57 protein-coding genes (1 of these 57 running past the window's edge) are annotated in these 57,671 nt (G+C 38.9%); 44 read left to right on the top strand and 13 right to left on the bottom strand.

Going from position 1 to position 57,671, the window contains the following annotated elements; all coding sequences use genetic code 11:
* From LKE05_RS10810 to LKE05_RS10780, 7 genes are all read left to right on the top strand, one after another.
* Positions 1-45, top strand: partial view of an ATPase gene (locus tag LKE05_RS10810; protein ID WP_483229879.1) — the 3' end only. It extends 420 nt beyond the left edge of the window; only the last 45 of its 465 coding nucleotides appear in the window; its start codon lies off the left edge, out of view; the stop codon is at positions 43-45.
* Between the two features lie 116 nt (positions 46-161).
* A complete protein-coding gene (locus LKE05_RS10805) occupies positions 162-1,832 on the top strand; it encodes a formate--tetrahydrofolate ligase (RefSeq protein WP_308456864.1) in 1,671 nt (556 codons plus the stop codon).
* A 2-nt stretch (positions 1,833-1,834) separates the two neighbouring features.
* The gene (tsaE, locus tag LKE05_RS10800) at positions 1,835-2,269 is read left to right on the top strand and encodes a tRNA (adenosine(37)-N6)-threonylcarbamoyltransferase complex ATPase subunit type 1 TsaE (protein ID WP_308456863.1); all 435 of its coding nucleotides are present in this window, start codon (positions 1,835-1,837) and stop codon (positions 2,267-2,269) included.
* Positions 2,266-2,982: a tRNA (adenosine(37)-N6)-threonylcarbamoyltransferase complex dimerization subunit type 1 TsaB gene (gene tsaB, locus LKE05_RS10795; protein WP_308456862.1), complete on the top strand. Its 717-nt coding sequence runs from the start codon at positions 2,266-2,268 to the stop codon at positions 2,980-2,982. Before tsaE ends, tsaB begins: the two co-directional genes overlap by 4 nt.
* Positions 2,979-3,416 carry a ribose 5-phosphate isomerase B gene (gene rpiB / locus LKE05_RS10790; protein WP_118445714.1) on the top strand — a complete coding sequence of 146 codons (438 nt, stop codon included), beginning with the start codon at positions 2,979-2,981 and terminating at the stop codon, positions 3,414-3,416. Before tsaB ends, rpiB begins: the two co-directional genes overlap by 4 nt.
* A 629-nt stretch (positions 3,417-4,045) precedes the next feature.
* On the top strand, positions 4,046-4,375 hold the full coding sequence (locus LKE05_RS10785; protein ID WP_308456861.1) for a helix-turn-helix domain-containing protein: 330 nt from the start codon (positions 4,046-4,048) through the stop codon (positions 4,373-4,375).
* Positions 4,376-4,492: 117 nt separating this feature from the next.
* Positions 4,493-5,851 (top strand): CCA tRNA nucleotidyltransferase, encoded by a 1,359-nt coding sequence (locus LKE05_RS10780; protein ID WP_308456860.1) that lies wholly within the window; start codon positions 4,493-4,495, stop codon positions 5,849-5,851.
* 247 nt (positions 5,852-6,098) lie between these two features.
* Here the strand turns inward: LKE05_RS10780 and LKE05_RS10775 are convergent, their stop codons facing one another.
* From LKE05_RS10775 to LKE05_RS10765, 3 genes are read right to left on the bottom strand one after another with little or no spacing between them, the layout of a single operon-like run.
* The gene (locus LKE05_RS10775; RefSeq protein WP_308456859.1) at positions 6,099-6,815 is read right to left on the bottom strand and encodes a DUF2161 family putative PD-(D/E)XK-type phosphodiesterase; all 717 of its coding nucleotides are present in this window, start codon (positions 6,813-6,815) and stop codon (positions 6,099-6,101) included.
* A complete protein-coding gene (locus tag LKE05_RS10770; protein WP_117967052.1) occupies positions 6,812-7,630 on the bottom strand; it encodes a polysaccharide deacetylase family protein in 819 nt (272 codons plus the stop codon). The genes LKE05_RS10775 and LKE05_RS10770 overlap by 4 nt, the downstream gene beginning before the upstream one ends.
* Before the next feature lie 3 nt (positions 7,631-7,633).
* Positions 7,634-8,473 carry a metallophosphoesterase gene (locus tag LKE05_RS10765; RefSeq protein WP_308456858.1) on the bottom strand — a complete coding sequence of 280 codons (840 nt, stop codon included), beginning with the start codon at positions 8,471-8,473 and terminating at the stop codon, positions 7,634-7,636.
* A gap of 129 nt (positions 8,474-8,602) precedes the next feature.
* Between LKE05_RS10765 and LKE05_RS10760 the strand changes: the two genes are divergently transcribed.
* From LKE05_RS10760 to miaA, 6 genes are all read left to right on the top strand, one after another.
* Positions 8,603-8,899 carry a Dabb family protein gene (locus LKE05_RS10760; protein WP_022230629.1) on the top strand — a complete coding sequence of 99 codons (297 nt, stop codon included), beginning with the start codon at positions 8,603-8,605 and terminating at the stop codon, positions 8,897-8,899.
* Positions 8,900-9,034: 135 nt separating this feature from the next.
* Positions 9,035-10,381 carry a tRNA (N6-isopentenyl adenosine(37)-C2)-methylthiotransferase MiaB gene (miaB, locus tag LKE05_RS10755; RefSeq protein ID WP_482489569.1) on the top strand — a complete coding sequence of 449 codons (1,347 nt, stop codon included), beginning with the start codon at positions 9,035-9,037 and terminating at the stop codon, positions 10,379-10,381.
* A 17-nt stretch (positions 10,382-10,398) separates the two neighbouring features.
* Positions 10,399-10,779: a YlbF/YmcA family competence regulator gene (locus LKE05_RS10750; RefSeq protein WP_022230627.1), complete on the top strand. Its 381-nt coding sequence runs from the start codon at positions 10,399-10,401 to the stop codon at positions 10,777-10,779.
* 37 nt (positions 10,780-10,816) lie between these two features.
* The gene (mutS, locus tag LKE05_RS10745; protein ID WP_308456857.1) at positions 10,817-13,417 is read left to right on the top strand and encodes a DNA mismatch repair protein MutS; all 2,601 of its coding nucleotides are present in this window, start codon (positions 10,817-10,819) and stop codon (positions 13,415-13,417) included.
* Positions 13,418-13,453: 36 nt separating this feature from the next.
* Positions 13,454-15,541 carry a DNA mismatch repair endonuclease MutL gene (gene mutL / locus LKE05_RS10740; protein ID WP_308456856.1) on the top strand — a complete coding sequence of 696 codons (2,088 nt, stop codon included), beginning with the start codon at positions 13,454-13,456 and terminating at the stop codon, positions 15,539-15,541.
* Positions 15,534-16,457 carry a tRNA (adenosine(37)-N6)-dimethylallyltransferase MiaA gene (miaA, locus tag LKE05_RS10735; RefSeq protein WP_308456855.1) on the top strand — a complete coding sequence of 308 codons (924 nt, stop codon included), beginning with the start codon at positions 15,534-15,536 and terminating at the stop codon, positions 16,455-16,457. The genes mutL and miaA overlap by 8 nt, the downstream gene beginning before the upstream one ends.
* Positions 16,458-16,509: 52 nt before the next feature.
* On the opposite strand, the gene LKE05_RS10730 is transcribed toward miaA, so the two are convergent.
* A complete protein-coding gene (locus LKE05_RS10730; protein ID WP_022230623.1) occupies positions 16,510-18,216 on the bottom strand; it encodes a D-alanyl-D-alanine carboxypeptidase family protein in 1,707 nt (568 codons plus the stop codon).
* A 180-nt stretch (positions 18,217-18,396) separates the two neighbouring features.
* Between LKE05_RS10730 and LKE05_RS10725 the strand changes: the two genes are divergently transcribed.
* From LKE05_RS10725 to LKE05_RS10705, 5 genes are all read left to right on the top strand, one after another.
* Positions 18,397-18,762: a ComEA family DNA-binding protein gene (locus LKE05_RS10725; protein WP_022230622.1), complete on the top strand. Its 366-nt coding sequence runs from the start codon at positions 18,397-18,399 to the stop codon at positions 18,760-18,762.
* 52 nt (positions 18,763-18,814) lie between these two features.
* Positions 18,815-19,498, top strand: coding sequence for a response regulator transcription factor (locus tag LKE05_RS10720; RefSeq protein WP_117967026.1), 684 nt, complete (start codon positions 18,815-18,817; stop codon positions 19,496-19,498).
* A 28-nt stretch (positions 19,499-19,526) separates the two neighbouring features.
* Positions 19,527-20,957, top strand: a complete 1,431-nt coding sequence (locus tag LKE05_RS10715; protein ID WP_308456854.1) for a sensor histidine kinase — start codon at positions 19,527-19,529, stop codon at positions 20,955-20,957.
* The gene (locus LKE05_RS10710; protein ID WP_308456853.1) at positions 20,947-21,879 is read left to right on the top strand and encodes a GerMN domain-containing protein; all 933 of its coding nucleotides are present in this window, start codon (positions 20,947-20,949) and stop codon (positions 21,877-21,879) included. The genes LKE05_RS10715 and LKE05_RS10710 overlap by 11 nt, the downstream gene beginning before the upstream one ends.
* A gap of 225 nt (positions 21,880-22,104) precedes the next feature.
* Positions 22,105-24,705 carry a calcium-translocating P-type ATPase, PMCA-type gene (locus LKE05_RS10705; RefSeq protein ID WP_373367881.1) on the top strand — a complete coding sequence of 867 codons (2,601 nt, stop codon included), beginning with the start codon at positions 22,105-22,107 and terminating at the stop codon, positions 24,703-24,705.
* A 41-nt stretch (positions 24,706-24,746) separates the two neighbouring features.
* Here the strand turns inward: LKE05_RS10705 and LKE05_RS10700 are convergent, their stop codons facing one another.
* Complete coding sequence (locus tag LKE05_RS10700) at positions 24,747-25,613, bottom strand: DMT family transporter (protein WP_308456852.1); 867 nt, start codon at positions 25,611-25,613, stop codon at positions 24,747-24,749.
* Between the two features lie 174 nt (positions 25,614-25,787).
* Here LKE05_RS10700 and LKE05_RS10695 point away from each other — a divergent pair, with 174 nt between their 5' ends.
* The 9 genes from LKE05_RS10695 to LKE05_RS10655 all read left to right on the top strand — a co-directional run bounded on the left by LKE05_RS10695 (position 25,788) and on the right by LKE05_RS10655 (position 35,701).
* Positions 25,788-28,295, top strand: a complete 2,508-nt coding sequence (locus tag LKE05_RS10695) for an NlpC/P60 family protein (protein ID WP_308456851.1) — start codon at positions 25,788-25,790, stop codon at positions 28,293-28,295.
* 19 nt (positions 28,296-28,314) lie between these two features.
* Positions 28,315-28,971 carry a RasGAP domain-containing protein gene (locus LKE05_RS10690; protein ID WP_117967009.1) on the top strand — a complete coding sequence of 219 codons (657 nt, stop codon included), beginning with the start codon at positions 28,315-28,317 and terminating at the stop codon, positions 28,969-28,971.
* A gap of 237 nt (positions 28,972-29,208) precedes the next feature.
* On the top strand, positions 29,209-29,808 hold the full coding sequence (locus tag LKE05_RS10685) for a dockerin type I domain-containing protein (protein ID WP_308456850.1): 600 nt from the start codon (positions 29,209-29,211) through the stop codon (positions 29,806-29,808).
* A 50-nt stretch (positions 29,809-29,858) separates the two neighbouring features.
* Complete coding sequence (locus tag LKE05_RS10680) at positions 29,859-32,213, top strand: S-layer homology domain-containing protein (protein ID WP_308456849.1); 2,355 nt, start codon at positions 29,859-29,861, stop codon at positions 32,211-32,213.
* Positions 32,214-32,384: 171 nt separating this feature from the next.
* Positions 32,385-33,059 carry a uracil-DNA glycosylase gene (locus LKE05_RS10675; RefSeq protein ID WP_117968388.1) on the top strand — a complete coding sequence of 225 codons (675 nt, stop codon included), beginning with the start codon at positions 32,385-32,387 and terminating at the stop codon, positions 33,057-33,059.
* A gap of 12 nt (positions 33,060-33,071) precedes the next feature.
* A complete protein-coding gene (coaE, locus tag LKE05_RS10670) occupies positions 33,072-33,668 on the top strand; it encodes a dephospho-CoA kinase (protein ID WP_147514855.1) in 597 nt (198 codons plus the stop codon).
* A complete protein-coding gene (locus LKE05_RS10665; RefSeq protein WP_308456848.1) occupies positions 33,661-34,206 on the top strand; it encodes a lytic transglycosylase domain-containing protein in 546 nt (181 codons plus the stop codon). Before coaE ends, LKE05_RS10665 begins: the two co-directional genes overlap by 8 nt.
* A gap of 44 nt (positions 34,207-34,250) precedes the next feature.
* A complete protein-coding gene (locus LKE05_RS10660; protein WP_118446680.1) occupies positions 34,251-34,874 on the top strand; it encodes a cytidylate kinase-like family protein in 624 nt (207 codons plus the stop codon).
* Between the two features lie 26 nt (positions 34,875-34,900).
* A complete protein-coding gene (locus LKE05_RS10655) occupies positions 34,901-35,701 on the top strand; it encodes an undecaprenyl-diphosphate phosphatase (RefSeq protein ID WP_118446685.1) in 801 nt (266 codons plus the stop codon).
* 46 nt (positions 35,702-35,747) lie between these two features.
* On the opposite strand, the gene LKE05_RS10650 is transcribed toward LKE05_RS10655, so the two are convergent.
* The 5 genes from LKE05_RS10650 to LKE05_RS10630 all read right to left on the bottom strand — a co-directional run bounded on the left by LKE05_RS10650 (position 35,748) and on the right by LKE05_RS10630 (position 40,898).
* The gene (locus LKE05_RS10650; RefSeq protein WP_308456847.1) at positions 35,748-36,221 is read right to left on the bottom strand and encodes a peptidylprolyl isomerase; all 474 of its coding nucleotides are present in this window, start codon (positions 36,219-36,221) and stop codon (positions 35,748-35,750) included.
* Positions 36,222-36,239: 18 nt separating this feature from the next.
* Positions 36,240-37,193 (bottom strand): peptidylprolyl isomerase, encoded by a 954-nt coding sequence (locus tag LKE05_RS10645; protein WP_117968393.1) that lies wholly within the window; start codon positions 37,191-37,193, stop codon positions 36,240-36,242.
* A gap of 2 nt (positions 37,194-37,195) precedes the next feature.
* The gene (gyrA, locus tag LKE05_RS10640; RefSeq protein ID WP_308456846.1) at positions 37,196-39,751 is read right to left on the bottom strand and encodes a DNA gyrase subunit A; all 2,556 of its coding nucleotides are present in this window, start codon (positions 39,749-39,751) and stop codon (positions 37,196-37,198) included.
* A gap of 123 nt (positions 39,752-39,874) precedes the next feature.
* Positions 39,875-40,612, bottom strand: a complete 738-nt coding sequence (locus tag LKE05_RS10635; protein WP_022228824.1) for a class I SAM-dependent DNA methyltransferase — start codon at positions 40,610-40,612, stop codon at positions 39,875-39,877.
* Positions 40,605-40,898, bottom strand: coding sequence for a YerC/YecD family TrpR-related protein (locus tag LKE05_RS10630; RefSeq protein WP_118446681.1), 294 nt, complete (start codon positions 40,896-40,898; stop codon positions 40,605-40,607). The genes LKE05_RS10635 and LKE05_RS10630 overlap by 8 nt, the downstream gene beginning before the upstream one ends.
* Positions 40,899-41,078: 180 nt before the next feature.
* Between LKE05_RS10630 and LKE05_RS10625 the strand changes: the two genes are divergently transcribed.
* Together LKE05_RS10625 and LKE05_RS10620 are read left to right on the top strand one after the other, a co-directional pair.
* Complete coding sequence (locus LKE05_RS10625; RefSeq protein ID WP_117968395.1) at positions 41,079-41,765, top strand: DUF421 domain-containing protein; 687 nt, start codon at positions 41,079-41,081, stop codon at positions 41,763-41,765.
* Positions 41,762-42,142, top strand: coding sequence for a DUF4363 family protein (locus tag LKE05_RS10620; protein WP_308456845.1), 381 nt, complete (start codon positions 41,762-41,764; stop codon positions 42,140-42,142). The genes LKE05_RS10625 and LKE05_RS10620 overlap by 4 nt, the downstream gene beginning before the upstream one ends.
* A 79-nt stretch (positions 42,143-42,221) precedes the next feature.
* Here LKE05_RS10620 and LKE05_RS10615 read toward each other — a convergent pair whose 3' ends face one another.
* Entirely contained in the window at positions 42,222-43,862 is a 1,641-nt protein-coding gene (locus LKE05_RS10615; RefSeq protein WP_308456844.1) for a glucosyltransferase domain-containing protein, read from the bottom strand.
* Positions 43,863-43,942: 80 nt separating this feature from the next.
* Positions 43,943-45,085, bottom strand: a complete 1,143-nt coding sequence (locus LKE05_RS10610) for a 1-propanol dehydrogenase PduQ (RefSeq protein ID WP_308456843.1) — start codon at positions 45,083-45,085, stop codon at positions 43,943-43,945.
* 264 nt (positions 45,086-45,349) lie between these two features.
* On the opposite strand from LKE05_RS10610, the gene trpD reads away from it, so the two are divergent.
* From trpD to LKE05_RS10565, 9 genes are all read left to right on the top strand, one after another.
* The gene (gene trpD, locus LKE05_RS10605; RefSeq protein WP_349163589.1) at positions 45,350-46,363 is read left to right on the top strand and encodes an anthranilate phosphoribosyltransferase; all 1,014 of its coding nucleotides are present in this window, start codon (positions 45,350-45,352) and stop codon (positions 46,361-46,363) included.
* A gap of 23 nt (positions 46,364-46,386) precedes the next feature.
* Positions 46,387-47,166 carry an indole-3-glycerol phosphate synthase TrpC gene (gene trpC, locus LKE05_RS10600; RefSeq protein WP_308456842.1) on the top strand — a complete coding sequence of 260 codons (780 nt, stop codon included), beginning with the start codon at positions 46,387-46,389 and terminating at the stop codon, positions 47,164-47,166.
* Positions 47,156-47,767 (top strand): phosphoribosylanthranilate isomerase, encoded by a 612-nt coding sequence (locus tag LKE05_RS10595; RefSeq protein WP_308456841.1) that lies wholly within the window; start codon positions 47,156-47,158, stop codon positions 47,765-47,767. Before trpC ends, LKE05_RS10595 begins: the two co-directional genes overlap by 11 nt.
* Positions 47,760-48,548 (top strand): tryptophan synthase subunit alpha, encoded by a 789-nt coding sequence (trpA, locus tag LKE05_RS10590; RefSeq protein WP_308456840.1) that lies wholly within the window; start codon positions 47,760-47,762, stop codon positions 48,546-48,548. Before LKE05_RS10595 ends, trpA begins: the two co-directional genes overlap by 8 nt.
* Positions 48,549-48,578: 30 nt before the next feature.
* A complete protein-coding gene (locus LKE05_RS10585) occupies positions 48,579-49,853 on the top strand; it encodes a copper amine oxidase N-terminal domain-containing protein (RefSeq protein ID WP_308456839.1) in 1,275 nt (424 codons plus the stop codon).
* A 19-nt stretch (positions 49,854-49,872) separates the two neighbouring features.
* On the top strand, positions 49,873-50,403 hold the full coding sequence (locus LKE05_RS10580; protein WP_022228813.1) for an inorganic diphosphatase: 531 nt from the start codon (positions 49,873-49,875) through the stop codon (positions 50,401-50,403).
* Between the two features lie 190 nt (positions 50,404-50,593).
* The gene (sigH, locus tag LKE05_RS10575; protein WP_308456838.1) at positions 50,594-51,241 is read left to right on the top strand and encodes an RNA polymerase sporulation sigma factor SigH; all 648 of its coding nucleotides are present in this window, start codon (positions 50,594-50,596) and stop codon (positions 51,239-51,241) included.
* Positions 51,242-51,281: 40 nt separating this feature from the next.
* Positions 51,282-51,554: a zinc-ribbon domain containing protein gene (locus LKE05_RS10570; RefSeq protein ID WP_022228811.1), complete on the top strand. Its 273-nt coding sequence runs from the start codon at positions 51,282-51,284 to the stop codon at positions 51,552-51,554.
* A gap of 226 nt (positions 51,555-51,780) precedes the next feature.
* Positions 51,781-53,229 (top strand): alanine/glycine:cation symporter family protein, encoded by a 1,449-nt coding sequence (locus tag LKE05_RS10565; protein ID WP_308456837.1) that lies wholly within the window; start codon positions 51,781-51,783, stop codon positions 53,227-53,229.
* A gap of 380 nt (positions 53,230-53,609) precedes the next feature.
* Here the strand turns inward: LKE05_RS10565 and LKE05_RS10560 are convergent, their stop codons facing one another.
* The gene (locus LKE05_RS10560; RefSeq protein WP_308456836.1) at positions 53,610-54,248 is read right to left on the bottom strand and encodes an RpiB/LacA/LacB family sugar-phosphate isomerase; all 639 of its coding nucleotides are present in this window, start codon (positions 54,246-54,248) and stop codon (positions 53,610-53,612) included.
* A 171-nt stretch (positions 54,249-54,419) separates the two neighbouring features.
* Here LKE05_RS10560 and LKE05_RS10555 point away from each other — a divergent pair, with 171 nt between their 5' ends.
* From LKE05_RS10555 to LKE05_RS10530, 6 genes are all read left to right on the top strand, one after another.
* Positions 54,420-54,740 (top strand): PadR family transcriptional regulator, encoded by a 321-nt coding sequence (locus LKE05_RS10555; RefSeq protein ID WP_022229014.1) that lies wholly within the window; start codon positions 54,420-54,422, stop codon positions 54,738-54,740.
* Positions 54,730-55,773: an HAAS signaling domain-containing protein gene (locus tag LKE05_RS10550; RefSeq protein WP_308456835.1), complete on the top strand. Its 1,044-nt coding sequence runs from the start codon at positions 54,730-54,732 to the stop codon at positions 55,771-55,773. Before LKE05_RS10555 ends, LKE05_RS10550 begins: the two co-directional genes overlap by 11 nt.
* Positions 55,773-56,354, top strand: coding sequence for a DUF1700 domain-containing protein (locus LKE05_RS10545; RefSeq protein WP_308456834.1), 582 nt, complete (start codon positions 55,773-55,775; stop codon positions 56,352-56,354). The genes LKE05_RS10550 and LKE05_RS10545 overlap by 1 nt, the downstream gene beginning before the upstream one ends.
* 17 nt (positions 56,355-56,371) lie before the next feature.
* On the top strand, positions 56,372-56,620 hold the full coding sequence (locus LKE05_RS10540; RefSeq protein ID WP_308456833.1) for a hypothetical protein: 249 nt from the start codon (positions 56,372-56,374) through the stop codon (positions 56,618-56,620).
* Positions 56,604-56,786 (top strand): PspC domain-containing protein, encoded by a 183-nt coding sequence (locus LKE05_RS10535; RefSeq protein ID WP_118446696.1) that lies wholly within the window; start codon positions 56,604-56,606, stop codon positions 56,784-56,786. Before LKE05_RS10540 ends, LKE05_RS10535 begins: the two co-directional genes overlap by 17 nt.
* 75 nt (positions 56,787-56,861) lie before the next feature.
* Positions 56,862-57,470 (top strand): SseB family protein, encoded by a 609-nt coding sequence (locus LKE05_RS10530; protein WP_308456832.1) that lies wholly within the window; start codon positions 56,862-56,864, stop codon positions 57,468-57,470.
* Positions 57,471-57,671: the final 201 nt, after the last annotated feature.

Here is a 57,671-nt window from a genome sequence, read left to right as displayed (position 1 = left end):
CTTAGAAAAGTTCGTGAGGACAGAGGTTATTTCAATAATAACTGATTAAATAACGATTAAATATTTTCGAGCTGGATTAATTTTACTGTTCAGCTCTATTTCACTTTATAAAGATATTAACATTTTAATGCACAATAGAAAATTTAAGGGAGGATATGAATATGCTATCAGATATTGAAATTGCACAAAATGCAAAAATGAAGCATATCCGTGATGTTGCCGCATCAATCGGCATAGCAGAGGACGATTTGGAGTTTTACGGAAAGTATAAGGCTAAGATTGCCTCTGAACTTTGGGGAAAGGTTAAGGACAATGAAAACGGAAAGCTGATTCTTGTTACGGCAATAAATCCTACTCCGGCGGGTGAAGGTAAAACAACGACAACAATCGGACTTGGCGACGCACTTACCAATATGGGCAAAAAGTGCGTTTTGGCACTTCGTGAGCCGTCACTTGGACCTGTTATGGGAATTAAAGGCGGTGCTGCAGGCGGCGGTTACAGTCAGGTTGTACCGATGGAAGATATAAATCTTCATTTTACAGGTGATATGCACGCTATAACGGCGGCAAATAACTTGCTTTCGGCAATGATTGATAATCACATTCATCAGGGTAACGCACTTGATATTGATGTTACAAACATTGTTTGGAAACGTGTTGTCGATATGAATGACAGAGCTTTACGTCACGTTGTTGTCGGTATGGGCGGAAAGGTGAACGGTATTCCGCGTGAGGACGGTTTTATGATTACTGTTGCATCGGAGGTTATGGCGATACTTTGTCTTGCAAACGATTTGGAGGATTTGAAAAAACGTTTGGGTGAAATTATAATCGGTTATAACCGCAGCGGTGAGCCCGTTAAGGCTTCGGATTTAAAGGCACAGGGTGCAATGGCGGCACTTTTGAAGGACGCTATAAAGCCTAACCTTGTTCAGACGCTTGAATACACACCTTGCTTTATTCACGGCGGTCCGTTCGCAAACATTGCACACGGCTGTAACAGTGTACAAGCTACGAAGCTTGCTATGAAGCTTTCTGATTATACAATAACAGAGGCAGGTTTCGGCGCAGATTTGGGTGCCGAAAAGTTTATGGATATTAAGTGCCGTATGGCCGGAATAAGTCCTGACGCAGTTGTTATTGTTGCGACTGTTCGTGCACTTAAATACAACGGCGGAGTTAAAAAGACCGACCTTAAAGAAGAAAATGTTGACGCTTTGAAAAAAGGTATCGTAAACCTTGAAAAACATATTAAAAATATGAAGTCATTCGGAGTACCGGTTGTTGTAGCGGTAAACCGTTTTGATACGGACAGTGAAGAAGAACTTAATACTGTCATTGAAAGATGTCACGAATTGGGTGCAGAATGTGCGCTTAGCGAAGTCTTTGCAAAAGGCGGTGAGGGCGGATTGGACCTTGCCGAAAAGGTTATTTCGGCGGTCGAAAACCAAAAAGCTGATTTTAAACCGGCATACGATACCGATATGTCAATCAAAGATAAGATTAATGAAATCGTGACAAAAATTTACGGCGGTAAGGGTGTTAATTACACACCGAAAGCACAAAAGCAGATTGCAAGACTTGAAGAACTCGGTCTTGATAAAAAGCCTGTATGTATGGCAAAGACGCAGTATTCATTGTCTGACAACGCAAAACTTTTGGGAAGACCTGAAAATTTTGAAATTACGGTAAGCAACGTAAGAGTTTCAAACGGTGCGGGATTTATCGTTGTTGAAACGGGTAATATAATGGTTATGCCGGGACTTCCGAAAGTGCCGGCGGCTGATAATATAGACGTTGATGCAGACGGAAAGATAACAGGGTTATTTTAATTATGGAATTTGAGTCAAACAGTTATGAAGAAACACAAAAATTTGCCGAGAAGTTTTCAAAAACTTTAAAGGCAGGTGACGTACTTTGTATGTACGGTGATTTGGGTGTCGGCAAAACAGCATTCGTGCAGGGACTTGCAAAGGGACTCGGAATTGATGTGCCTATCACAAGTCCGACTTTTACGATTGTGAATGAATACAGCGGCAGACTTCCTTTGTATCATTTTGATGTGTACCGCATAGCAGACAGTGATGAAATGTATGAAATCGGCTATGAAGAATATGTTTACGGCGATGGTGTAAGCGTTATCGAATGGCCGCAGCTTATTGACGACATACTTCCCGAAAACCGATATGACGTTACTATATCGAAGGATTACAGTCGTCACGATAATTACAGAAAAATCGAAATTCAAAAAACGGAGGCAGAAAAATGAGAGTTCTTGCAATAGATACCTCGTCCAATGTCGCTACTGTTGCGGTTATGGAAGATGAGCTTTTGCTTGGTGAGTATATTTTAAATCATAAAAAAACTCATTCGCAGAAGATTATGACAATGATAGAACAGATTTTGTCGGAGCTTGAATTGACCGTTCAGGATATTGACATATTTGCGGCGGCTATCGGACCGGGTTCGTTTACAGGACTTCGTATAGGCGTTGCAACTGTCAAGGCACTTGCACACGCAACGGGCAAACCTGTGGTGAGCGTCGGAACACTTGAGGCACTTGCATATAACGTGCCGTATGCGGAGCATATAATTGTGCCGATAATGGACGCAAGACGTGACAATGTGTTTACAGCAAGCTATATTTGGGACGAGGGTTTTAAGGAAATCGGAGAGCCTGAGGCAATCAGCATTGATGAATGCCTTGAAAGCTGCGGTGAATTTCTTGATACTATATTTGTCGGTGACGGTGTTAAGGTGTATAGGGAATACATTAAAGAAAAACTTGGTGACAAGGCGATATTCCCGCCTGCAAATGCATTAAATTCAAGAGCGTCATCGGTTGCGGCACTTGCACTTGATAAGGCAAAACGCGGTGAAACGCAATCGTATCTTGAAATGAAACCGTATTATATAAGAAAATCTCAAGCCGAAAGAGAGCTTGAAGAAAGAGAAAACAAAGAAAAAGGAGAAAGTAAATGATAGCAATAGGCAGTGACCACGGCGGTTTTGAACTAAAAGGACATATAATCGAACATTTAAAGGAAAAGGGTATTGAGGTTAAAGACTTCGGAACATACAGTGAGGCAAGTGTTGATTATCCCGACTGTGCAAAGCCTGTATGCAAGGCTGTTCTTGACGGTGAATGTGAATGCGGTATACTTATCTGCGGTACAGGTATAGGAATATCAATGGCGGCAAATAAGTTTAAGGGTATAAGAGCGGCACTTTGCGGTGATGTGTTCAGTGCGAAAATGTCAAAGGAACATAATAACGCAAATATTATTTGTATGGGCGGTCGTGTTTTGGGCAGAGAGCTTGCAAATATGATTGTTGACACTTATCTTGAAGCGGAATTTCAAGGCGGCAGACATGCCGACAGAATTAAAAAAATTCACGAAATAGAAACTATGTAATTAAAGACAGATTGTCTGCAAAGCCGTTACGGTTTTGCAGAGCGGTTCATAAAAGAAAAAACATTCAGTCAAATGCTGTAATTGGGGAAGCGTAATGACTGAATGTTTTTTGTTGATAAATAATTACCAACTGAAAAGAGTATAACATAAATCAATATATTAGTCAACCGTTATTTTAATAAATTAAACTGTTTCTTGATTATAATTTAAACTATTAGTTGATAAAATACAATTAGTATTTTATCTCAGAGGGCGATAAATTGTCCGCAAAGTGCATAGGCTTGCCGCAGAGTGTCGACAAATTGTCTGGAACGTGCAAAATGTTATTTTAATATTTTTAATTTTTTAGCTATAATAAATAAACAGTCAAGCCTATTTTTAATATACGGCTTGCCTGTGCACTTTTTGTGAAAATAAACTCTACCGTACCCATGTACGCTGACGAGTTCATTTTCGCAAAATCCAAACTAATTTCTCGACCTCTGCCTATGCACTTTTTGTGAAAATAAACTCTACCGTACCCACGTACGCCGACGAGTCCATTTTCGCAAAATCCGAACTGATTTCTCGACCTCTGTCAGCGTATGGCACGCTAAGATAAAATACAGTATTTTATCTGGAGTGGTAATATGAATAAGAAATTGTTTGAGGATATAGGAAAGAGAGTTAAAAAGAGAAGAATTGAGCTTGGGTATACGCAGGAGTATTTGGCTGAAAAAATGGACGTCAGTATACAGATGATTTCAGGAACGGAATCCGGCAAGAAAGCTTTAAAACTTGAAAACTTTATAAAATTTTGTGAAATTCTCGAAACTACTCCCGACTATTTGATAAAAGGACGTGATCCTGCATCAATATTGATTGAAGAAATGGAACAGTTGACAGATACACAGATTGAAAGAATAAATGCGGTGATAAAGCAGTGTATCGAGATGTGCAAAGAACAAAATGAGCAATAGGAGATAATTGCAATCAGAATATTAAATTCAATTTACATTATATACAAAACTATTGACATATATCGAGTATAAGATTTATAATTTTTACAGAGAATAAGGGGTAAAAAGGGGAAAATTATGGAGTTTATACTGCCTGACAGCGTTATGAATATTTTAAGTCGCCTGGAAACAGACGGCTTTTCTGCGTTTGTGGCAGGCGGTGCGGTGCGTGATACGATTATGGGCAAAACTCCGCATGATTACGACATTGCAACGAGTGCAAGACCTGAAGAAGTGAAAAAACTTTTCCGCCGTACGATTGATACGGGTATAAAGCACGGTACGATTACGGTTGTTCACAACAAGACAGGTTATGAAGTTACCACGTTCAGAACTGACGGTGAATACAGTGACGGCAGACATCCGCAGAGTGTATGTTTTGTCGATGATGCAAGGGAAGATTGTGCAAGACGCGATTTTACCATAAATGCGATGATGTATTTGCCGAAAACGGGTATAATTGATTATTTCGGCGGTCAGCATGATATTGAAAATAAGATAATCAGATGTGTAGGTAATCCCGAAAAACGATTTAAAGAGGACGCACTTAGAATGTTAAGAGCGATACGTTTCAGTGCGGTGCTTTCGTTCAGAATTGAGGACGAAACATGGAAAGCAATAAAAAAATGTGCGGTGCTTATAAAAAAAGTCAGTCATGAAAGAATTTTGGAGGAAGTGAATAAAATGCTTCTTTCAGAAAATCCCGACTATATTCGGAAATTGCACGAGTGCGGACTGCTGCAATATATAATGCCGGAACTTGAAAGATGTTTCGGTGAACCGCAGAGAAACAAGTATCATATTTATGATGTCGGTGAACATATTATGCACACCGTTAAGTGTACGCCGAATGATTTGGTATTGAGATGGGCGGCACTTATGCACGATATTGGCAAGCCGTGTTGTTCGAGTACGGACCAAAACGGTATAATTCATTTTTACGGACATCACAGAGAAAGCTGTAAAATTGCGGTTGACCTTATGCACAGATTGCGTATGGATAACGACACAATTCGTGAAGTTTCGATACTTGTTGAAAATCATGATGTAAGAGTTGAGCCGTCGTTGCCTGCTGTTAAGCGAATGATGGCAAGAACGGGTGAGGTGCTTTTTGAAAAACTTTTGATACTGCAAACGGCGGACAATATGGCGAAAAATCTTGAGCATTTCCCCGAAAAGAAAAACAGAATAGACGCGTCAATGCAGATTTATAAGCAGATTTTGGCTGAAAGACAGCCGTATCTTGTTTCGCATCTTGCGGTAAACGGCAAGGACCTTATACGTCTTGGCTACCGCCCCGGCAGAGAAATCGGCGATGTGCTGAGAAAGTTGATAGACGAGGTTATCATAGATGCGAACCTTAACAACAGAGATTATCTTTTAAAAGAAGCAAGAATATTAAAGAAAAGCAATTCAAAAAACGGCTCACAAAGGTGAGCCGTTCAGCGTGTAGACAAAAGTGTCTACACGCTGGCAGAGGTCGAGAAATCAGTTCGGATTTTGCGAAAATGAACTTGTCGGCGTACGGTTGTACGCTAGAGTTTATTTTCACAAAAAGTGCACAGGCAAGCCGTATATCGAAGATAGGCTTGCCTGTTGCTTTTTATAGCTATAAATTAAACTTTAAAATATAAAAATATAATATATTGCACGTTCCGGACAATTTGTCGACAGTCTGAACGGCTCACAAAGGTGAGCCGTTTTCTGTATTCTCTTGTAAAAGTTCGGTATAGTATTTTTCAAGTTCGGGATATTCCAAAAGTCCTTTGCGTCCTTCTGTCGTTATACCGTAGACTCCTTTTTTGACGTTATAAAACCAACCGTAAACATTCATTCTTAGAATATTATACGCACGGTCAATACCGCTGATTTCCTTTATGCGTTTCGGCGACAAATCGCCGTACATATCAAGGATACACGCGATATGTATACATTGTTCGGTGTAAGCGGTTATGATTTTGGTGTTCGTCACACCGCCTGTGTTTGTGTCAATCGTTCTGCCGTTGATTTCTGTGAGAATTTCACGCCTTTTTCGATAGTCGCGTGTTGTCGGTTTAAATTCGGTCGGCTCAAATACGATTTCCGCAAATGAATGACTGCCGCGAACTGAAACGAATATAAGTCCGAGTTCAAGTTTTTTTATCACCGCAAATGTGTTGCGGAATTTTTTCAGTGAATATTTTTTCGGCTTGGGTACGGCGATATATACGTCTGCACCTGTTTTGAGCCTTTTCAGACCTTGTGCCAAAAGTGTTACGGATAAATTTTTCTTTAACTCTATAATAATAAATTCGTCGTCTTTCGTTGCGGTAACGTCACAGTCACGCACCTCTGCATTGACTTTGTATCCGCGTTTTACGAATAAATCACGTACAGGAGGAAAAAGTTCTTTTTCCGTCATATTTCTTTAAGTTCTCCCGGTTTGATTTCGTAATGTTGACCGTCAACTTCAATCCATACAGATATTGCGTTAGGATTGTAAACTCTGTCTCCCTTAGCGGTGTATTTAAGATTTTTTGCGGCATTCATATAGTCAACGATTTCAATATTTGTAGCGTACCATATATCGTCACGTCCACCGATAAATTTACAGAAACCTTCGATTAAATCCCAGCTGTTGTCGCGGTCAAATTCATAACTGTGTCCCCAAACGTACATCATATAAAGATATTGTGTCTTATGTAGGTCGGCAAAACGTTCTGCATTCTGCATAAGGTTGTGACCGTGGTGACAGGTAGATTTCCATTCAAGAAAATTGTCGGGAAATGCAAAATCGTCCGTACTTCCGACAACACGACTGTATTCTATGCCGCAGGCAGGAAGAAGATTGATAATATCCTTGCTGTATGAGCCGTTAGGGTAGCTAAGACCTCTTACGGGATAGCCGACTGCGTCCTCAAGTGCTTTTCTGTCCTCAATTACTTGCTGAACAACTTGGTCAAGCGGACAACGTTCAATAGTTGGGTGAGTGCTTGTATGGCACGATACTTCGTGACCTTTGTAAAGTTCCTTGACTTCCGAAAGCTGTATTCTGTCCTCATCAACAGGCATAATACCTGTGTTAAGGTGGAATGTACCCTTGATACCGTATTTGTTGAAAATCTCGATAAGCTTTCTGTCGAAAATCTTACCGTCATCGTAACTCATTGTAAGTACCTTGTGTTTTCCTTGCGGGAAACAAGTGTAAATTGTTTTGAAAGGTCTTTTGTTTTCCATTTTTTATATCTCCTTTTTGTGTTTTAATGTAATGACCGTTATTTCAGGTCGGTTAAACAATCTCGGCAAAAGCATAGGGTTGCCTATACCTCTGTTTACAATCATATCGGTGTGCGGTGCGTGGTAATGCCCGGCAAAGTATTTCGGAAAGAACATTGACGATTTACTGCCCCAGCTTGATTTAGGTGCAACGACACCTCTGCCTTTCGGTATTCTGAATTGCCCGCCGTGCATATGACCTGCAAGAATTAGGTTGAAACCGCGGTATTTTAATCTGTCGAATAAATTCGCACGGTGAAAAAGCAGTATGTCATATCCGTTGTAACGTGGCAGTTTCGCAAGTGAATTTTCGATATTTTCGGCGATTTTGACACTGTTTAAAGCAAACGGATCGTCAATTCCCGAAAGTGAAATTTCGCTTTCGTTACGCTTTAAAATGACACGCTCGTCATGCAATGTTTTAACGCCGACTTCGGTAAGTTCTCGCTCAAATTCATCGTAGTCACTTCGCCATAAATCGTGATTGCCCGTTACCGCATAAACGGGTGCAATGTCGATAAGATGTTTGCATAGACGTACTCCGGGTGTGTATGAGCCTGTGTCGTGAACAAGGTCACCTGTCGAAACTATAATGTCGGGCGATTCGTGTTCGATTTCCTCAATCAGCCCCGGTACGCTGTCTGCATGGTAATCTGAAATTTGTAAAATTTTATATCCGTCAAATCCTTCGGGGATTTTCGGTGACGATATATCGTAATGTGTAACTTCAATTCTGTTGTCCAAACCTTTGACGGCAAATAATATTCCGCCCGTAAGCGCTGCTGTTTTTAAAAGCTTTTTCACAATAATCTGTCCTTTCAGATATTTATGGGTTTATTATACCACTATTTTTTAATAAAAACCACATATTTTATTGAAAAAATTAAAATAAGATGATATAATAAATGTATATGTATTTAGGAGGAATTTAACGTGGTTAAGCATATAGTAATGTGGAGAATGGCAGAGAGTGAAGACAAAGAGCAGAGAGCAAAGGATATAAAGGAAAATCTTGAGGCTTTAAAGGGTAAAATAGATGTTTTGGTAAACATTGAAGTCGGACTTAATTTCAACGATACAGACGCCGCGTCAGATGTAGTACTTGTATCGGAGTTTGAAACAAAAGAGGATTTAAACACTTACCAAAATCACCCTGAACACAAAGCTGTCGGTGCAACGTATGTGCGTCCGTATGTAGCGGAAAGACGTGTTTGCGATTATGAATTTTAAGTTGTAATTACAATTTAAATGTGATATAATTAACTTTACTTTTGAAGTATAGGAGAAATGTAAATGGCAAAGCTTATAACTAAGGAGCAGATGGCGGAGCAAGAAAGCTATATAATGAAACTCAAAGAAGAAAATATGCGTTATGCTGCTCAAAACGGACACGCAAAATTAGCGCTTACCGAAACATACGGTTGTCAGCAGAATGAAAACGACACCGAACGTATAAGAGGTATGCTAAGACAGGCGGGGTTTGATTTTACGGACGACAGCAACAAAGCTGATGTTGTTATATATAATACTTGTGCGGTGCGTGAAAATGCGGAGCAAAAGGTTTTCGGCAGACTCGGTATTTTAAAGCACATCAAAGAAGAAAGAAAAGATATGGTTATCGGTGTATGCGGTTGTATGGTACAACAGGAGCATATTACCGAGAAAATCAAAAAAGTACACGAACATGTTGACCTTGTTTTCGGAACACACGCACTTTACAAAATGCCGGAGCTTTTATACAGAGCAATTCACGAAAAGAAAACAGTTGTCGATATTGACAGCAGTGACGGTGCAATCGCAGAGGATATTCCTATTATGCGTGACGATGATAAAAAAGCATGGGTATCTGTAATGTACGGCTGCAACAATTTCTGCTCATACTGTATTGTACCGTATGTACGCGGACGTGAAAGAAGCCGTACACCTGAGGCGGTTATAGCTGAAGTTAAGGAACTTGTGGCAAGAGGTTGCAGTGAAATTGCACTTTTAGGACAGAATGTAAATTCATACGGCAAAGACCTTGACACAGATGTTGACTTTGCAGACCTTATTCGTATGGTAAATGACATTGAGGGCGTTGAACGTATCAGATTTATGACATCACACCCAAAGGATTTGAGCGATAAACTTATTGATGCGATTGCGGAATGTGACAAGGTTTGTAAACAACTTCATCTTCCTGTTCAAGCAGGTTCAAACAAGATTTTGAAAGAAATGAACAGAAAGTACACAAAAGAAGATTATCTTGCAAAGATTGAAAAGGTTAAAAAGAGAATACCGAACATTTCTCTTTCAACCGATATTATAGTCGGTTTTCCAACGGAAACAAAGGAAGATTTTGAGGAAACACTTGACGTACTTCGTAAGGTTGAGTATGATAACATATTCTCATTTATATATTCAAGACGTGAGGGAACTCCTGCGGCAAAGCTTGATTTTGTACTTACAGACGAAGAAATACACGAGAATTTCAACAAGCTTTTGGAAGTACAGAATGAAATTTCAAAACGCAAAAATGAGGCGTATGTAGGACGGGTTGAAAAGGTGCTTGTCGACGGTGTAAGCAAGAATGACGAAACAACACTTTCGGGCCGTTGTGACAGTTCAAAGATAGTAAACTTTAAGGGCGATAAATCGCTTATAGGAAAATATATAGACGTAAGAATTACCGAGGCACACACATGGAGCCTTAACGGTGAGATTGCAGAATAAGAAAGGAATTTAATAATATGAACGAAATAATCGAAAAGACAAGAGAACTTGGAGAACTTATCCAAAATTCAGAAGAAATGAAAAATGCAAAGAATGCCGAGATTTTACAAGAAAATGATGACGAGGCACAGGCACTTTTAAAGGAATTCAACTTGCAGAGAATGAACCTTGCACGCGATATGCAAAACAACAAGATTTCGCGTGAAGAAGCTATACAGAAGAATAATGAAGCATTTGAAGAAATGCTTGAAAAATCGGAATCAATAAAGAAGTACATTGATGCAAAGAAAGAATTTGACGCAATGGTTAATCAAGTTAATCAAATGCTGAATTTCTACATCACAGGACAAGATCCAAACTGTACGCATGATTGCAGCACTTGCGGCGGCTGTCACTAATTTATACACAAATCTAAAGACAAGGAGATAAAGCGGAATGGCAAAAGAGCAGATGACGCCGATGATGACTCAATATCTGAAAACAAAGGAGGAATACGAGGACTGTATATTATTTTACAGATTGGGTGATTTCTATGAAATGTTTTTTGATGATGCCATAAAAGCTTCAAAGGAGCTTGAAATAACGCTTACAGGTAAAGACTGCGGACTTTCGGAACGCGCACCAATGTGTGGCGTTCCTTTTCACAGTGCGTCGGTTTATATTGCAAAGCTGATTGAAAAGGGGTATAAGGTTGCTATATGCGAACAGGTTGAGGACCCTAAAACCGCTAAAGGTATTGTAAAACGTGAGGTTATTCGTGTAGTGACGCCGGGTACGGTTGTTGATGAGGAGTTGCTTGACGAAAAGAATAATAATTATCTTGCGGTTATATACAGTCAGCGTGACAAATACGGATTTGCGGTTTCGGATATTTCAACGGGTGAGATTTATACAACCGAAATTAGCGGAGCGGACGAGGCACTAAACGAAATAGCGAGATATGAGCCGAAAGAAATACTCTTAAATTCGGACGCGGCGGAAAAATTATCTGCACAGGTTGAGTTGAGATTTCATATAACTCCCGACGAATGTACGGACGATTTCTTTGAAAATTCGGAATTTGAAAAGAATATCCTGCAGCAGTTCGGTAAAAATTCCTTGTCGGAAATAGCACTTGACACAAAACCTTATGCGGTTCGTGCGGTCGGTGCTATGATTGCGTATTTGGAACATACGCAAAAAACAAGTCTTACATATTTAAACACGATTAATACATACGAAGTTAATCAGTATATGGATATTGACGTGAATACAAGACGTAACCTTGAAATAACCGAAACAATGCGTGACAAGGTTAAAAGAGGTTCGCTTTTGTGGGTGCTTGACAATACAGAAACGTCAATGGGTGCAAGACTTTTAAAACAGTGGATTGAAAAGCCGCTTATCAATCCTATTGAGATAAACAAGAGATTGTATTCGGTAAAGGAGCTTACGGAGAATATAATGCTCCGCGACGACCTTTCGGCAGTGCTTTCCGGAACGTATGATATATCAAGAATAATCAGCCGTATTTCGCTTGGCACTGTTACACCGAAAGATTTAATTGCACTTAAAATGACGCTTTTACAGTTACCTGAACTTGAGTACACTTTAAGCAACGTCAAGTCACCGATGCTTGGTGATATGCGTAAAAATTTTGATTTGCTTGAAGATGTGTGCGATTTGCTTGAAAGAGCGATAAATGACGAACCGCCGGCACTTTTGCGTGACGGCAATGTTATAAAAGAGGGCTTTAATGAGGAAATCGACAATTTGCGTATTGCAATGCGTGACGGTAAAAAGTGGCTTGCGGCACTTGAAAATGAAGAACGTGAATCAACGGGCATAAGCAAGCTGAAAGTCGGCTATAACAAGGTTTTCGGTTACTATATAGAGATTACAAAATCGGCGATAAAAGACGTACCCGATTATTATATAAGAAAGCAAACGCTTGCAAACTGTGAAAGATACATTACTCCGAAACTAAAGGAAATCGAAAACACAATTCTCGGTGCATCGGAAAAAATCGTGACGCTTGAAAGCTATGTTTTTGAACAGGTCAGAACAAGCGTGAGTGAGGAAATCGAGCGTTTGAAAAATGCGGCACATATTATCGCAACGACTGACGTACTTTTGTCGCTGGCACAGACTGCATACAAAAACAACTTTACCATGCCCGAAATATCGGATAACGGCAAAATCGAAATTACGGACGGACGACACCCTGTTGTTGAGAAAATGTCAAAAAATTCGATGTTTGTACCGAATGACACTCTTTTGAATAACGATGACGACCGAATGATTATTATAACAGGTCCGAATATGGCAGGTAAGTCAACGTATATGCGACAGGTTGCACTTATAACTCTTATGGCACAAATCGGAAGTTTTGTTCCTGCAAAGTCGGCTAAAATCGGTATTGTGGACAAGATTTTTACAAGAGTCGGTGCGTCTGACGATATTTCGTCGGGACAGAGTACGTTTATGCTTGAAATGACGGAAGTAAGTCACATTTTGAAGAATGCAACGTCAAAATCGCTTATTATTCTTGATGAAATCGGACGCGGTACAAGCACATTTGACGGATTGTCGATAGCTTGGGCGGTTGTTGAGTACATACAAAATAAGCACAAAATCGGCGCAAAGACGCTTTTTGCAACGCACTATCATGAGCTTACCGAACTTGAGGAAGAACTTGACGGTGTTAAAAATTACAGAATTGCCGTAAAAAAACGTGGTGACGATATTACGTTTTTGCGTAAAATCGTCAGAGGCGGAGCGGACGACAGTTACGGTATTGAAGTTGCGGCACTTGCAGGTGTTCCGAAAGAGGTAATCAACGGTGCAAAGAAGATTTTGAAAAAGATTGAGAATGATGAAATCGTTGTAGAACATACGGCGAAAAAACACGAGGATACAACGAATCAAATCGGTTTCGGTGACAGTATAGCAAACGAAATTGCAGACGAACTTAAAAATATGGATGTCACAACGTACACGCCGATTGAGGCGATGAACAAGCTTTACGAATTGGCAAACAGAGCGAAGGAAATATAAATGCTTGTGGCTGTTATCGAACACAAGTATTAGCGGTTGAAAGGATTTAAGATGGGAAAAATTCATGTACTGAGCAGTGAAGTTTCAAATAAAATAGCGGCGGGCGAAGTTGTTGAACGTCCGTCAAGCGTTATAAAGGAACTTGTTGAAAACAGCATAGATGCCGGTGCAACTCTGATAAGCGTGGAGATAAAAAAAGGCGGAAGCATATATATGCGCGTCAGCGACAACGGCAGCGGTATGTCGGAGGAGGATGCGAAAATATGCTTTTTACGCCATGCGACAAGTAAGGTGCAGACGAGCAGTGACCTTGACGCAATTTATACGCTTGGTTTCAGAGGTGAGGCACTTTCAAGTATAGGTGCTGTTGCCGAAGTTGAACTTTTTACAAAGCGACACGAGGATGAAACAGGCGTATGTGTAACGTGCAAAGGCGGAGAAATACTTTCTTCTGACGAGGCAGGTATTCCCGACGGTACATCGATACTTGTCGAAAATCTGTTTTTCAACACACCTGCAAGACGTAAATTCTTGAAAAAAGACGCAACTGAGGCAGGATACATAACGGACATAATGACGAGATTTATATTCGCACATCCCGAAATATCCTTTAAACTTATAATAGACAACAAAGAAAAATTGTTTTCACCGGGCGATAATTCACTTGAAAATTCGGTTTATACAGTTTACGGCAGAGATTATGCAAAGGGTACAATTCCCGTAGAATACGAATCGGACGGTATTAAAATTACAGGTCTTATCGGCAAGGGAACGCTTGCACGGCCTAAGCGAAATTATCAGAGCTTTTTTGTAAACAGAAGATACATAACAAGCAGAACAATAATCGCCGCACTTGAAAATGCCTATAAAAATCAGATTATGATAGGCAAATTCCCTATGGCGATACTTAATATAGAAATCAATCCGTCACTTATTGACATTAACGTTCACCCGACAAAACTTGAAGTGAAGTTTTCGGATGAAAAGGCGGTTTATAATGCGGTGTATTACGGTGTGAAAAACGCACTTTACGAAATACCGAATGTACCGAAAATCGAACGTACTTCGGAAGAATTTAAACGTGATACGCCAAAGGGACAGTTAAATCTGAGCGACTTTGCGGTCGCACTTCCAAAGACAATGACAAAACGTCCCGAAACAACCGCATATAATCCACGAGAAAATCATTTTCTGAAAAACAGTGGGGACACTAAAAATGATTTGGTTAGTGACAGTAAAACGGATAAAGTCGGGGACACTAAAACACAAAATGATTTTGTATCACTAAAACCCAATTTTATAAAACCAAGACAATCCGAAATTCCTTATACAAGAACTGTATCGCTTGAAACTCCGAAAGCGGAAACAAACGGAATACTTCCTAAAAAGGACGCGGTTAAAGCGGAAGAAGCCACAGTTGAAGAAATAAAGAATGAGGAAAGACCTGTTACTGAAACAGTAGGGGTTGAAACCGTTAAGGAAGAAAAACCGACGGAGCAAAATGTTGAAACCGAAGTTCCGAAACGCGAAGAAACTGTTTTTGCAGATGAATATTTTGAAATAGTCGGTCAGGTTTTTGATTCGTACATCATAGCCGAAAAGGGCGACGAAATGATGATTATAGACCAGCACGCGGCACACGAACGTTTGAAATATGAAGAATTGAAGAAAGATATTGCGTCAAAACAAGTTGTGTCACAAATGCTTATCGAACCTGTTATAGTAAATCTTACCGGCAGTGAGATGACTGCGTATCGTGACAATAAACAACTTTTTGATGATATAGGCTTTGAGTCGGAAGAATTCGGCGACGACGCGGTTATTGTACGAAGTGTTCCGGGTGAAGTTGAACTCGGTGAGGTTGAACCGCTTGTGCTTGAACTTGTCGCACAAGGCGAGGAAATGAGGAAAGAACTTATAACGGAAAAGAACGAAAGACTTTTATATACGATTGCGTGTAAATCGGCGGTTAAAGCGAATATGCGTATGAGTAAAATAGAAATGGAAACGCTTGTGAGAAATGTGTTAAGGCTTAAAAATATTAATACTTGCCCTCACGGCAGACCTATCATAGTAACAATGAGCAAAAAGGAACTTGAAAAGGAGTTTAAGAGAATTGTCTAAGATACCTCTTATTGTTGTTGTCGGACCGACCGCATCGGGAAAAACGGCACTTGCGATTGATATTGCAAATTATGGCGGCGGTGAAATCGTCAGTGCCGACAGTATGCAGATTTATAAATATATGGATATAGGCTCGGCAAAACCGACTGCGGAAGAAATGAGTCAAGCCGTTCATCATCTTATCGGTTTTCTTGAACCTGATGATGAGTTCAGTGTTGCGGATTATACCGAGCTTGCACATAAGACTATCGCCGATATTACCAGCCGCGGCAAAATTGCCGTAATGGCAGGCGGTACTGGACTTTATATAAATTCTGTTGTAAATGACGTTACATTCGGTGAGATTGACACTGATTACGAACTTCGTGAAAAACTGCAAAAGACGGCAGAGGAAAAAGGCAGTGAATATTTGCTTGAAATGCTTGCGGAATTTGATAAGGAGTCGGCTGAAAGACTGCACCCTAATAACGTCAGACGTATTATTCGTGCGATAGAGTTTTATAAAACGACAGGCAAACCGATTTCTAAACACCAAGAGGAAACAAAGCGAGTTGAAAGCCGATATAATCCGCTTATGATTTGTATTGATTGGGATAGGGACGTACTGTATGACAGAATAAACAGACGTGTCGATATTATGATAAAAAGCGGACTTTTGGAGGAAGTTAAAGGTCTTATGGATATGGGCTATACGAAGGAATTAAATTCAATGAAGGGTATAGGCTATAAAGAAATTATGGACTATTATGACGGTAAAATGAGCCTTGAAGATGCCGTAGAACTCATAAAGCAAAGCTCCCGCCGTTATGCCAAACGTCAGCTTACATGGTTCAGACGTGACGATAGGATACATTATGTAAGCAGTAAAAATCCTTTTGAAGAATCGAAAAAGTTAATTGATGAATTTTTGAAATAGATAGGTAAAATAAGTAATTTAAAAGAGGTGCGATTGCACCTCTTTTTGTGTTTTATCTTCTGTATCTTGAATTTGAACCTTTTGTTTCGCGGTCAATTCTTTCTGTTCTTGACGCGTTTCTGTTTGGGGTGCGTGTACCTGTTTCATTTTCCGATGATGAACGCTGTCTGTTTTTCTTTAACTGCTGAATACGTCTTTGTCTTTCACGTTTCTTCTTTTGATATCTTGCGTACATAATAAGAAGTATAAGAAGTATTGCCGGAATGAAGAAGAACGGACTTGTTATAACCTTTAACACAAGGTGGAATACGTGAAGAATATTATTTCTTTCAACATCATTTGTTGCGATAAGGTTAGCCGAACCGACTTCAATACCTTTATATGAATATGTCACTGTACCAAGTACGTCACCTTTTGTAATAGGTGCCTCTAATTTTTCGGGCATATCGATATTTGTTGTTATTTGCTCTGCATTGCCTTCACCGCTCGGAATAAGTGCTGACACGTCGTTTTCGACAGTTACAGCAACACGCATATCCTGTTTTGCCTCATAAACCTTTGAATCGGAAACTATATCTCCGACTGCCGCAAGCGGTTGATGTGTGTAATTATCAAAACCAAAATTGAACAAAGCCTTTGAATCAATATATGAATAAGCCTGTTCCTTTGTATCTACGTTTTTACAATTCATAACGATTGCAAGAAATTCGGTATCGTTATATGAAGCGGCTGATACAAGACAGTATCCGGCTTGTGAGGTGTGACCTGTTTTAATACCTATTGCCGGTGGGTAATAGTAGTAAGTCGAACGTGATGTTCCGAGGAACAGGTTTGTATTTACAAGAATACGCTCTGATGCATACTTATTTGTTGCCGGAATTTTGTATATAGGCATTTTTACAATTTCACGGAATTGATCGTTTTTCATTGCGTACTTTGAAAGTATTGCAAGGTCGCGAGCCGTTGTATAGTGGTTATCGTCATGTGAACCGCAAGGATTTACGAAGTGTGTGCCTGTCATTCCTAATTCCTGTGCCTTTTGATTCATCAAATCGACAAATGCGTCCAGTGAGCCTGCAATGTGAATTGCAATAACATTTGCCGCATCATTGGCACTGTATACAAGCATACCTTTTACAAGTTGGTCTAAAGTAAGTTCCTCGCCGGTAAGTATACCCATATGAGAATCTTCAAGAGTTATTGATTTCAGCGCGTCATATGTGGCGGTTACCGTATCGTCCATATTACCCATTTCAAGTGCAAGTATAGCTGTCATAATCTTTGTTGTACTTGCCGGGTAAACTCTTTCATCAAGGTTTTTGCTGTATAAAACTCGTCCCGACGCCATATCCATAAGAAGTGCGGACTGTGCATACTGCACGTTCGGAGGCGTAAGTGACGGATCTTCCATAGTTACGCCGTCCGGAAGTGAATTTGCGTTTTGCGATGTTGTATCTGTATCGCTTTGCGAAGTTGTATCAGATGTGCTTGATGTATCCGATGAAGTATCTGACGGTGTTTCGGTTGCGGATGTCGTTTCCGTATCGCTTGATGTATCTGTGCTTTCGGTTGCCTTTGGTGTTGATTTTACATCATTGCCGTCGGAAGTTACTGTTCTGGTTGTTCCGTCAGGTGAAGTCACGGTTGAAGTTGTGTTATCAGCAGTCGGCTCCGGAGTCGGTGCCGCAAAAGAAAATGATAGCGGCATAACCGTTATAAATGCCGCAAGCAGTAAAGAAATTAACCTTTTCTTTTTCATTATAGTATCATTGCCTCCATAAATCTATATTCTAATTTTAATACATTATATCTCAATTTACTATTATATCGAAATTCTAATTATATTGCAATAAAATTTTTTTTAAATTCATAAAAAAAGATGAAAAAATGAAAAATTTATGTTATACTATTAATATAACACATTTTCAGAGGTAGCAAAATGTTAGTTTTGAATAAAAAAACAAAAATATTCTTATACATAATCATTTTTGTATTGTTGGTTTTGGGCGGATTTGCCGTTGAACACTTTGAAAAAGACGCTTTTGTTATGGAAACCGTGGCAACGGAGGATTATATTCCGTATGAATCGGACACGAAAGAAGTCACCGACGGGAAAATCAATATCAATTCCGCAGATACAGAACAGCTTGTAAAGCTGAAAGGTATCGGAGAGAAAATGTCTGAAAGAATTATCAAATACAGACAGGAAAACGGTCCTTTTATGTCAATAGAGGAGATAATGAAGGTGTCGGGAATAAGTGAGAAGAAATTTGAGGATATTAAGGAATATATTTCGGTAGAATAAATCTGTTTTTTAATTAATATAAATATTACAGTGAGTTGAAAGGATGGGACAGATGAAAATATTAGTGGTAGATGACGAAAAACTTTTGGTGAAAGGTATAAAGTTTAACCTTGAGCAAGACGGTTATGCGGTAGTGACTGCATTTGACGGTGAGGAGGCTATTCGTCTTGCGCATGATGAAAGTATAGACTTGATTTTGCTTGATTTGATGTTGCCGAAAGTGGACGGATTTACCGTATGCCGTACGATAAGAAGTTTTTCAAATGTACCTATAATTATGGTTACGGCGAAAAGTGAAGATATAGATAAGATACTCGGACTTGAATACGGTGCGGACGATTATATAACCAAGCCTTTTAATATTCGTGAGGTTACGGCAAGAATTAAGGCGATTTTGCGCAGAGTAAATCCTGCACCGAAAGGCGAAAGGGACAAGCTTATCATATCGGGCGATATAACTTTGGACTATAATTTCAGACGTGTTGTGATAAACGATAAGGTTATTGAACTTACAAGCAAGGAATTTGACCTTTTGGAACTGTTTATGAGAAATCCGGGTAAGGTTTATACAAGAGAAAATCTTTTGGATATAGCGTGGGGATTTGATTATCCGGGTGATGTACGAACGGTTGACGTTCATATAAGAAGGCTTAGAGAAAAAATTGAGAAAAATCCTGCCGAGCCTTCATATATAAAGACAAAGTGGGGAGTTGGTTACTATTATAAGAAGGATTAAGGAAAAGATTAAAAACATCACCAATTCAATGCGTTTTACGATGATTGCAACTTATCTTGCAATTATTGTTACAACGCTTGTTTTGATGAGTATTTATATAATCAGTCTGCTTAGCGAGAATCTGTACAGTACGGAAACGATAAATATGTTTGCAAAGGCGAATATTATATCTGAAACCATTGCGGACGTATGGGGAAGCGATACATCTGCAACTTCGGCTCAAAAGTTTTCGGATGTTGTTGAGCGAAGCCTTGCAGGTACGAATATAAGAGGTGTTGTGACAAATAAATCGTATTCGGTTTTGTATGACACGAACGAAGAATCACAGCTTATCGGCAAGGTTTTTATGCGTGACGTTTTAAAACGTGCGCTTGACGGCGAACAAGCCGATATTATAACGACAGGCGAAAACAATATGCGTCTTATAAGCGTTGCGGTGCCTGTAACATTCGGCGGTGAAATAATCGGAAGTGTGTATTTGGCAGAATCGATAAACACGATTGATGATACAGTCCGAACGACAAGGAACAGTCTTATAGTTTTCAGTACGCTTATTGTAATTCTTATCGGTATGCTTAGTTTGGGTATGAGCTATATTATAACGTCACCGATTGAAGAATTTATTGCCGTTGCAAAGGAAATTTCAAAGGGTAATTTCTCAAAGCATGTTGAAGTTAAAGGTCATAATGAGATCGCACAAATGGCACAAATGCTTAATTATATGTGTGACGAACTTGAACTTTTGGAAGAAAAAAGACGTAAGTTTGTTTCGGACGCGTCACACGAACTTAAAACCCCTATGGCTGGCATAAAACTTATATGCGACAGTCTTGTTGCGGCGGAAAATCCCGATCCGGCTATGGTAAAGGAATTCCTCGGCGATATGTCGGACGAGGTTGACAGACTTACAAGAATTGTCGAAAGACTGCTTGTGCTTACAAAACTTGACGCAGGCGGTAATTCGCTGAAACTTGAAGAAGTCGATATTAAGATGCTTATAAGTCAGGTTGTAAAAAAACTTACACCGATTGCGAATGCAAAGGATATTGTTATATATGTTGACAATCATCAGACAGAATTTAGCCCGATTTTACTTGACTATGACAAAATGTATGAGGCGATATACAATATCGCGGATAATGCGATTAAATATTCGCCGGAGGGCGGTTTTGTCCATATCGACCTTACGGCAGACAATGACTGTCTGACAATAAAAATTGAGGACAACGGTCCGGGAATACCGGAGGGCGAGCGTGACAGAATATTTGAACGTTTTTACAGACTTGACGATTCGAGAGCGAGAGATACCGGCGGAACGGGTCTTGGACTTGCTATCACAAAAGAGGCCGTACTTATGCATAACGGTACTATAGACGTTGCAAATGTGTCGGATATAGGCAGTGTATTCACAATACGTTTACCTTACAAGATTACTATTGGAGGACAGAATGAAAAGTAAAAAGGGAGTAATAGCTATCGTTGCGGTTGCGGTGCTGACAGTGGCGGCGGTTGTCGGAATACTTATAAAAAAAGATTACGGCAGTTATCGCTACAACAGTGAACTGTATTTCTTTAATGAAACGGCGACTTCGATAGTTATGGAAAATCGTGAAATTAAATATAAGGACGATAAGGAACTTGCGGAGTCTGTAATTGAGGCACTTATGAAAGGTCCCGACAACAGCCGTTATATGAAAATTATTGAAAAAAATACGAAGTTGCTGTCGCTTAACGACGTTGATTCCGGTAATATTGTTGTAAACTTTTCAGGTGAATTTTTGACAGGCGACAATACAAAAGATGTGCTTGCGGTTTATGCAGTTGTGAAATCGTTGTGTGCAATCAGCAGTGTTGACAGTGTTAAAGTAATTGTTGAGGGCAAGGATGTTGCAACGGCGGACGGCTCGATTATAGGGTATTTGCGAAATCAGGACATTAATCTGCCAACCGATACATATAACAGCGAAACGCGTGAAATTGCATTGTATTTTCCAAATAAAGACGGCAACAAGCTTGTTATGGAAACAAGAACGATTAAAGTCACCGACCAACAACCTTTGGCACAATATATTATAAATGAACTTATCAAAGGTCCCGAAAACAAGGAACTGTCAGTACCGCTCAGCAAGGATACCGTACTTTTGAGTGTGGAAACTTCGGATAATATTTGTTTTGTAAATTTCAAAGCTAATTTTACCGATAAAAATTCGGGTACTGCGGAAAAAGAGAAAATGACGATATATTCAATCGTTGATTCGCTTACCGAACTTGACAGCATTCAGCGTGTTCAATTCCTTATGGACGGTAAAAAAGTTGATAATTTCGGTAATATCAATATCGGAAGTATGTTCGGACGTGACGGAAGTATAATTGCCGAATAAATTTAGAATATGCAGTTGACAGTTTGGTAATAATATGATATTATACAATCAATAAAGGGGAGTAGCTTGCGCATTTTATATGCGTAATATGATGTCGTCAATACACGTTCGGAAGAACCGTATCATATTCTACGAAGCAAGACTTTTATTGCAGATAATTTTTTGTGCTGCAATAAAAAGTCTTGCTTTTTTGTTTGCGGCATAAGTGAGAAGATGGAGGAATTGATTATGAACCCATATCAAATGAAAAAAGAAGATGTGCTTAAAATGCTCGGGACTGATGAAAATGGTCTTACGCAAAATCAAGCAAAGGAAAATCAGAAAAAGTACGGCAAAAACGAACTTGCGGAGGGTAAAAAGAAAAATCCGTTTATATTGTTTTTGGAGCAGTACAAGGATTTTCTTGTTATAATTCTTATTATTGCGGCGATTATATCCGGTGTGCTCGGCGATATAGAAAGTGCGATCGTAATATTTGTAGTTATAACGATAAATGCGATTTTGGGTACTGTACAGCATATCAAAGCGGAACAGTCGCTTGACAGTCTTAAAGAAATGTCTGCACCGACTGCAAAGGTTATCCGTGACGGTGAAATAAAAGTCGTTGAGGGAAAAGATGTGACAGTAGGCGATGTTGTGGTCATTGAAGCAGGTGATTACGTCTGTTCGGACGGACGTATAATTGAAAATGCGTCCTTGAAGGTTGATGAAAGTGCGATGACCGGCGAGAGTGAGCCTGTCGAAAAACAGGAAACCGTACTTGACGGCGAAAAACCGCTCGGTGACAGAGTGAATATGCTGTATTCGGGAAGTTTTGCGACTTACGGCAGAGCGAAAATGGTTGTAACGTCAGTCGGTATGGAAACCGAAATCGGCAAAATTGCGTCACTGTTAAAAAGTACGCAGGAAAAGAAAACGCCGTTGCAGGAAAGCCTTGATAATTTCGGTAAAAAGCTGTCGCTTATCATAATCGGAATATGCGTTATTGTTTTGGGTTTGGAACTGTTCCGCAGTGACGGTATAAATTTGACAGTGTTTACGGACGCATTTGTGTTTGCGGTTGCACTTGCCGTTGCGGCAATTCCGGAGGCTTTAAGCTCGATTGTTACGATAGTTTTGTCAGTCGGAACACAGAAACTTGCAAAAGAAAATGCGATTATACGAAAATTGCAGGCAGTTGAGGGATTGGGCAGTGTTTCTATAATTTGTTCGGACAAAACGGGTACGCTTACGCAAAATAAAATGACTGTTCAAAAAATTTATTTTGACGGTCAAATTATTGATAAGGACGATGAAATCAATGCACGTCAAGGTCAGCTTATAATAGACGGTGCATTGTGTAACGACTCCGTTCAAAAAGAAGGTCAGGAAATCGGTGATCCGACAGAAATTGCGCTTGTGAATTTTTCGGAAAAGCATGATTTGCCTGTTGAAAAAATGCGTGAAAAATATCAGCGTTTGGGTGAAATTCCTTTTGATTCAGACAGAAAATTGATGAGTACCGTTCATAAAATCGGCGACAATTATAAAATGCTGACAAAAGGTGCGGTTGACGTTTTGTCGGGCAGAATTGATGAAGTCAAAACTATGGACGGAAAAAGACCGTTTACTGCCGAAGATTTGGCAGAGTTAAAGAAAGTTAATACGGAATTTTCTCAAATGGGACTTCGTGTACTTGCTGTGTGCGAACGTGACGTTGATACAGTCGACATAAGCGTTGACGATGAAAAGGACTATATCTTGCTAGGACTTGTTGCAATGCAAGACCCGCCTAGAGAAGAAAGTGCAGAGGCAGTAAGAAAATGTAAAACCGCCGGAATACGTCCTATAATGATAACCGGCGACCACCTTGTGACCGCGTCGGCGATTGCAAGAAAAATCGGTATATTGGATGATAACGGCCGTGCGGTAGAGGGCAGAGAGATTGAAAATCTGTCAGATGAAGAACTTGATGAATTTGTTTCGGACGTGTCGGTTTATGCGCGAGTTTCGCCTGAACATAAAATAAGAATAGTCAGCGCATGGCAGAGAAAAGGCTACATCGTTTCAATGACCGGTGACGGAGTGAATGACGCACCGGCACTTAAACAGGCGGATATAGGTGTGGCAATGGGTATAACGGGCAGTGAAGTGGCAAAAGACGCCGCGTCAATGGTGCTTACGGACGATAATTTTGCAACGATAGTCAAGGCAATCGAAAACGGACGTAATCTGTACAGAAATATTCAACGTGCAATTCAATTCTTGCTTTCGGGTAATACGGCAGGTATACTTGCGGTATTGTATGCGTCATTTATGGCGTTGCCTGTTCCGTTTAAAGCGGTGCATCTGTTGTTTATAAACTTGCTTACGGACAGTTTGCCTGCGATTGCGCTCGGTGTTGAACCGCACAGCAGTGATGTTATGAATGAAAAGCCGCGACCGAAAAATCAATCTATACTTACAAAAAAGGTACTTACAAATATATGTGTTGAGGGCATTGTGATAGGTGTTATGACTATGATTGCGTTTTATGTCGGATTTTTGAGGAATGCCGAAGTTGCAAGTACAATGGCTTTTTCAACGTTGTGTCTGTCAAGACTTGTACATGGCTTTAATTGTAAATCGGATAAACCTGTTTGGTTTACAAAAAAGATGTGGAACAATAAAAGTATGATAGGTGCGTTTTTTGTTGGATTTGTGCTTTTAAATGCCGTATTACTTGTACCTGCACTGCAAGGTATATTTGCGGTTGCACCGCTTACGATTGCGGAACTGTTGACGGTTTACGGATTGTCGCTCGGTACATTCGTGATTGTGCAAATTTTGAAAATGATCAGAAAATAAATTAAAAGAGGTGACAGTCTGAAAAGACCGTCACCTCTTGTTTAATTTTTGTTGTCATTTGAAGAAAGCCAAGCACCGATTACCATAAAAATTAATGCTATAAAATAAGTAGCCGTAGGAATTTGCTTGAATATAATCAATGACAGGATAGCGGCTATAAACGGAGAAATTGCGTAATAAGCACTTGTCCGTGCCGCACCGAGAAGCCTTTGAGCGTAGACATAAAAATATATACTCAATCCGTATGCGATAAATCCGACCAAAAGCACGGGGATCATGCTCCAAAGCACAGTTAAACGTTCACCTATGCACAAGCCTATAATTATCGAGCCTAAGCCTGAAAAAATACCTTTAAGTAAAACGATTTGAAGCGGGTCTTTTGAAGATAGTTTTCTTGTACAGTTGTTTTCAAATCCCCAACAGACAGCGGCAAGAAGTACGAACAGTGAGCCGTACGTAAATTGCAGACTTGATAAATCTTCAAATGATAAAATTCCGCATGAAACCGTTATAAACAATATACCGAACCACAATCGCGGACTGATTTTTTCTTTGAATATCATAAGTGCGATAATTGCCGTTGCGACAATTTCAAAATTGTTGAGCAGTGACGCATTGGCGGCGGTTGTCGCGTTCAATCCGAACATCAAGCAAATCGGTGCGGCTACGTCCAAAAGTATCATTGCCACAGTGTACGGCAATTCCGATTTTGTCAGTTTTAATTCGTTTGTTTCTGTTTTTCTGATTTTGCGGACGAGTGCAATTATAATCATTCCTATTCCTGCACCGACATAAAGAAAACCCGCCATTAAAGTCGGCGGAATGCAGTCGAGCAATATTTTTGAAAACGGAGCGTTGATGGCGTATAATGCCGCCGCAAGTATTGCAAATGCTATGCCCTTTTTCATATTTAAACCTCCAAAAACCATAGTACGGATATTGTATCACAAATTTTTGTGAAAATAAAGGTATTAAACCATTATTTTGGTCATAAAAAATTAACAATTTGTTTATAGACAATTACGGTTACATTTGATATAATGTAAACTGTAAATTAATCTGTTAAAAAGGAGTTGAGGTGTTTGAAGGTCAGGAAGAAGGCAGTATTATGTGCTATATTAGCCGGAATAATGTTGTCAACAGCTACACCCAGCTTAAAATTAACCGTTTTTGCCGATTCGGCAATAACAGAAACAGAGGCTTTGGATAAGGCAGTTGCTTTATATGAACATCTTACGGATAAAGAAGTCGAAATCCCACAGGGACTTGACGAAACGGGACTTGATACAAATTTAATAAAACCTATTGTGTTGGGATATATTAATTTTGAAGATACCGAAGAGGCAAAACAAGAGAAAAGTATAACAAAACAGGATTTTATGACAATCCTATACAAAACAATAATTACATACAACGACAGTTACACGATTTATGAAGATGAGGCAAACTCAATTCTGAATGAATGTTACGACAACGCATATATTGATGATGAAAACAGAATTGCATATGCGTTTATGATGAAACAAGGCATAATTACAGCAAAATTCGGTACAGAGCCGAACAAAGAGCTTACAAAAGAAGAATGTGAAACTCTTATCGACACTGTATATGATTATTTTGCACAGAATGTAATGGTGACAGTCGGCGGAAAAGAAATAAGAGTCGGTGCGAATGTCAGCACAATTCTTGATACGTTCGGTGAACCTAACAGAATTGACCAGACAGAATACGGATTTGAATGGTATGTTTATGATTCAAACTATTCGGAATTTTGTATGGTAGGTGTTGAGGCAGACAGAGTTTGTGCCTTGTACACAAACAGTTCAAGCTTTGATTTTAACGGGATGAAGTCGGGTGACGACTATTCAAAGACAGCGGATTATCTTGATAATCGTTGTTACAGATTTTATGCCGACTCGGAAGGACATCTTGATTCGATATTGTACAATCCGCGTTATCGCGGTGTTGATGACAGCACATCTGTAAAACGTTCAAAGTCGATGATTCTTCTTGATATGATAAACTCATACAGAAGTAAGCATAACAAGACTGTATATGTTGAAGATTCCGATATGAATGCGGCGGCATGGCTTTCGTCACTTGATTTTATGAATGAAAAGGAATATGAAAGTGATGTGATTACACAGTCGGGTTATGATGTGTTCTCTGTATATCGTCAGTTGCTTGAAAGCGATAACGATATTCTTGTACAGGACACACAATACACATCTCCTATCGGTTTGAATACAACAACAGACTTATCGGGTGGTATTCAGGCAAAAATAGTTACGGATACAACATCAATAGCCGTACCGGAAGAAAAGACAACTGTTGAAATACCGCAAAAGGATTACAGCGTAACACCTGTTGAGGAGGTTACAACACCGATACTCAATTCGCCGGTAACGGAAGATAATTATGAAGAAGGCGATGACGTTGTAATTGAGCTTGCTATGCAGGCGGCAACGGAATATCATATAGAAATGTTTGACGTTGAAAACGATGAATATGCGGTAAATGAGTATATCACTACCAATTCAACGGAAATTACATTGCCGTCTGAATTATTCAAAACAGGCAGAGATTACAGACTTATCGTAAGCTCAATCACAGATGACGGTGAAGCTTTGAGTGCCGATGAAGTGCTTATAAGCTACGGTACTGCATATGATACAGGCGTTAATATCGTTACTCCTTACAATAACGGCGTTACAGATGACGACTATGTGTCAATCGCATGGGAATCCGACAAGTATCACGATTTTTACGTCGATTTGTATGACTCGGACGGAAATCTTGTTGTGAGCAAGATTGTCGAAGACGAATATGAGGCACTTATTCAGGGTGTTGATCCGGGTAAGTATTTCTTATATATAACTGCGTTAAGACGTGGAAGTAAAGTTGAAAAGGCACAGGATTGCGTGACGTTTGAAGTAACTCAGGCAGAGCCTGTTATAAATGAAATTATTCTTGATAAGGATGATACATATTACTTTGTTTATGAGGACGAGGCTTTGGGACTTTTGTACTTCTACGATGAAGAATTGGTTGACGTTGATGAAGAGGACGAAAACGGCAACGTGCAGACAGTCACAAAGAAGAAAATCATTCAGAAACAAGTTAAAGCGACAAAGGGCTACAGACAACTTGCCAAGTACAGAAATAAAATGGAATACACAACGGGCGACCCTGTTATAAGAACGCATATGCTTACGGGCGATAATGAAAAGGGTAATGCGATAGTGAGCGAGGCTGAGAAGTATTTGGGCGTGCCGTATGTATGGGGCGGAACAACTCCGGACGGCTTTGACTGTAGCGGACTTGTTCAGTATGTATGTAATTCGCTTGGCATAAACGTAAATCGTGTTGCGGAAGACCAGTTTAAGAACGGTACTGCGGTGAATAAAGATGAACTTCAACCGGGTGATCTTGTATTCTTTGAACAAAACGGATACATTCACCATGTCGGTATTTATGCCGGTGACGGAATGATGATTCACGCACCGAGAACTGGTGATGTGGTAAAATATCAGTCTATGGAAACTGATTATTACCGCAGTCAGTACGCAGGAGCAAGAAGAGTTTACTAATGATACAGGGGGGATTGAAATGGCATCATCTGTAAAAGCTTGTACAAATTCGCGTTACAGAAAAACCAATATAGTGATTATTACAATATTGAGTTTGCTTTCGTGTTTTGCACTTGTAATGGTGATATATAATCTTATAAAGGGCAGTTATTTGTTTTCGATTGCGTGGTTTATCGCTACGATATTGGCGTCAACATATGTTCTTATAAGAATTAATACCGTCTTTGCAACATATATTTCAACAGACAGAATGAATTTGTTTATGAAAAATTGGAATAATGACTTTTTACCGTATGATTATGATAATAAAGTTAAAATTTTGAGTGAATTTATACCGGCGAAAACGAAAATTGTTGAGATACCTCTTAATGAAATAAGTAAGGTGCTTATCGGCACAAAAAATTTTATAAAGAGAAATGTTGCACCTGATTCTGATTTTGTGAAGAATATACGCGTGCTTGAAAAGTCGAAAGACTTTTATAAGAAGAAAACCATTTCGAGTATGGATATATTATATGTAGAAACTTTTGAAAAAGAGTGCTATTATATGCCGATTGTTAAGTTCGATACGAGAAATGTGACTAAAATTGTGCAAATGATTCAAAGGATTAATCCTGAATTGCTTATAAGAGTAAGCAGCAGGGAATACAGAACGCTTAGAATGGCGTCAAAATAATTAAGGGCGAGCCGTAAGGTTCGCTTTTTTGATGCTTAGTTGTTGAAAATGCACAAAATATAAATGCTAATTTAATTCAAAATCACGAAAAATAACATAAAACCAAAAAAGAATTGAAATTTTTGTTCTTATAGTTTATAATGTAAATATATGAATGTAACTTGTATGTGTGTCCGTATTTTATAGACACTCAAACAAAAAAACAAAAAATTTATTTTAGAAAAGGGGTAAAACAAAATGAAGAAATTCTCAAAACTATTTCTATCATGCGCAGCAGTAGCAGCAGTTACAGCTGCAGTCGCAACATCAGCTATGGCAGCTGGTATTTCAGCTACATATGCACCAGCAGATGCAACTCATGAAACAGCTACATTGACAATCGATGCAAGCGGTTACACAGCAGCTCAAAAGACTTTGCTTGTTCTTAAGCCTGGTAAAACACTTGAAACCGTTAAAGTTTCTGAAGGCGATGTTCTTCAAATCGACCAACAAGACGGCAATGACACTATAACAGTTGCTCTACCAAAGGACCTTGCAGACGGTAAATACACAGTTTACATGGGTGGCGACGGTCAGGTTTATTCAACAAACTTCAAAGTAGGTAACGCTTCATCAGTTCTTGTCGGTGACGTTAACCAAGACACAAAGATTAACCTTTCAGATGCTACAGGCGTTGTACAACACGCAATGAAGGTTAAAGCTATAACAGATGCAGATGCTCTTATCGCAGCTGATGCTAATGATGATAGCAAGATTAATCTTTTAGATGCTACTTGTATCGTAAAATATTCTGTTAAGATGACAGATGGTATCGGTAATGTAGGTCAATTAAAGTAATTAGTTTATCTTGTGTAAAAAATCAAATAAGATAAAAGGAGTAAATTAGAATGAAGAACAAAAAAATCATTTCTTTGATTTGTGCTTTGGCAATGATATTCACAATGTTCTCAGCTATTACAGTTAATGCTGCAGATGCAAAGGGAATTGATCTTAGTGCAGATATTTCAAAAGACAACAAAACAATAACAGTTAATGCAACAGCCGTAGGAACAGAAGGTGCTCTAAGCAACTTCACAATCGCAATGACAGTTCCAGAAGGTGTTACAACTGATAATGTAAAAGCAGAATCAGCATCAACACAATCACTAACAACAAATGTTGCAGACGGTATTTTGTATGTAGGATTCCTTGATATGTCAGGTAAGGGTGTAACATTTGCTGACAATAAGCTTGTTACAATTACAATTTCACTTCCAACAGCTCTTACAGATGATGTGACAATGACATTGACAGACGAAGCAGGTATCCAGGATAACAATGGTGCTATATATGTATCAGATGGTATGAAAGCCTCATCAGTAACAGTTATACCATCAGGCAAGCCGACACCAAAGCCAACATCACCTGCACGTCCAACAATAGCTCCTGTTCCTACAGTAAATCCAGACGTAACACCTGTTCCTACAGATGTTCCAGTAGTAGGCAAAGGTATTGGTCTTACATCATCAATCTCAAGTGATAACAAGACAATAACAGTTAATGCAACTGCATCAGGAACTGAAGGTGCTCTAAGCAACTTCACAATCGCAATGACAGTTCCGGAAGGTGTTACAACTGATAATGTAAAAGCAGAATCAGCATCAACACAATCACTAACAACAAATGTTGCAGACGGTATTTTGTATGTAGGATTCCTTGATATGTCAGGTAAGGGTGTAACATTTGCTGATAATAAGCTTGTTACAATTACAATTTCACTTCCAACAGCTTTGACAGCACCAGTTGCACTAACATTGACAGACGAAGCAGGTATCCAGGATAACAATGGTGCTGTATATGTATCAGATGGTATGACAGCTGCATCAACAGTAGTTACACCATCAACAGAACCTGTTCCTACAGTTAACCCTGTTAAGACAGTTGCATTGAAGAGCGTTGTATCAACTGGTTATGGTGATGCAATTAAGGCAGCTAAAGATGCAGGTAAGGACGTTTACCTAACAGTAGATGTTAAGAAGGGTGACCAGGATGCTGTATACGGTGAAGATTATGAAGCTGTATACAATGGTAAAACTCTAACAGAAGCTGAATACAAGAACCTAATTTCAGGTTACACAGATGCTGATATGGCAGACGTTATCAACGGTCTAACATACAATATCTACAATAGCTCTGTAAATAATGTTTCAACAACAGTTAATGCTATTGATGCTGAAGGTAATGCAGAACAAATTGTTGATCCTAAGGATAACACTCTAACACCTGCTAAGCCGACAGCTAAGCCATCTGAGCCATCAATCTCAGTTAAGGCTTCATCAACAACTGTTGAATTTGATAAGAAGTTCACTGTAACAGCTACAGTTAAGAACGCAAAAGACGGTGCTAAGGTTGCATTCACAACAGATGATGATGAAAAGTATGCAGTAATCTTCGGTACACCTACAGAAATCAATTCTAAGGGTGAAACAAAGGCTACTTACGTTGCAAATGATAAGCCTGGTACAGTTACAATCACAGCAACATACAAAGATACTGAAGGTAACGAAAAGTCAGCATCTGTAAAGGTTACAGTTAAGAAGGCTTCTACAACAACTGGTGGTAATGACGGTACAACTTCAGGTGGTGGCCCTGGCATAATCGCTCCTGGTAACACAGGTGCTGTAACAACACCTAACACAAATACTAACTACAAGCCAGACTTCCAGGATCTTGACTCAGTTGAATGGGCAAGAACAGCAATCAACGGACTTGCTATGAGAGGTATGATTAACGGTAGAGATCAATATACATTCGATCCTAATGCAAACATCACAAGAGCAGAATACTGCCAGATTCTAATGGGTGCTATCAACGCTCTTAACGCCAAAGGTGAATCAACATTCGCAGACGTTCCTTCAACAGCTTGGTACTACAATGCAGTATCAGTTGCAAGTCAACTTGGTATCGTTTCAGGCTACGGTGACGGTAACTTCGGTCCTAATGACCTAATCACAAGACAAGATATGGCTCTTATGACATATAAGACAGCTAAAATCATGAACAAGTCACTTGAACCTGTAAATGCTGAAATCACATTTGAGGATTCACATGAAATCTCAGATTACGCATTTGAAGCAGTTATGACTCTTCAAAAGGCCGGTATTATCAACGGTATGACTGATACAACATTTGAACCACATTCAAATGCTACAAGAGCTCAGTCAGCTAAGGTAATCTTCGATACATTCGTTGATGCTCAATAATTGATATTAAAGTATCTTAAAAGAACAGTCCATACGGACTGTTCTTTTTTGTATTTCAAATCAAATCTATTTTACAAATATAAATATTTGTTTATAATTTTATAATCTAATTGCAATTTAAACGATTTTTTGGTATAATATATATAAGATAATTATTTAGGAGTGAATTGAGTGGTTAATATAGGAAATGATTGGGACGAAATTCTTAAAGATGAATTTAGTAAAGAATATTATCTGAAACTTCGTGCTTTTTTGAAATCTGAATATAAATTGCATTGTATTCATCCTGATATGTATGATATTTTTAATGCTTTGAAATGGACATCTTATGCAAATACGAAGATTGTCATTCTTGGTCAAGACCCGTATCATGAAGTAGGTCAAGCACACGGGTTGGCTTTCTCGGTTCAAAAAGGTGTTAAAATTCCTCCGTCATTATTGAATATGTATAAGGAACTTCATAATGAATTGGGATTGTACATTCCAAATAACGGTTATCTTGAAAAATGGGCAAGGCAAGGTGTGTTGTTGCTTAACTCAGCATTGACTGTCCGTGACGGTCAGGCAAATTCACACAGAAACAAAGGTTGGGAGATATTTACCAACAGAGTTGTCGAGTGTTTGAATGAACGCAAAGACCCGGTAATATTTATGCTTTGGGGTAACAATGCGAAAGAGAAAATAAAGGTTATTACTAATCATTATCATAAAATTTTAACTGCCGCACATCCGAGTCCGTTGTCGGCAAACAGAGGATTTTTCGGCTGCGGTCATTTTGAAACGGCAAACAGAATGTTGACGGAAATGGGTAAAACACCGATAGATTGGCAAATTGAGAACATTTAAGAGGGGATAGAAATGGTTGTTTTCGGTATAACAGGTGGAAGCGGAAGCGGAAAAACATCTGTTTCAAAAATGCTTGAAAAACTGGGTGTGCATATTATTGACACAGATGTAATTGCACACGAAATCGTAGAACCAAACAGTGATTGTCTTAATGAATTGGTCGATTATTTCGGTGATAGCATACTAAATGACGATAAGACATTGAATAGAAAGAAATTAGCATCAATCGCTTTTTCTGACAAACAAAAAACAGAGGCATTAAGCAACATAACGCATAAATATATAAAGGCGGAAGTGGTAAAAGACATAAACACGACTGATGCCGAATTGGTTGGTATAGACGGAGCAGTGATAATCGGAAGTAATGTTGAACCGCTTTGTGAATTTATAGTGTCGGTTATTGCTGATAAACAAAGCAGAATCACACGAATTAAGACGCGTGACAATATTACCGATGAACAGGCGATACAAAGAATTAATGCTCAAAATGATGATGAGTTCTATAAGGAAAATTCAATGTATATCATATATAATAACGGTGATATTGCACAGCTTGAAAGTGATGTTGTCGGGTTATTTAATAAAATAAAGGGGAATAGTTTTGAGTAAAATTTTTAAAGCATTCCTTGTACTTCTTGCAATATTTGTTGCGGTACTGGGTATATTAGGCGGTTATCAAACAAGTCAAAAATTCAAATATCCTGTTGCGTATGCAGATTATATTGTAAAATATTCAAAAGCCAACGACCTTGATCCGTTCTTGGTTATGGCGGTTATAAAGGTTGAAAGTAATTTTGTGCCTGAGGCACATTCGGGTGTTGCCGGCGGACTTATGCAGCTTACTAAGGAAACTGCCGAATGGAACGCTAAAGAATTAGGGATAACGACTGAATATGATTATATGGACCCCGAAACAAATATACGTTTTGGCTGTCATTATTTACGTCACTTGATTGACGTTTACGGAAATATTGACACCGCCTTGGCGGCTTACAACGGTGGTATGGGAAATGTTTATAGTTGGCTTAATGACTCGCGATACAGTGATGACGGAGTGACACTCAAGTATATTCCGTTTTCTGAAACTCGTAATTATGTTGTAAAGGTAAATTCGAGTTGGGAACACTATAAAGAAATGTATCAGTAATGTATATCATTAACATAAAATTAAAACAGAGAGGAGAATGAATTATGTCATTGATAATTACAATAGGAAGACAGTTCGGAAGTGGCGGACGTGATGTAGGTGAAAAGGTTGCGGAGTATTTTAACATACCTTTTTATGACAAGGAGCTTGTTGAACTTGCGGCACAAAAGAGCAATATCAGCAAAGAGGCGTTAAAAGAGGTTGACGAACACGCAACGAACAGTTTTCTTTACTCGCTTGCAAGCGGCAACTACTCAATGAGAGGTATAAACGCACCGATTTATTACGAAATGCCTATAAACGATAAATTATTTATCGCACAGGCTGACGTTATTAAAGAGGTTGCAAAGAGAGGCTCTTGCGTTATCGTCGGACGTTGTGCAGATTATGTTCTTGAAAATGAAAATGTGGACGTTTTAAGTGTATTTGTATACGGCTCGGTTGATTATCGTGCAAAGAGAGTTATGTCGGCACTTGATATTACTCAAGCCAAAGCAAAAGACAAGGTTTTGAAAACCGACAAACAACGTCGTACATATTACGATTACTACACAAGCAAAAATTGGGGAGTTATGTCTAATTACGACTTGTGTATTGATGCTGAAAAATTCGGCATTGAAGAAACTGCAAATATGATAATAAATGCAGCAAAGAAGAAAATTAAATAAGGAGTTGTTATATTTTGTTTCTCGAAATGATTAAATCGATTGTTCTGGGCATTGTTGAAGGTATATCCGAATGGTTGCCTATAAGTTCGACAGGACATATGATACTTGTAAACGAACTTATAAACAATACAGAGGGATTTACCGCATCTGATTTGTATTTGTATGTAATACAGCTTGGAGCAATTTTGGCGGTAGTAACGCTATATTTTCACAAGTTAAATCCGTTTTCACCGAAAAAGACAAATGTTGAAAAAGAGAATACTTGGAAAATGTGGTTCAAGGTTATTATTGCCTGTGTACCGGCTGCGGTTATCGGTCTTGTACTTGATAACTTTATGTCGGCTTGGGAAAATTGGCAGGTCGTTTCGGCGATGCTTATTTTGTACGGTGTAGCGTTCATAGTTGTTGAATCGTTGCACAAGGAAACAAAAATCGAAAGCATGGACGATATGACATACAAAACAGCACTTTTAATCGGACTGTTTCAAGTGTTGTCAATCGTTCCGGGTACATCGCGTTCAGGTGCAACAATACTTGGTGCAATGCTTATAGGTTGTTCACGTTCGGTTGCGGCTGAATTTTCATTCTTCTTGGCTATACCGGTTATGTTCGGAGTAAGCCTACTGAAAGTGCTTAAATACGGCTTGGCTATGCCTATGCAAGATGTGATTGTGCTTTTGACAGGTATGGTTGTTGCGTATATTGTGTCAATGCTTGCAATTAAGTTCTTGATGAACTATGTAAGAAAACACAATTTTAAATCATTCGGTTATTACAGAATTATACTTGGTATATTGGTAATTTTATATTTTAGTTTTATACACTAAAAACAACAACAAAAAAGCTCCGTAAGCATTGCTTACGGAGCTTTTATTATACAAGTCTTATTGTTTTTATAATTTGGTCTTCGATTGGCTTATCCTGCATATCTGTCGGTGTCTCTGCTATTTCGTCAACAACCTCGATACCATCTGTAACCTTACCGAAAGCGGCATACTGACCGTCAAGGTGAGGTGCATCCTCGTGCATAATGAAGAACTGGCTTGACGCACTGTTCGGGAACATTGTTCTTGCCATTGAAAGCACACCTCTTGTATGCTTTAATGGATTTGTAACACCGTTACCGTCAAATTCGCCCTTGATTGAATCTGTTTCTTTGTGCTGACCGTCTGCCGTAAAACCGCCGCCTTGAATCATAAAGCCCGGAATTACACGGTGGAAAATAAGACCGTCAAAGAAGTTTCTTTCGATTAGTGAAACAAAATTTTCTACTGTGATTGGTGCAACGTCCGGATAAAGCTCTGCTTTTATAATTCCGCCGTTTTCCATTTCGATTTCAATATTCATAATTTATCTCCTTGCTTTTTAAGAATTTGACTCTGTTGAGCCTGACTGTAAGAATGGAAGAATGTCATTAAGTTCATCTTCGCTTAATTCATCATCGTTGTTTTTGTCATCATTTGAATTGCTTGATTTACTGCTTGATGAAGAATTTGAACTGCTCGATTTTGAACTTGAGTTTGACTTAGGTGTTGATTTCGGAGCAGTTGTTGATTTTGATGATGATTTAGATGACTTTGAAGATGATGTATCTTCGTCTTCATCATCAGTATCTTTTGAGTTTTTGTCTGTGTCTTTATCTTTTGACGGCTTTGAAGTAGCCTTTGTTTTGCTTGATTTACCGCTTGATACAGATGTGTCAATGGTGATTGTGTCAATCACGATAGGCTCGATAGGGACGTCCTCCATATTTGATGAGGCAACCGTACCTGTTTTTACAGATGCGATTTCATCAACTATATCCATACCCTCTGTAACTCTGCCGAATGCGGCATATTGACCATCAAGGTAAGTCGCATCTTTTTGAACGATAAAGAATTGGCTTGTTGCACTGTCATAATCCTGTGCTCTTGCCATTGAAATTACACCTCTGGTGTGAGAAAGTGTGTTTTCAAAACCGTTCTTTGCAAATTCACCTTTGATAGACTCAGTTTTTTGCTCTTTCAGATTTTCGTCATAGCCGCCGCCTTGAATCATAAAATCTTCAATAACTCTGTGGAATATTGTGCCGTCATAAAAACCGTCTTCTGCAAGTTCAACGAAGTTTTCAACCGTATCAGGTGCAAGATCCGGATATAATTCAAGCATAATTTCGTCACCGTCTTCAAGTTCTATTGTGGCATTGACTGTGTTTTTTACAAGTTCCGGATCGGGTGTTGAAACGGGCTCTTCATCTTTGCCGTTTTGGTTTGTGCCGCATGATGCAAGCACCATTACCATTGATAGAATTATAGCTATAACACTAATTGATTTTTTCATAATTACTCGACATCTCCTTCTGTTTCGCTTTCGTCAACAATTTGAGTTTCGGTTGTATCATCAGCAATAACTTCTTCAGAATTTTCTGCTTCTTCATCAGTTTCTTCTTCACGTTCTGTTCGTGCGATACTCATAACACTTACACCGTCGTCAAGACGCATAACTTTTACACCCTGAGTTTGACGGCTGTATGAAGAAATTTCATCTGTGTGCATTCTTATAATAACACCGTCAGATGTGATAAGAATAATATCGTCATTATCTGTGACAGTTTTCATACCGGCAAGTTTGCCTGTTTTCTCGGTAATACGATAAGTGAAAATACCTTTACCGCCTCTTGACTGAATACGATACTCGTCAAGCGGTGTTTTCTTGCCGTAACCGTTTTCTGTGACAGTAAGAAGCTGGCTGTCGGGCAGTGCAACAGACGCACCGATAACATAGTCGCCGTCGTGAAGTCGGATACCCATAACACCTCTTGTTGTACGGCCTGTTGAACGTACCTCAGTTTCGTTAAAGCGGATTGCATAACCGTCATGTGTAGCAATAATAATATCTTGAGTATTGTCTGTAAGTTTAACTCTGATAAGTTCATCGTTTTCGTCAAGGTCAATCGCACGAAGTCCGCCGTTACGGATTTTTGAGTAATCCATAACGTTTGTCTTTTTGACAATACCGTTTTTGGTGATGAATGTAAGGTATTTGCCGTCCTCGAAGTCCTTAATAGGAATCATTGCGGAAATCTTTTCATCATTTTCAAGCGGAAGTAGGTTTACAATCGCCGTACCCTTTGCCTGTCTGCTTGCCTCAGGAATTTGATAACCTTTCAGCTTGTATACAACACCGCGAGTTGTAAAGAACAACAATGTGTGGTGTGTTGTGGTTGTAAACAGGTGTTCAACGAAGTCCTCTTCACGAGTTGTAAGACCTGAAATACCGCGACCTCCGCGTCTTTGTGATTTATAAGTATCGACAGGCAGACGTTTTGTGTAACCTTTATGAGTAACTGTAACGACAATATCTTCTTCGTCGATAAGGTCGTCAATATCAATTTCAGTTGTAACCATTGATATTTCGGTTCTTCTTTCATCGCCGTACTTATTCTTAATATCGGTAAGGTCGTTCTTAATTATTTCAAGAACTTTGCTTTCATCTGCAAGAATTGAACGTAAGTCTTCGATTTTTACAACAAGTGCTTGATATTCTTCCTCAATCTTGTCACGTTCCATACCGGACAAACGACCGAGCTGCATTTTTACGATTGCGTCTGACTGTGCGTCTGTAAGTGAGAAACGTTCGCACAAGGTTTGCTTTGCGTCAGGAATACTCTTTGACGCGCGGATTATTTTGATTACTTCGTCAACGTTGTCTATAACAATTTTGTAACCCTCTAAGATATGTGCGCGGTCAAGTGCTTTGTCAAGTTCAAACTGTGTACGTCTTGAAATAACATCTTCCTGGTGGGCGATGTAGTAGTCAATCATCTCACGAAGTGTAAGAATTTTCGGCTGTTTGTCTACAAGTGCAAGCAAGATGATGCCGAAAGTATCCTGCATTTGTGTATACTTGAACAGATTGTTAAGTACAACGTTAGGGTTTGCGTCACGTTTAAGTTCGATAACAAGACGAATATGTTCGGTAGATTCGTCACGAGTTGATGAAATACCGTCAATCTTGCCGTCACGAACAAGTTCGTTAATATGCTTTTCAAGCTTTGCTTTGTTTACTTGATAAGGTATTTCTGTGACAACAATTCTGTTTCGGTCATTGTGTTCTTCTATTTCGGCTTTCGCACGAAGAATGATTTTTCCGCGACCTGTTGTATAAGCGTTTCTTATACCGCTTTTGCCCATAATAACGCCGCCGGTTGGGAAATCGGGACCTTGAATATGAGTCATAAGTTCCTCAGTTGTTATCATAGGGTCGTCTATAACTGCGATTATACCGTCAACAACTTCTGTAAGATTGTGCGGCGGAATATTTGTCGCCATACCGACTGCGATACCGGCAGAGCCGTTTACAAGCAAATTCGGAAATCTTGACGGAAGAACGTCAGGCTCTTTTAATTTGTCATCATAGTTAGGTACATAGTCAACCGTATTTTTCTCAATATCGGTAAGCATAAGTGCCGATATTTTAGACATTTTCGCCTCGGTATAACGGTAAGCTGCAGGCGGGTCACCGTCGACAGAACCGAAGTTACCTTTACCTTGTACAAGCGGATATCTAAGTGAGAAATCCTGTGCCAAACGTACCATTGCGTCATATACGGACGCGTCACCGTGAGGGTGATATTTAGCAAGCACGTCACCGACAGTTGCGGCAGACTTTTTAAAATCATTTTCGTATAATAGGTTTGCCTCATACATATCATATAATATACGTCTGTGAACAGGTTTCATACCGTCACGAACGTCAGGAAGGGCACGGCTTACTATAACGCTCATAGCATAATCAATATAAGCTTTTTTCATTTCACTGTTAAGGTCAACATCAATAATATGTTGGTTATTGATTGCGTCCATATCCAGTTTCAATTCTTTGGACTTTTTTGCCATAATTTCCTCCTAATTTTCAGACTTGAAACGTAAATTCCAAGTACAAAATTTAATACTTTTAACTTATTTATTATACCACAAATTGGGCTTAAAATCAAGGAAAATCCTATAAATATTCAGTATTTAACGACACACGAACACTATGCGTTCGCTGTCTTTTTTCGGTTTGTCAAACGACAGTTCGTCATATGTATCGACAGACTTAAAACCGGCTTTTTTGAGAAGTAATGTAAGTTCGTTTACCGAATATGCTCTTTGCAGATGACGTTCTTCAAAACGGCTGTATTTTTTGCCTTGCTTTACAAAGAAAGTAAGGAACATATCGGATAATTTGCGTTTTTCGATAAAGCGATTTTGCCAGGTATAAAATATGTTTTTATCGCTGTGCACAAATGTGTTTGAGCCTATCACGTTTTTTAACTTATATTCTGTGCTTATATCGAATATAAAAAGACCGTCGGGATCGATAAAGCAAGTTTTGATTTTGGTGAAAAGAGTTAATAACGATTTCGGCGGAAGAACGTAATTTATACCGTCAATCATGCATAGAAACGCACCCATTGTGCCGAAAAGGTCAAGATCGGTCATGCTTTGGTTCAGAAAAAGTATGTCAAGTCCGTCGGCTTTTTCACGGGCAATGTTAAGCATATCCTCCGAAATATCAACGCCTGTCATATCGTATCCGCGTTTGGCAAGAGGTATTGTTATATTGCCTGTACCGCATGCGAGGTCGCATACAAGGTCGGGGTTTACGTCATACATAATAAAAAGATTTTCTATATAGTCCGCCCATTTTTCATAATCAATATCCTTGTGCATAAGCGAATCGTAAATATAGGCGAAATCGGTATAGCTATTCATCTTTATTCTCCATTCTGTCAATTACTAAATTGTAGCCGTCTGAGCCGTAATTTATACATCTGTTTACGCGACTGATTGTTGCGGTTGACGCACCTGTTTTTGCGGCAATGTCCGTATAGACATTTTTGTCTTTAAGCATAAGTGCGACTTCCATACGCTGACTCATTGATTTAAGTTCCGAAATAGTGCATAAATCAGTAAAAAATCTTCTGCATTCATCAACGGTTTTTAATTCAAGAACTGCTTTGAAAAGCGTGTCAATTCGTTCGTCATTTATTTCTTTCATTTGTTATCAGTAACCTTTCTGCTCACAATAAATCACTAATGCACATATATCTGCGAGCCGATAGTGTGCATTACAAAATATAGTTTAATTATACCACTTTAACGCGTGAAAGTAAAGTGAAATACATAAATATTGTGTTTAAAGAGAATAATACACAAAAGAAAATGTCTGAGGTGAAATATGCTTATACTTGTTGTTAGAACTTTGATTTTGTACGGTATGGTTATTGCCGCTATGCGTATAATGGGTAAAAGACAGCTTGGGGAGTTGCAGCCGTCGGAGCTTGTTGTCGCTATAATGATTTCCGATTTGGCGTCTGTGCCTATGCAGGCTATTGATATACCTCTTTTGTCGGGGATTATTCCTGTGCTGACTTTGATTGTTGCAGAAGTTATGATGTCATATTTGAGCCTTAAAAGTAAAAATATTCGCAAGTTTTTGAGCGGTGAGCCGAGTATTGTCGTGTATGACGGGTGCATAAATGAAGCCGAGTTGAAAAAACTTCGGTTTAATATCAATGATTTGCTTGAGGAACTTCGCCTTAACGGTTGTCACGATATATCCGATGTGGCGGTGGCGGTTTTGGAAACAAGCGGTAAATTGAGCGTTATACCGAAAGATAAAGCAAGGCCTGTGACGGTGGAGGATTTACAGCTTGAAAATGTTCGTCACGACGGATTGCCTTGTGTTATCGTGTCGGACGGAACACTTAACGAGGGTGAATTGACTCGCGCGAAAAAAGACCACATTTGGCTTACAAAGGAGTTGAAAAAACGTAATATTAAAGATGTAAAAGAGATATTTGTTGCGTCACTTGACGCAGAGGACGAATTATTTATACAGTTAAAAGGGGAATGGAGAAAATGAAAGGAGTTATAGCGTCAGCGGTTATTGCGGCGGTTATTGTGGCAGGAAGTGTTGCATATACAAACCATATTGATAAAGTGTCGAGAGAACTGGGGGAGATTAATGACAGAGTTATGGCGTATTTGTATGACGGCGATTATGAAAGTGCCGGTGATGAAATCGAAAAACTTGTACAGTATCTTGACGAAAATAGTACTGTACTTGCCGCAACAGGCAATCACGAGGATTTTGATAAAATTGAAATGAATATATCAGAAGTGGAGGGGTATATTAACGGCGGGGAGCAAACAGACGCAGTTTCACATTGTCGTGTGCTTGGTTTTTTGTTTGAACATTTGCCGAAAAATTATAAGTTTAAGTTGGAGAATATATTGTAGGTTTAGGGCAACCGATGGTCGCCTGTACGAAGGATTGCACAAAATGAGAGTATTAAAAAAGCGACTGTCAGTCGCTTTTTTAATTAAAGAATTGATATGAGACATCGTCAACTTTTGTCAATGTACCGACTATTGAATCATCATTGCGTTTAATGATGTAGTTATCGCCGTCTGCTACGAGTTTTACGGGAACGATTGTTCTGTCATATTCTATATTATAAAAATTGCAAACACCCTCAATATCAATAAACGGTTTAAGTTTATGAATATCTCCGTAAGTGAAAGGCATAACGTTATTTGTATTCGCAGCACCGGTGATATGTCGCATACAACCTGTAAAATCAGCATAATTACCGCTGACGCCTCTTATATGATCGAGCCAGCTTACACATTTTGTTTCATCATAGTAATGCTGACCGCTGAATACATATACGTTTTTGTCTGTATTCGTGATATTCTCTTTGGTGTCAAGGTTTATAAGCTGTGATGTAAGAGCGACGTCAATGTCAGATGTTTTTTGATAATCGCTCACTTCACCGATACCTGTAACTGTAAATGAAAATGCCGAAACTGTAAGTAAAACCGCACATAAAATTCTGCTAAACGATAGCGGTAAAAGAACTATAAGTTCATCAATTACTATACCTATTCCAAGATATGCGAAAAATACAAGTCTTAACGGTATTCTGTCAGAACCGAGAATGTAGTTTAGTGAAAGTCCACCGAAAAACATCACAATTCCAAGCACAAGTATTTTCCAAGAAAATTTACGCTTTTTAATACATACAGCCGAAAATAAACCGAATATAATCGAAAATATTGCGATAAGTAATATTTTTATAAATTTATGACCGCCGAAAACGATAATCATACCTTTATCGTAACCGTTTTTGAATATTGAATTTGTAAAATCGGTGAATATATTTTTCGTATAATCGGTAACGAGTGCGGTATGCTCCAATATGTCTGTTTCAAGAAAACCGCCTCGCGATTCTATTTCGCCGGAACCGGAATTTAAAATGTAGTAAATTCCGATAATTGCTATATGTGCCGCCATTATTGCAAGCGGAAGCAAATCTTTTTTATTCTTATAATTGTTCCAAACAATGAAAAGCGTAAGTATGATATAAACCACTATTGCCGGTTCGTAAAAACATACACTGAGCATACCGAATACGGCAAACATAACTAAAAATTTCACTTTATCCGATTTATAACAGTAATCAAGCGAAAGTGTGGCACAACCTATAAACAGCAGTGAATATACAACTCTTGTTGCGGCGGCAATCCAATAAGTAGCCTCAAGTCCGACAGGAAAAAGGCACACAAGGCACAAGAAGAATCCGCCGCTTGCAAAATTGTTTCTGCGAAGTGCTTTTATAATCAGAAATGAACCGAAAAGCAGTGAAAATGTCAAAAACAATTCGACAATCCACAAATGATTAAACAACGGTGCGTTTACGAAACAGTCAAACACTCCTGCGAGCGGGCGTATTGCAAACTTTTCATTCGGAATTGAAAAGTTTGCAAGTCGGTTTGATATACCTTTATACAAATCACCGTACAGAAACCAGTCGTCCATAACAGGCTTGTATACTCCGCTTAAAAATCGTTGAACAATCATAAGCAATCCCAAAGCGAAAGTCATAATATATTCACAATGTGAAGAAAGCAGTTCAAAAAACGAGGATATTTTGCTTTTTCGATTGATTTGATTCATACGAAAATCCTCCCAATATAATAGTTTTTACAAAAATAGGCGTGTTAAAAAGCACGCCCGAATTTGTTGTATTTATAATATTATTCGTATAAATGTTCAAGAATTTGAACAACTTCTTCCTTCGTAGGTACGCGAGGGTTTGTTGCTGTACAAGCGTCTGCAAGAGCTTTTTCAGCCATTGAGTCGATTGCATTGAAGTATTCTGTTCTGTCAACACCGCATTGTGAAACCGAAACAGGAACGTTCATTTCCTTTAACATAAACTGAATCCAGCTTACAAGAGCGCGAACTGTTGTGATTTCATTGAAGTTATTTACACCAAGAAGTTTAGCAATGTTTACATACTTTTCAACGCACTTAGGATAGTGGCTTTGACTTCTTGAATGTTTGTTAATTCCTGAGTTGTATTCGATAACGTGAGGAAGTAACATTGCATTGGCTCTGCCGTGCGGAATGTGGAACTTAGCACCGATTGCGTGAGCAATACCGTGGTTAAGACCAAGTGATGCACTGTTAAATGCAAGACCTGCAAGACATGACGCAACGTGCATTTTCTTTCTTGCGTGTGTATCGTTATTGTCAAGATATGAACGAAGTAGGAAAGTACCGCATATCTCGATTGACTTTTCTGCAAGTGCGGCTGAAAATTCGTTGTTGTTGATACTTACATATGCTTCGATTGCGTGAGTAAGTACATCCATACCTGTGTCGGCTGTTATGTTTGCCGGAACACTCTTTACAAGGTCGGCGTCCAAAATAGCCTCTGTCGGCAACATACTGTCTGATACAAGCGGATATTTTATATCATTTGCCGGATCAGATACAACGGCAAAACTTGTAACTTCACTGCCTGTACCGGAAGTTGTAGGAACAGCGATAAGTGCAACTTCTTTTTGAGATGCTCTTGTTGCAAATTCACGAATTGATTTTGCACTGTCAATGGCACTGCCGCCGCCGATTGCGATAACAACGTCAGGATCATAGTCAAGCATTGCCTTAACACCAAGAGAAATCTTTTCAATCGGTGGGTCCGGAACAACGTCTGAAAATACGTCAAATTCAGTATAACCGTCGTTCAAACGATATGTAATCATCTGTAGCATACCGCTCTTTACAACAAACGGGTCTGTGATGATAAGCGCTTTCTTATAAGGAAGGTCTGCAAGTCTGTCAAGTGCATTGTCACCGAAATAAATTTTTGTTTTTATATCGAAACTTTTCATTAAGTTTTTCACCCCTATTTTATTAATACATTTATTATACAATATTTAAACAAATATTACAAGGGGAATTTGAAAAAAATAATGTAGAAAATTCGATTTTCCGGTATTGCATTTTTTGTTATGCTATGCTATAATAAATTTAGATTAGACGAGATGAGCAAAATTAAAAAGATGTTTTATATTTTATAGGGATATTACGCTCGTTTTGGTCAAAAACGGGCTTTTCTTTTACATTTTGCTTGAGATTAGAGGAGGACTATAATTATGAAAGAACTATTAAAAAAAGTAACAGAAGGACAAAATCTTACGCGTGAAGAGGCTGCAAAAGCAATGGATATGATGCTTGAGGGTACAGCGTCACCTGTGTTGGTGTCGGCATTTTTGACGGCACTTCGCATGAAAGGCGAAACGGTAGACGAGATTGTCGGTTGTACGGAAATGATGAAGTCAAAGGGCGGCAGCGTCAAGCTTGATACTGATGAGTACATAGACTTTGTCGGAACGGGCGGTGACGGTGCTAATTCGTTTAACATATCGACAACATCAATGTTTGTTTGTGCGGCGGCAGGTGTGACTGTGGCAAAGCACGGTAACAGAGCTGCATCTTCAAAGAGCGGTGCGTCCGATTTGCTTGAGGCACTCGGTGCAAACATTATGCTTGAGCCGAAACAGGTTGAGCAATGTATAAATGAAACAGGTATGGGCTTTATGAATGCTATGAAGTTCCATAAGGCAATGAAAAATGTAGGACCTATCAGAAAAGAAATCGGTATCAGAACTATATTCAATATGCTTGGTCCGCTTTCAAATCCGTCAAATGCATCAAGACAGGTTATAGGTGTTTTCTCACCTGAAAAAGTCAGCGTTTTTGCTAAGGTAATGAGTGAAATGGGCGTTAAACGCGCTATGATTGTTTGCGGCAGTGACGGTATGGACGAAATTACGGTTACGGGTAAAACATTGGTAAACGAAATTATTGACGGTAAGATTGTCGTGTATGAAATCGATCCGCACGATTACGGTATCGAATATGCGGATGCAAGCGATATTACCGGCGGTGACGGTAAGGAAAATGCCGAAATCGCAAAAAGTATTTTTAACGGCGAAAAGAGTGCAAGACGCGACATTATCGTTCTTAACAGTGCGGCAGGTATATATATCGGCGGTAAAGCAGATTCATACAAAGAGGCTGTCGAAATCGCAAAACAGACTATTGACAGCGGTAATGTTATGGATAAAGTAAACGAATTTGTGGCTGAAACTAAGAAATTTAATTAAGAAGAAAGGCTGCGGAATTTGATATGATACTTGATAAAATTATTGCATCTACGAAAATCAGAGTAGCGAAGGCGAAAGAAAATTTAAGCCCAAGTGGGCTTTTAAAGGCTTTGGATAAAGCGGAACTTAAAGCACCGAATTTCAAAAACGGACTTATGTCGATTGATGATGTTTCAATTATTGCGGAAATAAAAAAAGCATCGCCGTCAAAGGGACTTATACGCGGAGATTTTGACCATATGAAGATTGCCGAAGAATATGACAAATGCAATATTCAAGCAATGTCGGTACTTACCGAGCCTGAATATTTTAAAGGCAATATAGAATTTGTTAAGGATATTAAAAGTAATTTCAGCATTCCCGTACTTCGCAAGGATTTTACGGTTGACGAGTATCAGATATATGAGGCTAAACTGTACGGTGCGGACGCAATTTTGCTTATATTGGCGGCACTGACTGATGCGGAATACAAGAAGTTTCACGCTTTGGCAGACAGTATCGGACTTGATGTGCTTGTTGAAACGCACAACGAAGAAGAAGTCAAAAGAGCGGTTGAATACGGCAGGATAATAGGTGTAAACAACAGAAATCTTCAGACGTTTGACGAGGATATAACTACGTGCGAAAGACTTTTACCGCTGATACCCGACGGTAAAGTAAAGGTTGCGGAAAGTGCGATAAGGAAACACAGTGACTTTGAATATCTGAGAGGATTAAAGTTTGATGCTGCACTTATCGGTGAGGCGTTTATGCGTGAAAAGGATATAAAAAAAGCTGTTGATAATTTGAGATATGGAAATTAAAATATGCGGTATTCGCCGTAAGGAAGATATAGATATAATTAATAAGTACAAACCCGATTACATTGGTTTTATATTCGCAAAGAGCAAACGTGAAGTCACACCCGAAACGGTTGCTGAAATCACGAAAAATCTTGATAAGGATATAAAAAAAGTCGGTGTGTTCGTCAATGCAACGTATGAAAAGATAAATGAGGCGGTACAGGCAGCAAAGCTTGACGTTGTTCAGCTTCACGGAGATGAAAACGATGAGTATATTTCAAACCTTGACTGCAAATGTGAAATTTGGAAAGCCGTAAGAGTGCGTGACGGAGAAGATATTTATGATGTAAAAGGGGTTGACAGACTGCTTTTAGACAAGTATACTGATAAAGAGTACGGTGGCAGCGGTCAAACTTTTGACTGGCACGGCAGCGGTAGTATAAAGACCGATAAGCCGATTATGCTTGCCGGAGGAATTAAAACCGAAAATGTTATAGAGGGTATTAATATTTTTAAGCCTGTCGGAGTGGATATTTCTTCTTCGGTTGAAACGGACGGTTTTAAAGATGAACAGAAGATAAAGAAATTTATAGAGACAGTGAGGAGTTATGAGAATGAATAGAATAGACGAGAGATTTGCTAAGGTGAAAGCAGATGGCAGAAAGGCACTTATTACATTTTTGACGGTAGGCGACCCTAATATGGAAGTGAGTGAAAAGGCTATATACACAATGCAGGAGGAGGGCGTTGACCTTATTGAATTGGGCGTACCTTTTTCGGATCCTGCGGCGGACGGTCCTGTAATTCAGCGTGCCGATGAAAGAGCTTTGGCGCAAGGTGTGGATATTTTCAAGGTGTTTGAACTTGTCCGAAAAATCAGAAATAATGTGGAAGTACCTATGGTATTTTTGCTTTACTATAATGTAATGGTACAATACGGAATTGAAAAATTCTTTAAACGTTGTCAGGAAACAGGCGTCGACGGACTTATTATTCCCGATTTGCCTTATGAAGAAAGTGATGAAATCAAGGAATATACCGAAAAATACGGTGTATATCAGATAAGCCTTGTATCACCGACTTCAAAAGACAGAATTAAAAATATTGCGAAAGACGCAAAAGGATTTTTGTATTGTATTTCTTCACTCGGCGTTACGGGTGAGAAATCATCATTTGTCACAAATTTTGATGAATTTGTGGGAACGATAAAGAAATATACTGACGTTCCGGCTTGCGTGGGATTTGGTGTTTCAAACGGCAGGCAGGTTAAGGAACTTACAAAATATTTCGACGGTGCTATTGTCGGCAGTGCAATCGTTAAGTCTATTGCAACCGGTGAGAGTGTAGAAGAAAGAATTAATAATCTTCGTGCAAAAATAAAAGATTTAAAGTCGGGATTGTGATAAATGTCCCGAAGAAGGGGTAGTTTAATTATGAAATTAAAAAAAACGGTCAGTGCGGTACTTGCAGGTGCAATGCTTTTAGGCACAAGTGCATTTGCAAAAGATAACATATATGCTTATAATAAGTTTATTTCGACAGTGATTGGCCCTCAGGTCGGTTATTGTGATTTTGCGGCGTCATTTGCCGGTCACGAAAATGAATATGACAATGTAAATAATTATTTTTCGGGACTTATCTCTGCATTTTACGATGATATAGATATGGACTTTGACAATGAACTTATTACTGTTGAAAGCAGCGGTGTATCGGTTTATCAAGGCAGCGAAAACGGTGTTACGTTCCTTGGCTCGATAGATACCGATTTAATTGCAAATTACGGTAATTCTTATGCAAACGTTTTTACTATCCCTGTCGGAAATAAGAAATATATAGGTGTTGAAACGTTCAGCAGTGTCGATACGACATATCTTCTTCAAATGTATATGCTTGATCCCGATACGGACGAATTACAGCCGAAAGTAAAAATCGAAAAGACTGTAAATGAGGACGGCCGTGAAGAAAATGTTTGGGCAAACGGTAAAACATATTATTCATATACGTTGGGTGAGGGATTGCAGACTGTTATGAATCCTGATAATTATAAGGATTCGGTTGCGGCGGCAAGAGCGGCTTTGACAGAAAGCAATATTCCGGATGCATTCGTTGCGTCATATGACAGAATGTGGTTTGGTGACGATAAAAACAATACGGATAATTTAACTCAAAATCAAATTTCAAACAGAGATAATTTAAAGGATCAAGATGATTTCAGAATTTCTCATATTGAAAGCAATGCAAGTCAGAAAAGTTATATTCGTGCAAAGGGTGTAAGATTTGACGAAAAGCCTGTTGTGCTGTTTGAAGATTACAGCAGTTTGAGCGAGCTTAGCAAAAAGCCTGATATTGTGACTGTAGTTCTTGACGGTCAGACTTTGCAGTTCCCGACGCAAGACCCTGTTATAAAAAATGACTCTACACTTGTGCCTATGCGTACGATTTTCGAGGCATTGAATGCAGAAGTTGAATGGGTTGATGAAAACGGTGTGCAACAAATTATTGCAAAAACGGCAGATAAAACTATAACAATGACAATAAACAGCAAGGAATTTTATGTGAACGGCGAAAAACAACCGGAACTTAACGAGCCTGCGCAACTTATGAATGATAAAACAATGGTACCTTTAAGAGCGGTAAGCGAATCGCTTGATTGTACCGTTGAATGGGACCAAGAAACAAAAACTGTTATAATACAGTCTAAAAAATGATAAAAAGGAGAGATAAGGTATGTCTAACATTTGGCACGATATTAACCCAAGAAGAATTTCACCTGAAAAATTTATGGCAGTAATCGAAATTCCGAAAGGCGTTAAAAACAAGTATGAAATGGATAAGGAAACAGGACTTTTGCGCCTTGACCGCGTACTTTACACATCAACTCACTATCCTGCAAACTACGGATTTATTCCGAGAACGTATGCGGCGGATAATGACCCGCTTGACGTTCTTGTACTTTGTCAGGAATCAATAGTTCCGATGACGCTTGTTGAATGTTATCCGATTGGTGTTATGAAAATGATTGATGATGACCAAGTCGATGAAAAGATAATTGCAATTCCGTTTAATGACCCGTCATATGCGGAATTTAAGGATATTAACCAATTACCTCAACATACTTTCAGTGAAATTTCTCACTTCTTCAGAGTGTATAAATCTCTTGAGGGTAAGGAAACTGTTGTAAATGAGGTGCTTGGTCCGGACGAGGCAAAAGAAGTTATTAAGAATTGTATTGCGGCATACAAGGATATGTACTGCTAACGAAAATGACTGTCGGTTTATCGGCAGTCATTTTTTTGCTCACTTTTGAAATAAAATGTCGCATTGTGAAAAGTGTTGTATAATTATAAATTAGAAATAAAATATTTTTGCAGGTTTTACAAATATTCCTTGACTTTTTGGAATTAAAATGATATACTACGGTTTGTACTTATATCAGAGGGAAGAATAGGTGACGGTATTGGAAACGGAAAGAAAAAATCTAAAGACGTTATCGGACGAAGAACTTGTTAAAGCCGCTCAAAACGGTGATAACGAAGCTTTGGAGGCGATATTGTCGAGATATAAAAATCTTGTTTATGCAAAATCAAAACCTTATTTTCTTGCCGGTGCCGATGATGACGATATTATTCAGGAGGGACTTATAGGACTGTACAAAGCCGTTATGGATTTTGACGGCGACAGATTTCCGTTTTTTAAAGTCTTTGCGGGAGTATGCGTGACAAGGCACATTATAACTGCCGTTAAAGCGGCATCGAGAAAAAAACACCTTCCCTTAAATTCTTATGTATCACTTGATAAGAATACTTATGACGATGACAGCGATACAACCTTGCTTGACATCATAGCGTTCAGTGAGCTTCAAGACCCTGAGGCCATATTGATTGATCGAGAGAATATGGATGGTATGGAGTATAAAATCAATAAAGTACTCAGCAAGCTTGAAACAGAAGTGCTTGTATATTATCTTGAGGGGCTTTCCTATCAGGAAATTGCGGAAAAGTTGGGAAAAGATACGAAAGCGGTTGACAATGCCGTCCAACGTATTAAGAAAAAACTTGAAAGCACTTTGCGTGAGGGCAACGAGGGGATTTATTGAAGGCAGAAAACAAACAAATAACCAAAGTGAGGTAAAAACAATGTACGAAGACAAGACATTAGTATGTAAGGATTGCGGTAAGGAATTTACATTCTCAGCCGGAGAACAGGAATTTTACGCTGAAAAGGGTTTTGAAAATGAACCTCAGCGTTGTAAGGAATGTCGTCAGGCAAGAAAGAACAGTATGCGTCAAAACAAGGAGATGTATGAAATAGTTTGTGCATCTTGCGGTAAGGTTGACAAAGTTCCTTTTGAACCGAGAAACGACAAGCCTGTATATTGCAGTGAATGTTTCGCAAAACAAAACAACTAATACGGTCCAAGACCCGTATGAATAATTGTCTTTCGGACAGTTTTTCATAGAAATGATTTAAAAACAGTATCTTTCCTCAAAGATACTGTTTTTGTTTTGCACTTTATTACGTTAAAGTTGCATAAAATGTGTTTGAATGTTTTGGAAATATCGTTAATTGACAATCTTTGCGATATGTGATAAAATTTTATTGTATTTTTGTAAAAAGGAAGGATTGATAAGGAAAATGACAGGTGAAGGTTTTAAGACGTTCGGCGAGATTTTAAATAAAATCGACGGATTTGTATGGGGAGTTCCGCTTATTGTATTGATAATTCTTACAGGTATTTATCTTACAATCAGAGTAAGAGGATTGCAGGTAAGACACCTTGGTAAGGCTTTGAAGTTTATGGTTAAAAACGAAGAAGGCGGAGAGGGCGAAGTTACGAGTTTCGGTGCTTTGTGTACGGCACTTTCGGCGACTATCGGAACAGGTAATATTGTCGGTGTTGCAACTGCTCTTGCGGCAGGCGGCCCGGGTGCGTTGTTCTGGATGATTGTAGCGGCATTTTTCGGAATGGCTACAAAGTATACCGAGGGTTTCTTGGCTATTAAGTATCGTACTATAGATGAAGAAGGTCACGTTCTCGGCGGACCTTTCTATTACATAGAAAACGGTATGGGTAAAAAGTGGAAGTGGCTTGCAAAGATTTTTGCGTTTTTCGGTGTTTGTGTAGGTCTTATGGGTATAGGTACTTTTACACAGGTAAACGGTATCGCAAGTGCGGTTACTAATTTCTTTGACCCGAATACAAGCTGGGCAATTCATTTGTTCGGCAGAGATATTTCTTGGGTAGTTGTAATTGCCGGTCTTATTGTAACGGTATGCACGGCACTTGTTATTATTGGCGGTATCAAGAGAATTGCTAATGTATCACAAGTTGTTGTACCGTTTATGGCAGTGCTTTATGTTGTATTTGCTGTGTTGTTGTTACTTTGCAATGTTACAAAAATTCCTGATGCGATTGTGCAAATTGTTCAAGGTGCGTTTGGATACGGTGACGGCATACAGGGAATCAGAGCGGTTGCCGGAGGTGTACTTGGTGCAATGATGGCTGCAATGCAAAACGGTGTTGCAAGAGGTATATTCTCGAACGAGGCAGGTCTTGGTTCTGCTCCGATTGCGGCAGCTGCGGCAAAAACTAAGGATACAGTTCGTCAAGGTCTTGTTTCAATGACAGGTACATTTATTGATACTATCGTTATTTGTACAATGACAGGTCTTGCAATCGTAATTGCAGGTTCTTGGGCAAATCCTGACTTAAAGGGTGTTGCGATAACGACAGTCGCATTCCAAAGCGGTCTTCCGTTCCCATCGGTTGTGTCATCATTTGTTCTTATGATTTGTCTTGCATTCTTTGCATTTACAACAATTCTTGGTTGGGACTATTACAGCGAACGTTGTCTTGAATACCTATCAAACAGAAATAAAACTGTTGTTAAGGTTTATAGATGGATATATGTACTTGCAGTGTTCATCGGTCCGTACCTTACTGTTGCGGCTGTTTGGACTATTGCAGATATTTTCAACGGACTTATGGCGATACCAAATGTAATCGCACTTATCGCACTTAGCGGTGTTGTCGCGAAAGAAACGAGAGATTATTTTAAAGAATTTGATAGGTTGTCAAAGTGATTTAAGCGGTCGGAAACGACCGCTTTTTTGTATGTATTTTGGTGTGGTAAAGTTGAAAGCAGGGGACAGCACCTTGATGTTCCGTACGAAGTGAGTTTAAGGGCGGCCAATGACCGCCCTTGCTTACGAAGCTATATGTGTATTATTTTAGACAGTATGAAGAAAATATGTAGGGGCGACCATTGGTCGCCCGTTGAGCGAGATAACCGAAAAAATAGTGGAGCCACCCCACAGTCAACTGCGTTGACAGCTCCCCTCGATGGGAGCCTTTTGAAAGCCTCTCCTTGAGGAGAGGTGTCACGAAGTGACGGAGTGGTGGCAATATAAAAATCCGCAAACAAAAAAACAGGTATGCGTTGCACACCTGTTTCAAAGCAAAATTAATCAACGATTGTCTTAACGTATTCGGCAATCTTATCGCACTTGCAGTTAGCGAAGAACAAGTCTTTGAATTGCTTACCTGCAACAGCACCCTTAACAAGTTCTTGATCAAGGTTAGGAAGAATATCAAGAAGATCTCTGTGAGTAACCTTTTTAACTTCGTTAAGAATTTTAGCATTTCTCTGTTCAGGAACTGCTCTTTCTTTAGGATAACCGCCGCCCCATTCTTCAACGAACAGTTTTTCAAACACATATTGTAGGTTAAGCTCAGCACCCCAACCCCAGCCTTTTGCGAAAGGCATTGCGATACAGTTACCGTTATTAACCTGTGTAAACTGATAAGCGTCTGTCGGATCTACAACGTGACCGCAAAGTACACCTGGGAATGCGTTACAAGCAAGGCAAGCACCTTCGCCTGTACCACAACCTGTGATAACAAGGTCAGCCGCACCTGAGTTTAGAAGTATTGCGGCAAGAATACCGATTTGTACATATGTAAGTTGTTCTGCATCGTCAGCTGAGTACATACCGTAGTTAAATACTTCGTGTCCAAGAGGTTCAACAACTTTCTTTAGTGTTTCAACAATAACGCCATTCTTTGCAGCTTGGCTGTTTTCGTTAATTAAAGCAATTTTCATTTGAAATTTACCTTCTTTCTTTTATTTTACACTTCTATTATATCTAATTTTCAATAAGTTTGCAATATATAAATAAAAAAATAATATACTATTGACAAATAATATTATACGATATATAATATTATTAAATTAAAACATATTATAAATAAAACAATAAAAGGCGGTGAATATATGATATTTAATATTAATGCGGCACTGCTTGACGCACTCGTACTTGCGATAGTGAAAAAAGAGGACACTTACGGATATGAAATAACAAGAGTTTTAAAAAACGAACTTGATGTATCGGAATCTACTTTATATCCTGTTCTCCGCAGATTGCAAAAGGACGATTGTCTCGAAATTTATGACAAAGAGTATTCCGGACGAAACAGGCGTTATTACAAGATAACAGACAGAGGTCGGAAACAGCTTGATATGTACCGTGACGAATGGCAGAACTACAAAGCGACTATAACAAATATATTTGAGGGAGTGATAGATGATGAATAAAACGGAATTTCTTGCGGCGTTAAGGCGTGAGCTTGGTTTTCTTCCGAAGGATGAGCTTGATGACGCTATTCGTTATTATGATGAATATATCAATGACGCCGGAGATGACGAAGAGAAAGTGATTGCGGAAATGGGTACTCCGCATAAAGTGGCGGAAGAGTTTAAAAATGAGTATTACGACAGAAAAAACGTTAATGATGAAAGTACAAAACACAATAACCAAATTTCTTGGAAAACAGTGCTTGTATGTATATTGGCGGTTGGGTTTGGCGTACCTGTATTAAATATGATAAGAAACGCTCTTCCGGGGATAACCGGAATTGTAATTCTTGTTGTGGTAATAGTATTGCTTATAAAATTTCTCGGCAACAAGACAAATCAACGAATTGCTGTTTCAAATGCAACAGTTCAAACTTGCTCCGATATTGAAAACATATATCTTGACTTGAAAGCAGGAAATTTTGAATTCAGAACAGGAGACAGCTTTGCTGTTGATACAATGTCAGCCGGTGAAGTAAAGGTTAAAAGTTATATTGCAAACAATACTTGGACAGTTGAGGGTTCAAAGACTATCGGAAATAATGGAAACGGGGTTGTTTCTATAATAATACCAAAGGGATTTCACGCAAAGAAAGCTGTTATGAAATTAACCGCCGGAAATATTCTTGTGTCGGGATTGTCAGCCGATAATACAAAAGTTGAAGTCGGTATGGGAAAATGTGAAATTAAAAATATGTATTCTCAGCATTTGAATATGAAGTGCGGAATGGGTGACATAGTCGGCAGTTGCAGTATGAACGGTGACGTGAATGTTGACTGCGGAATGGGTAATGTAACACTAACACTTACAAACAGTGCAGACAACTTTAATATGTCGGCAACGGCAGGTATGGGATGCGTTGATATTGGCGGCACGAAAATTCATGGTGCAGGAAGTAAGTTGGATAACAATATCGGCGCGTTGCATAATATTAATGTAAAATGCGGAATGGGTAACGTCAAAATTGGATTTAATGAAAGGGATGAGGCTTAATGACTAAGGAAGAATTTTTAGACGAAATCAAAAAAGAACTTGGATTTATGCCGTATGAAGAAGTAATAAAAGCCGAAAAATATTTTGAATCATATTTCAACGGCAGTGAGGCGGACGAAAAAGTGATTGAAAGATTCGGAAGTCCTAAATATGCGGCACAAAATTATTACAGAACGCACGTAGCAAACAGCAACGCAAACATTAAACCGCCAAAGAAAAACGGTGTCGGAATATGGGCATTGATAATTATTCTTATATTATTGTCGCCGATACTTATACCGTTGGCAATAGCAGTCGGATTTTTTGCGGTAGCGATAATATTCGGTATATTGTGTATTTTTCCGTTTGCATTTTTCAGCGGTGTTTCAATGTGGCTCGGCGGTGCGGGAATGATACTTAAAAGCTTTTTTGCTCACGCGGGATTTGCAAATATGGTTATGCAAATAGGTGTTGGATGTATATTCTTCGGCTTGGGATTGTTTATAGCTTGGGCGACTGTGGTTGTATGCATAAAACTGTTTCCGTGGATAATCAGAAAAATCGTTGCTTTAGGCTCAAGACTTTTTAATAAAAAAGCGTGATGGATAAGGAGGACAAAATGAGAAAGACTATAACAAAAGTTGTACTTATTATCTGTGCTGTGTCGGTTGCACTCGGAATTGCTTTGTGTGCAAGCGGTGTTGTGATGGGCGCTGATGTTGAAAAAGCACTTCGCGGAATTGGAATTAACGTCGAAACAAGAATAGAGCCGAATAATATGTATGATGATTATAATGATATAAATGATTTCTTTAAAGAATTCGGAATAGATAATATGGAGGGTGATTATAATGAAGAAACTGTTTAGAAGTTCAACTGACAGAAAAATATGTGGCGTGTGCGGCGGTATTGCCGAATATTTCAATATTGATTCCACTTTGGTAAGATTGGGTGTGGTATTGTTATCGTGTCTTGCATTCGGTACAGGTGTGCTTGCCTATATTATTGCCGCAATAGTAATGCCGGAGGCGTAAAACTTTTTTGTCATTGACAAACTATTTGTTAATATGTATAATAGAAGTAATATGATAAATAGTGAGGATTGAAAAATGGCAATATTTAAAAAGAACAAAAAAGAAGAAACGAAAAAAGTTTCAACTCAAGAGGATAATGAACTAAAGGACGAAATATCCAAGGCTTATGATGAAATCATGAGCGGCAACAAAGAAGAAAAAGCGGAAGAGCAACCGCAACAAGAACCTAAAGACGACATAGCTTTTGAAAATGAAGTTTTTAAATCAAAGGTGAAAGCATTTAAACAAGAAAGAAATCAACAGAATTTGATTGCTGTATTAAAAATGCTGTCAGGCAGAAAGTTTTTGCTTCCGTCAGTATGTAATGTGGAAGATCCGTTTGAAAAACTTGAAAACGGTAATGTAAGATTGAAAGAGGGAACTGTATTTAACCCGGCATTTTTGACAAGTACGGATAAGAAGGTATTTCTACCTATATTTACTGATGAAGAATCTATGGTTCAAAAGTCACCGTCGGGTGTATTATTGAAACTTAACTTCGAGCAATGCGTTACAGTAGTGTATGATGAAAAGAATCCTGTTGAGGCGGTTGTAATTAATCCGTTTACCGAAAATATGATAATCGGTATTGATTTGCTTAAGATGGTTTTCAAAGAAAAGAAAAAAGAAGAAAAACAAGATTAATATGAAATATGCCGACGGAAGTCGGCATATTTTTTGCTTTTATAGCATGAATAGTATATATGACAGAAAGTAATCCACAATATATAGTGTAGCAAAAAGAAAAATAAAAAAAGATGAAAAAAGTTGAAAAAAAGTGTTGACAAAAGGGGTAATAGAGTGTATAATAATCAAGTCGTCAGTTGAGAGGGCTAAAGAACACGG

The organism is Hominilimicola fabiformis, from assembly GCF_020687385.1.
GTDB classification, from domain to species: domain Bacteria; phylum Bacillota; class Clostridia; order UBA1381; family UBA1381; genus Hominilimicola; species Hominilimicola fabiformis.
This window is presented reverse-complemented; position numbering and strand designations above follow the sequence as displayed.

What these genes read in the sequence shown, in the direction of transcription:
- LKE05_RS10805 (WP_308456864.1), top strand. Translation starts at nt 162, where the DNA reads ATGCTATCAGATATTGAAATTGCACAAAATGCAAAAATGAAGCATATC.
- tsaE (WP_308456863.1), top strand. Translation starts at nt 1,835, where the DNA reads ATGGAATTTGAGTCAAACAGTTATGAAGAAACACAAAAATTTGCCGAG.
- tsaB (WP_308456862.1), top strand. Translation starts at nt 2,266, where the DNA reads ATGAGAGTTCTTGCAATAGATACCTCGTCCAATGTCGCTACTGTTGCG.
- rpiB (WP_118445714.1), top strand. Translation starts at nt 2,979, where the DNA reads ATGATAGCAATAGGCAGTGACCACGGCGGTTTTGAACTAAAAGGACAT.
- LKE05_RS10785 (WP_308456861.1), top strand. Translation starts at nt 4,046, where the DNA reads ATGAATAAGAAATTGTTTGAGGATATAGGAAAGAGAGTTAAAAAGAGA.
- LKE05_RS10780 (WP_308456860.1), top strand. Translation starts at nt 4,493, where the DNA reads ATGGAGTTTATACTGCCTGACAGCGTTATGAATATTTTAAGTCGCCTG.
- LKE05_RS10775 (WP_308456859.1), bottom strand. Translation starts at nt 6,815, where the DNA reads ATGACGGAAAAAGAACTTTTTCCTCCTGTACGTGATTTATTCGTAAAA.
- LKE05_RS10770 (WP_117967052.1), bottom strand. Translation starts at nt 7,630, where the DNA reads ATGGAAAACAAAAGACCTTTCAAAACAATTTACACTTGTTTCCCGCAA.
- miaB (WP_482489569.1), top strand. Translation starts at nt 9,035, where the DNA reads ATGCGTTATGCTGCTCAAAACGGACACGCAAAATTAGCGCTTACCGAA.
- LKE05_RS10750 (WP_022230627.1), top strand. Translation starts at nt 10,399, where the DNA reads ATGAACGAAATAATCGAAAAGACAAGAGAACTTGGAGAACTTATCCAA.
- mutS (WP_308456857.1), top strand. Translation starts at nt 10,817, where the DNA reads ATGGCAAAAGAGCAGATGACGCCGATGATGACTCAATATCTGAAAACA.
- LKE05_RS10730 (WP_022230623.1), bottom strand. Translation starts at nt 18,216, where the DNA reads ATGAAAAAGAAAAGGTTAATTTCTTTACTGCTTGCGGCATTTATAACG.
- LKE05_RS10725 (WP_022230622.1), top strand. Translation starts at nt 18,397, where the DNA reads ATGTTAGTTTTGAATAAAAAAACAAAAATATTCTTATACATAATCATT.
- LKE05_RS10720 (WP_117967026.1), top strand. Translation starts at nt 18,815, where the DNA reads ATGAAAATATTAGTGGTAGATGACGAAAAACTTTTGGTGAAAGGTATA.
- LKE05_RS10715 (WP_308456854.1), top strand. Translation starts at nt 19,527, where the DNA reads ATGCGTTTTACGATGATTGCAACTTATCTTGCAATTATTGTTACAACG.
- LKE05_RS10710 (WP_308456853.1), top strand. Translation starts at nt 20,947, where the DNA reads ATGAAAAGTAAAAAGGGAGTAATAGCTATCGTTGCGGTTGCGGTGCTG.
- LKE05_RS10700 (WP_308456852.1), bottom strand. Translation starts at nt 25,613, where the DNA reads ATGAAAAAGGGCATAGCATTTGCAATACTTGCGGCGGCATTATACGCC.
- LKE05_RS10690 (WP_117967009.1), top strand. Translation starts at nt 28,315, where the DNA reads ATGGCATCATCTGTAAAAGCTTGTACAAATTCGCGTTACAGAAAAACC.
- LKE05_RS10685 (WP_308456850.1), top strand. Translation starts at nt 29,209, where the DNA reads ATGAAGAAATTCTCAAAACTATTTCTATCATGCGCAGCAGTAGCAGCA.
- LKE05_RS10680 (WP_308456849.1), top strand. Translation starts at nt 29,859, where the DNA reads ATGAAGAACAAAAAAATCATTTCTTTGATTTGTGCTTTGGCAATGATA.
- coaE (WP_147514855.1), top strand. Translation starts at nt 33,072, where the DNA reads ATGGTTGTTTTCGGTATAACAGGTGGAAGCGGAAGCGGAAAAACATCT.
- LKE05_RS10660 (WP_118446680.1), top strand. Translation starts at nt 34,251, where the DNA reads ATGTCATTGATAATTACAATAGGAAGACAGTTCGGAAGTGGCGGACGT.
- LKE05_RS10655 (WP_118446685.1), top strand. Translation starts at nt 34,901, where the DNA reads ATGATTAAATCGATTGTTCTGGGCATTGTTGAAGGTATATCCGAATGG.
- LKE05_RS10650 (WP_308456847.1), bottom strand. Translation starts at nt 36,221, where the DNA reads ATGAATATTGAAATCGAAATGGAAAACGGCGGAATTATAAAAGCAGAG.
- LKE05_RS10645 (WP_117968393.1), bottom strand. Translation starts at nt 37,193, where the DNA reads ATGAAAAAATCAATTAGTGTTATAGCTATAATTCTATCAATGGTAATG.
- gyrA (WP_308456846.1), bottom strand. Translation starts at nt 39,751, where the DNA reads ATGGCAAAAAAGTCCAAAGAATTGAAACTGGATATGGACGCAATCAAT.
- LKE05_RS10635 (WP_022228824.1), bottom strand. Translation starts at nt 40,612, where the DNA reads ATGAATAGCTATACCGATTTCGCCTATATTTACGATTCGCTTATGCAC.
- LKE05_RS10630 (WP_118446681.1), bottom strand. Translation starts at nt 40,898, where the DNA reads ATGAAAGAAATAAATGACGAACGAATTGACACGCTTTTCAAAGCAGTT.
- LKE05_RS10625 (WP_117968395.1), top strand. Translation starts at nt 41,079, where the DNA reads ATGCTTATACTTGTTGTTAGAACTTTGATTTTGTACGGTATGGTTATT.
- LKE05_RS10620 (WP_308456845.1), top strand. Translation starts at nt 41,762, where the DNA reads ATGAAAGGAGTTATAGCGTCAGCGGTTATTGCGGCGGTTATTGTGGCA.
- LKE05_RS10615 (WP_308456844.1), bottom strand. Translation starts at nt 43,862, where the DNA reads ATGAATCAAATCAATCGAAAAAGCAAAATATCCTCGTTTTTTGAACTG.
- LKE05_RS10610 (WP_308456843.1), bottom strand. Translation starts at nt 45,085, where the DNA reads ATGAAAAGTTTCGATATAAAAACAAAAATTTATTTCGGTGACAATGCA.
- trpD (WP_349163589.1), top strand. Translation starts at nt 45,350, where the DNA reads ATGAAAGAACTATTAAAAAAAGTAACAGAAGGACAAAATCTTACGCGT.
- trpC (WP_308456842.1), top strand. Translation starts at nt 46,387, where the DNA reads ATGATACTTGATAAAATTATTGCATCTACGAAAATCAGAGTAGCGAAG.
- LKE05_RS10595 (WP_308456841.1), top strand. Translation starts at nt 47,156, where the DNA reads ATGGAAATTAAAATATGCGGTATTCGCCGTAAGGAAGATATAGATATA.
- trpA (WP_308456840.1), top strand. Translation starts at nt 47,760, where the DNA reads ATGAATAGAATAGACGAGAGATTTGCTAAGGTGAAAGCAGATGGCAGA.
- LKE05_RS10585 (WP_308456839.1), top strand. Translation starts at nt 48,579, where the DNA reads ATGAAATTAAAAAAAACGGTCAGTGCGGTACTTGCAGGTGCAATGCTT.
- LKE05_RS10580 (WP_022228813.1), top strand. Translation starts at nt 49,873, where the DNA reads ATGTCTAACATTTGGCACGATATTAACCCAAGAAGAATTTCACCTGAA.
- LKE05_RS10570 (WP_022228811.1), top strand. Translation starts at nt 51,282, where the DNA reads ATGTACGAAGACAAGACATTAGTATGTAAGGATTGCGGTAAGGAATTT.
- LKE05_RS10565 (WP_308456837.1), top strand. Translation starts at nt 51,781, where the DNA reads ATGACAGGTGAAGGTTTTAAGACGTTCGGCGAGATTTTAAATAAAATC.
- LKE05_RS10560 (WP_308456836.1), bottom strand. Translation starts at nt 54,248, where the DNA reads ATGAAAATTGCTTTAATTAACGAAAACAGCCAAGCTGCAAAGAATGGC.
- LKE05_RS10555 (WP_022229014.1), top strand. Translation starts at nt 54,420, where the DNA reads ATGATATTTAATATTAATGCGGCACTGCTTGACGCACTCGTACTTGCG.
- LKE05_RS10550 (WP_308456835.1), top strand. Translation starts at nt 54,730, where the DNA reads ATGATGAATAAAACGGAATTTCTTGCGGCGTTAAGGCGTGAGCTTGGT.
- LKE05_RS10545 (WP_308456834.1), top strand. Translation starts at nt 55,773, where the DNA reads ATGACTAAGGAAGAATTTTTAGACGAAATCAAAAAAGAACTTGGATTT.
- LKE05_RS10540 (WP_308456833.1), top strand. Translation starts at nt 56,372, where the DNA reads ATGAGAAAGACTATAACAAAAGTTGTACTTATTATCTGTGCTGTGTCG.
- LKE05_RS10535 (WP_118446696.1), top strand. Translation starts at nt 56,604, where the DNA reads ATGAAGAAACTGTTTAGAAGTTCAACTGACAGAAAAATATGTGGCGTG.
- LKE05_RS10530 (WP_308456832.1), top strand. Translation starts at nt 56,862, where the DNA reads ATGGCAATATTTAAAAAGAACAAAAAAGAAGAAACGAAAAAAGTTTCA.